The following is a 57,671-nucleotide window of genomic DNA, read 5'->3' as shown; positions in this document are numbered from 1 at the left end:
TTACTCGCATAATTGATATCCTTTCGCTCGAATCGTTTTAAGCAATTCTTTTCCAGATGCTTGAGCAAGTTGTTTTTTTAACCTAGCAAGATGAACACGCAAAACAGACGAAAATGGATCAAAATTTTCATCATAAACATGTTCAGCGATTACTTCTGTGGAAACAACCGCCGGATGCTGTTGGGCAATACATAATAAAATATCAAACTCTTTTGGCTTTAAAGTGATTTCCGTTCCCCCATAAGAAACAAAACGTTTTACAGGATCGATCATCAGTTGATTGATTTGGATATGAGGTGATGTTCGACCGTGAAAACGTCTGATGACTGCACGAATACGGGCAACTAATTCTAATAATTCAAATGGTTTTACTAAATAATCATCTGCTCCAAAATCGAGACCCTTTGCTCTTTCTTCAATTTCATCTCTCGCAGTAATAATAATGATTGGACTGTCTATATTGGATTCTCTTAAAAAATGTAAAATCGATAATCCATCTTTATCAGGTAAATTCAAATCTAATAAAATAGCATCATAGTTATTTACATAGGCTTTCTCTTCTCCTTCTAACCCAGAAAAAGCCAGATCGACTAAGAATTTTTCCCGTTCTAATCCTTTTTGAACTGATGTCGCCAGTTCACGATTGTCCTCAATAATTAAAATTCTCATCTAATCCATTCCTCTCTAAGATCACTGATGCCCTCGTCAATAGTTATCTCATAAGATACTACACCTAAGAATAGTTTGTCTATATTTCCTGTTTTTGCACTAGAATAACATAACAAAAAAACAACGACTCTATTTGATAAATTCAAATAAAAACCATTGTTTTTTAGTGATTCTCTATTTATACTTCATTTAAAATACTTGCTACTTTTGTCGTGATCAAATCAATCGCTACGTGATTTTCTCCGCCTTCTGGAACAATCACATCTGCATATCGTTTTGTGGGTTCGATGAACTGATGATACATTGGTTTTACTACTGATAAATATTGTTCAATAACAGAGTCTAAAGTTCTTCCGCGTTCTTCCATATCACGTTTGATTCTGCGAATGATGCGCATATCATCATCTGTGTCGACATAGAGTTTAATGTCCATTAGCTCTCTTAACCGAACATCTTCCAAGATCAGTATCCCTTCTAAAATAATGACCTCTTTCGGTTCTTGAACAAGAATATCTGAACTTCGAGTGTGTGCAACGTAATCATACACTGGTTTTTCGATTGTTTGATAGTTAATCAACTGTTGTATGTGCTCGATCAGCAAATCCGTATCGAAAGCAAACGGGTGATCATAATTCGTTGTTAGTCTTTCTTCAAAACTCAGATGGCTTTGATCTTTATAATAAGAATCTTGTTCCAGCATCATGATAGAATGATTGGGAAAATGATTAAAAATCGCTCGACTGACACTGGTTTTCCCACTGCCGGAACCGCCAGTAACACCAATCACGATTGGTTGAGTATTTTTCATTCAACGAAACCTCTCTCTTATATGTAATAGTCATAATAACCTTTTTCTATTATAATAGAAACGAGCATAAATGCCACAATTTTATTCACTTATTGACTATTTTATTAGAAAGGAAAAAACAGTATGACGATCAAGAAAATCGAAACTCTTCAAACAGTCCACTATGACCTACTATTATTAGCTGATCCAGCTAAACATTTAGTCGCTAACTATACTAAACGTGGTTTATGTTTTGAACTACTTCACGATGAAATACCGATTGGTGTTCTAGTCTTACTTCCTACAAGACCCGAAACATTAGAAATTGTGAATATTGCCGTTTCAAAAAGCTATCAGGGGCAAGGTTTTGGTAAAAAATTGATCCAGTTTGCTTTCGTTTATGCTAAAAATAATCAATACAAAACCGTTGAAATCGGTACGGGCAGTACTAGCTTGGGTCAATTATATCTTTATCAAAAATGCGGCTTTCGCATGACAAGTATTGATCGTGATTTTTTTCTTCGTCACTATGAGGAAGAAATAATCGAGAATAAGCTTATTTTAAAAGATATGGTTCGCTTATGTATAGATCTATAAAAAATAGCCGTCGCAAGTCTTATGAACTCCTGCGACTGCCAATTTTTATTGTTCCAACACGTTAAAAATCTCATCTAAATAACTGATTTCATACGTTGGTTTAACCTCAGCTATTGGGTGTTGTTTCCCTGGATTTAACCAAACTGTTTTGATATTTGCCGAATTCCCTCCTTGAATATCTGAAGCCAATGAATCTCCAATAATCAATGTTTTTTCTCGCTCAAAATTAGGAATTCGTTCAAAAACATAGTCGAAATATTCTTTCATCGGTTTTTGAAAACCTACTTCTTCTGAAACAAAGATATAATTAAAAAAGGGTGTCATATTTGAATCGTTCAGTCGTTGATATTGCGTTTTTGCGACACCATTTGTCACAATATACAGATCGTAATCAGGTTTGAGTCGCTCAATGATTTCTTTACTATTTCCCAATAAATCGTGCCCCTGACCTAGATAATGGCGATATTGTTCCCCCATCTTTTTCCCATCTACTTTTTTATCTAATTGCTCAAATAGTAAACTAAAGCGCATATCCGTCACCGTTGTTTTATCTATTTTTCCTTGCTCAAATTCACGCCACAATTGACTGTTGATTTTTTTGTATGTTGCTTCTATTTCATCTGTTAGCGTGACGTTTTCTTCTTGAAAAAGAGCTTGTAGTGCTTTTTTTTCTGTTAATTGAAAATCTAGTAATGTATCATCTACATCAAATAATAATGTTTTAAATTTCATCTTCCACTCTCTTTTCTTTTTTATGAGTCGTAAAATAAGGCAACAACATCTTTAATTCTGCTTGGTTTAAGGGACGATATTCCCCTAAATCAAGGTTTGTATCTAATTGGATTGGTCCCATTGATAATCGTTTCAAATAAACCACTTTTTTTCCAACAGATAAAAACATTTTTTTGACTTGATGAAATTTTCCCTCCGTTATATCTAAATAGGCATGGCTCTCATTTTTTTCTGATGTTAAAATTTCCAGCTTGGCCGGCTTACACCTATTTCCGTCAGAAAAAACGATTCCATGCGCAAATGCTATACTATCCTGAGCTGTTAAAGGTTCATTCACTCTAACTTCATACCTCTTTGTAACCTTTTTATGTGGCAACAATAATTGATACCCTAACTGACCATTATCCGTCATTAGCAATAATCCTTCTGTATCACGATCTAAACGACCTATAGGATATAATCCTGCTCGTTGATCACTAGGATGAATTAACTCAATAACGGTTTGATGTTGAGCATCTTTGACTGCCGTCACAACACCTTTAGGCTTATTCAGCATATAATACACATGGGATTCGTGTTGGATTTTTTGATCCCCAACGTAAATTTCTTGTAACGTTGCATCTACATTCAAATTTTCATTCAAGATGATCTGACCGTCAACCGTAACTTGTTTACTGCGAATCAGTGTTTTTACTTTTCTTTTAGAACCGATTTTTTTTTCTTCTAATAATTTATCTAACCGCATTTATTTTCCTCATTTCATTTAATATTTTAGTATAAACTTTAAAAAATGAAAAGAAATCACCCTGAACGACGTACAATTTTTCCGAATCGATACTTTTTAAGACTCTTTAAAGGTCATCCGTTCTTTCTTCACTTCCCTTGACTTACCATTGAATTCGCGTTAAGGTTGATATAGAAAGTGAATAAGGTTTCTCAAAAACAGCGTAATGACCTGGGAGAGAATAAGATATCATATGGAATTCCCTCTGGATAATTGTGCACAATTATTCGGGATTTTTTGTTTTTGTTGTTCGTTTGTAGAAGCTGCTTGTTCGTTTCAAATTTGAACAGGAAAACCTTAGCTAAGTTTATGCTTTTACATGTTTATACTCTACGTCAACAAAACTCCTTTTTTCCATCATGTTGCGTTTTGCAGATAACCAAATATAAATTCATTTTGATTTATCTAGCTTTATAAGCAAGTCTCATAATACAGGGAGGCTATAAAAGCTTGTTCAGCTTTTAAATTTAAGGGAGGAATTTAGGTTATGTCAGTATCATTAGAAGTCAAAGAAAGAGCTGTCCGTCCGCGTTCACTAAGAAATCAACTACGTCACTCTGGTCAAGTTCCCGCCGTCGTTTATGGGTATGAAATTGAAAGTACACCTATTTCAGTTGATCAAAAAGAAATAACAAAAATTTTACGAGACAATGGTGCCAATGCCGTAATCACAATGACTATTGGTGGTAAAAAAATCAATACATTGATGTTTAAAGCTCAATTGGACACCTTTACAAATCAAATGAAACATATCGAATTTCTAGCTGTAAATATGAAAGAAACAACGGAAGTAGAAGCTGAAATCGTGCTTATCGGTGAATCCGAAGGGGTGAAAGCTGGTGGTGAACTTGCTCAAAACTTATATAATGTTTTAGTTTCAGCAACACCAGATAAGTTACCGGAACGTGTAGAAGTCGATATTACAAAACTTGCAATTGGCGATGCTATTACCGTGGCTGATTTACCAGAAAGTAAAGATTATGAGATCATTACTGACAGTGAAGAACAAATTGCAGCCGTAGTAGAAGCGAAAACGGAATCAGAAGAAGAAAGTTCTGGAGAAGCTGCTGAACCTACAGTGATCGGTGAAAAACCAGAATAATCCATCTATTAAAATAGATTTTAGAAGGTTGAGATGTCACTCTTAGAGTGATGTCTCAATTTCTTTTTTCTATTTTTACATTCAACAGATTGTGCAAGCTTTTTAGTTGCTTTTTTTTTGAAACATGACAGAAGCGACTTTTTCCTAAATAAGGTATACTGTTGATATTAGATAGCTAAAGGAGGTCATATAAATGGTTGAAAGTTTTGATAGTGAACGTAGTCGTTATGCATCTTTAGGTGTGGTTGAAAGCCTACCTGGCGCTTTGATCGACAGTATCTGGCTGATTATCGATTTGGATTTAAAAGGGGTCATCCCACTTACGAATGTGCTGTATTTTGATTTAATAGACAATGGTGGGACAGTAACTGTTCATTTTTCACAAGAAATCAGCGATGTTCAAATGGCCGTTGACTTACCTTTTCCTTACTCTGAAAACTATCCGTCTCAAGTATTTGCTTTTGATGATGGTCATAAAGAAACGATTTTATTGCCGGCAGAAATGCTGGAATAATAAAAAAACCAGTTCTACATAGCTTGTAAAAGTCATGTAGAACTGGTTTTTATTTCTTTATATCTATGCCATTCGTTTCGCAATAAATGAATAAATTGCGATACAAATCACTGCACCAATCAATGCGGAAATAATTGGAAACCCACCGATAATTGGGCCAAAGTTTCCTAAAAGCATTGTGCCTACCCAGCTACCAATAAATCCAACGATAATATTGCCAATTACACCACCTGGTACATCTCTACCTAAAATTGCTCCAGCAATGGCTCCTAGTACACCGCCGACAATCAATGACCAAATAAAACTCAACATAATAAACATCCTCCTCTAATTCAACTACAGCGAAACATTATTGTAATGTACGTGTATTGTTTTCTTGTTTTTTATCATTTTCATTATCATCTTTTTTCTTGTTTTCAAATTTTTCTTCGTACTGTTCCTTTGACATCACATCATCTACGTTCATGTTAAATTCAATAACATCTAGCCCCGTCATGTTTTTTACTTCTTCTGCAACTTTTTTTGTTGCTGTATCAAATACTTGAGCAATATTCTTACCATATTCCCCAATGACATCTAAATCAATTGCAACTTGTTTCGTTCCAACTTCTGCACTAATGCCTTTCGTTGGATTGTTTCCATTCGTAAATTTATCGGTCAAGTTTGTAATCGCATTTCCGCTTAATCCTAAAATACCAGGGATTTCTGATACGGCGATACCAGCAATTTTTTTCACGACTTGATCGTCAAATGTTAATTTTGTTTTGATTCCATTTGCGTTTGTTCCTTCAGTTGTGTTTCCAGTTGCTTTGTTATCCATATTTTTCTCAACCTTTCTGATTTTGATTCGATTTATTTTTATCTTTCAAAAAAAGCCTGTATTGTAGCTAAAATTGAAGAGATAGAGCGGTTTTCATCTTGCGTTTTGCCAATAAAATAGCCGATTCCTGTTAAAGCGACAAGCAAAACTGTTTTCCAAAATCCAATTGTCATAAACAGTATGGCAATTAGAACAGCTAATCCGGTACATATAATTTGATTGCGGTAAGGAGCTATTGTCATTCTTTTTTTCATTATCCTTCCTCCTTTAAACCACACGTGACTCTTTTTTACTGCTTGGCAATAAAGACGATTCTGCTTTTTTCTTTTTGAAAATAACCTTGATTTTATTCGTCTCGATCATTGCCATGTTTTGCAAGGCTTGTGGGATTGATTCTTGAATTTGTTTCCCTCTACTTAAGAACTGCTGTTGTTGTTCGTCTGCTATCGTGACTTCTACATCTGCCGTTTGTTTTTTTGTTAATCTAACTTTTACCTGTGTATTATCACCATTTACAATGCCATGTAATGAAGCTCTAGCAATCGATTCCAGTGTGTTCAGTGGTAAGTTGACCTGACCGGTATCTTTTTTTATGTGGATTTGTTTTGATGTGATCGGTTTGAATATAATCATCAAGAAAGCCAGCAACAAGATTGCTAATAAAGCAAAAAGAACAACTTGGTAAAAATAAAATAGCCAATCATATTGAAACAGTAAATTATCAAAAAATGTGGTCACAACACCTAAATCTACCATTTGAGAATATAAACCAGCAATCCCAAAAATACCAGCTAATAGTATAATAGAAATAAGTACTTTGATTACTCGCATAGATTTTCTCCCTCCAACGTTGATTGTACTTTTTCAAGATTTTTCTCTCATCTATACTTTTATGTTAAACGCATTATCAAACAATTACAAAAGATATGCATGCTCTTTGTTGGATCCTCGTTTACGCCTTTCTCTTTTTCACTGTAAACACTGCGATGAAGATACTAATGACTTCATAATAAAAAAAGGGAACATAAAGATGTTGATCTTTATGCTCCCTTTTTTATCTATTATTCAACATACGCTAAACGATAAGATACTGTTCTACCAAACGGAAAAACTTGTAATTCTTTTAATTGATCCGCTTTTAAATACCCAATTGCTCCTTGATAAAGCGGCAGAACAGCGGCATCTTTTTCAATCAAGGTTTCTTCTAATTCTTTTAATTTATCCCAACGTTTTTCTGGTTCGTTAGCTAAAGTGATTCTAGCATCATTCAATCCTTTGTCATAGTCAGAATTATTATAGCCTGAAGTATTCAACCCACTTTTAGAGTCATAAAATTCTAAAAAGTTGATTGGATCAGCATAATCTGGTGTCCATGTACCAAAAACTAAGTCAAAATTGCTTGCTGTTTGCAAGTCCAATCGATTTTGCAGTGGAATAGATTTCAACGTAATTTTTAACCCAGGTAGATTTTGTTGTAATTGCCCTTGGACATACTCGATTGTCTTTTTCGCAAGTGCGGAATCGGCTGATAATAATTCTAATTCAATTTCATCTTTGCCTAATTCTTTCTTAGCTATTTCCCAACTTTTTTGTGCTTCTTTTAAATCATATGGAAGGAAATCTCCATTTTCTTTTCGGAAATCTTCGCCTGTTTCAGGATCTTTCGCAAAATCTTTTGGCACAAAACCGTTGATAGCTGTAGAACCATCCCCTAAAATATCTTTAGCAAATGTTTCTTTATCGATTGCTTGTAAAATAGCTTTACGCGCATTTACATTGCCGGTTACTTCTCGCTTATGATTAGGACTCAAATAGCCAACCATTGCCTTGGGAATAAAATGTGCTTGCGGTGAGTCTTTGTATTGCAATGCATACGTATCTGCTAGAACAGTGTAATCTAGATCACCTGCATCAAAAAGGTTTGTTCCAGTACCGATTTCTTTCACTACTTGAACATCAATCGTATCTAGCTTAACATTTTCCTGATCCCAGTAGTCTTTGTTTTTTGTTAGTTTCCAATTTTCTGTATTACCGTCCCAACCAGAAATTACAAATGGGCCATTTCCAACAAAATTATCTGTTGATGTACCGTAAGCATCGCCTTTTTCTTTGACGAACTTTTCATTTTTGGGCATAAAGGGCGTTCCAACCAATACTTGAGATAGATAAGGAATTGGGTATTCTAAGGTCATTTCTAATGTTTGATCATCAATTGCTTTGACCCCAAGCTCATCCACTTTTGCTTCCCCTTCTCGGATTTTTCGACCATTTTTGAAAATATCCATTTGGTTACTGCTACTTGAACCAAAACTTGGATCTACAACATTTTTAAATGCTGAGACAAAATCACCTGCTATAACAGGATCACCATTGCTCCATTTTGTCTCTTTTAATTTAAATGTGTACACTAATCCATCATCACTAACGGTAGGCTCACTTGCTGCAACAGCTAATTCTGGATCATGATTTTTATCCATTCGATAAAGTCCTTCTACAACTTGACCAATCATATCCGAACTGTATACATCCGTATAATGTGCGCTATCTAGTGTTGATAACTCTCCTCCAGAAGCAACTTTGATTACTTGTGTCTGATCTGTTTTACCGCCATCCGTTTTTTCACCAGATGTGCTGGTCCCTTGTCCCCCATTGCAAGCCGTCAATAATAAACCCGCTGCTAATACAAAAACACCAAACTTTTTCTTCATTGTCTAATTCCTCCTCTTTCTTAAAACTGATCATAACGCTTGTTTTCTGTTCAATCTACATTACCTATAATTCTTCAACAACATAACGAAAAACAGCCATTTCTTGTTCTAAATGATCAAAAGCAAAATCAGGGTGCCACTGCACGCCTAAAAATGCGAGATTCGAATCGTTACTTTCCACTCCTTCAATAATGCCGTCTTCACTAAGTGCTGTAACTTTTAGTTTCTTTGCTAATTTTTTGACAGCTTGAAAATGAAACGAGTTAACAGTTGTTTTTTTACCGTAAATGTCACGTAAAATACTCGTGTCTTCTGTTTGGATCTGATGTGTAGGAATTTCACGTGATACCGGTACTTGCATATGGGCAATTTTCCCATCGCTAAAATGACTGATGTCCTGATACAAACTGCCACCAAGTGCTACGTTAACTAATTGGAGACCACGACAAACCGCAAAAATCGGTTTATTTTGTGCAATAGCTTCTTCAATCAACGCTAACTCAAATTGATCTCTTTTTTCTGATAATGACGCTTCTTCAAGTTGAACTGATTCACCATATAATGCTGGTGAAACATTCTGTCCGCCAGCCAAAATCAACTTATCGATTTGTTTGATATACTCCTTAGCCAAATCAGGAGAGCCCACTGGCAAAACCAACGGTAAACCACCAGCGTTTTGAACGGCTTTAACATATCCAAAAGGAGTATAACTGATCGGTAAATGATACAATTTCGCCCCTGCGTCTTCAATTTCATTCGCTGCAATTCCAATAATCGGCCGCCTCAATCGATATCACTCCTTTTTTACTTTCCGACAATAATTGTACATAGTTTATCAGATATATTTATAGAAGGATAGTACAAATAGAAACAGTGCGATAGTTTTTCACTATCACCGTTTACTTACTTTTTAATAGGAAGTAACTATTTCTATTTTACCTCAACTTTGTTCAATCAGTTACTTTTATGCTTAAAACAAGCTATTTTCTGAATTTTCTAAACAAACAGTTGTTGACAAACAGAAAAACTGGTGGTAAAGTTATAAAAAAACAAAGAACAGAAGAGTACCTTTATTTTATTCTCAAAGAGAGTCTTTGGTTGGTGTAAAAAGACAGAAGGATAAAGCGAACCACATCTGGGAGTTAACTTTTTGAATGTAGCAGTAGGGAAGTTCGGGTATGCCCGTTACAGCATTGGAAGTCTATGACTTCATGAGGTTATCGTTGTGAAGCGATAATAAAAAAAGGTGGAACCACGATTTTTACGTCCTTTGGCTTAATTGCCAAAGGATTTTTTGTTTTTTATCCCTAAACATCGTATATTGTTACAATAAATAGAAATAACTTATTAGAACAATTCATATTAGCTATTCTAATAAAATTAAAACGCACAAACAGAACAAGTAATCAAAGATACTTTCTTGACAGAGACTTTTTTATTCGCTGAGAAAAAAAGCTGGAAACCTTCGATGAACACACCTGTTTTAGTCACCTTCTGAATCAAGTAAGAAGATGCGGCATTCTCCGTTATCAGAAAAGAATCTTTTCTTTTACAAAAGATTCTACGAGGTTAATATTGTGAGGTATTAACGAATTGAGGTGGAACCACGATTATTTCGTCCTCTTGGCAAACCAGTCAAGGGGACTTTTTTGTTTACTCTTATAAAAAAATAAAAAACTGGAGGAAAAATGATGAACTATATTTTAGAAATTATGCCGGCTTTAGTTGACGGCGCACTCATGACATTGAAAGTATTTATTTTTACACTATTAGGCTCGATTCCACTTGGGATTTTAGTTGCATTTGCCTTACAGACAAATTTTAAACCTTTGAATTTTCTGATTACTATTTATATCTGGCTAATGCGTGGGACACCGTTGTTACTACAACTTATTTTTGTTTTTTACGGCCTACCATTGATTGGCATTGTCTTTGAACGATATGATGCAGCTTTATTCGCGTTTATTTTAAATTATGCAGCTTATTTTGCAGAAATTTTTCGTGGCGGCATTCAATCGATTCCAGAAGGGCAATATGAAGCGGCGAAAGTTTTACGTTTAACACGATTTCAAACCGTCACAAGAATTATTTTACCCCAAGTGATCAAAATCGTTTTACCTTCTATCGGTAATGAAGTGATCAATTTGGTTAAAGATACTTCTTTGATCTATGTACTTGGTTTAGGGGACCTATTACGTGCTGGTAAAATTGCGATGAGTCGCGATGTCAGTTTATTGCCTTTAGTTTTAGTTGGTATTATTTACCTTTTGTTGACGGCCGTCCTAACGTTAGCCTCGAAAAAATTGGAAAAACACTATCAGTATTACAAATAAACGGAAGACTGTTGCTATATGTCATCTAGCTTTACGGGCTAACTCTTCGGGTAAAAGATAAATTTCGATTGAGGCAAAAAGCGCCTCATTCTTAATTTCCTATTTTCCTGTCAGAGTAGAACGAGCCCGCTACGCTTTTAACACTATCTAGCTTTACGGGCTAACTCTTCGGGTAAAAGATAAATTTCGATTGAGGCAAAAAGCGCCTCATTCTTAATTTCCTATTTTCCTGTCAGAGTAGAACGAGCCCGCTACGCTTTTAACACTATCTAGCTTTACGGGCTAACTCTTCGGGTAAAAGATAAATTTCGATTGAGGCAAAAAGCGCCTCATTCTTAATTTCCTATTTTCCTGTCAGAGTAGAACGAGCCCGCTACGCTTTTAAAATTAGGAGGAAAATCATGTTACGAATAAAAAATTTAACTAAAAGTTTTGATAGTCGTCGCATCATCGATCAATTGAATTTAGAGATCAAAGATGGAGAGATTTTAACGATTGTAGGGCCTTCTGGTGGTGGTAAAACAACGTTGTTGCGTTGCTTAGCTGGTCTAGAAACCATAGATTCAGGAGAATTAACGATGGATGGTGTCCCCTTTAATCCTGTAGAAATGAATAATGCAGATCAAGTCGTGGGGATTGTTTTTCAAGATTTCCAATTATTTCCTCACCTTTCAGTTTTAGATAATATCACGTTAGCACCTATCCTTTCCTTAAAACAATCGAAAGAAGCAAGTGAAATGGAAGCAATGGACTTATTGATGAAATTCGATCTCCATGGAAAAGAGAACTTGTATCCTTATCAATTATCCGGCGGTCAAAAACAACGTGTCGCTCTCGCTCGGGCTCTTGCAATGAAACCTAAAGTATTAGGCTATGACGAACCTACTAGTGCACTTGATCCTGAACTTCGCCAACAAGTCGAAGAAGTGATTTTAACGTTAAAAGCACAAGGCATGACTCAAATCGTCGTCACCCACGATATGAATTTTGCTGAAAATATTGCTGACAACTTATTAACAGTAAAACCGGTTCAGTAGAAAGGAAAGATTATATGAAGAAAAAAAATTATCTAATCCTTGCCATAACAGCTATTTTTGCAATAGTATCCATAGCCGGTTGTGGTAGAAAAAAAACAGATGCTGATCAATGGATACGAATCAATGATGAAAAAAGAGTTATCGTTGGCTTAGATGATTCCTTTGTCCCCATGGGCTTTCAAAATAAATCCGGTGAAATCATTGGATTTGACGTTGATTTAGCTCGGGCAGTATTTGAGTTATATGGGATCACTGTGGACTTTCAACCAATCGACTGGTCCATGAAAGAAAATGAATTACAAAATCAAACAATTGACTTGATTTGGAATGGTTATTCTAAAAGTGCTGAACGAGAAGAAAAAGTACTTTTTAGTGATGAGTACATGAAAAATGAACAAGTCGTCGTTTCTCTGAAAGAGAATGCTATCCATTCATTCTCAGATATGAAAGGCAAAATTCTAGGTGCCCAAAATGGTTCTTCTGGCTACAACAGCTTTGAAACACAACCTGACATTTTGAAAAATTTGGTTAAAGATCAAACAGCTATTTTGTATGATGGTTTTAATGAAGCATTTATGGATTTAAAGTCCGGACGAATTGATGGCTTATTGATTGATCGTGTTTATGCCAACTATTATCTTTCTCACGAGGATAATCTAGCAAATTATTCGATTGTTAGTGGTGAATTTGAAAGTGAAGCTTTCGCTGTTGGTCTGAGAAAATCCGATAAAGAACTAGCCGAAAAAATCAACAACGGTTTTGAAGAGCTTAGAAAAACCGGAAAACTAGCTGATATTTCAAAAAAGTGGTTTGGAGAAGATGTAACAAAATAAGAACTATTTTTTAGATAACCCAATACTTATCTTGCCTACTTTTGAGCGTTATCTAATCACCGCATTTAAGAAGTAACAATCTATTAGGCTGTCTATCCAATAAAAACCCCCAAGAGAAGTGATCTCGTTTGGGAGGTAATGATTTCTAAACTATTTATGATACCACTATCGCATTCTTTAATAAAAAGAACGCAATAGTGGTATCGTTCTACTTTTTTTAACCTAAATAATTACTTGTTACATCAACCAAACGTTTGGTTTGATCTTGAACTGCTGCTTTCACTTCGTCCGCTTTTAACATATTCCCTTCACCGTCGATTGAAGCACTTGTTCCATAAGGGTTACCGCCAGCAGCAAAAGTAGATGGATTTACGTAACCTGCTGGTACGATGATTGCACCCCAATGTTGCATTACTGTGTATATCCCTTGGATTACTTGCTCTTGTCCACCGTTTGGATTTTGTGCAGAAGAGAATGCTGTGACAAATTTATTCGCTAATTTTCCTTGTGCCCAAAGCCCTCCTTGTAAATCAAAAAATTGTTTTAACTGACTGGCCATTACACCAAAGCGTGAAGGTGAAGAGAAAATGTAGGCATCTGCCCATAATAAATCGTCACTTGTCACTTCTGGAATTTCTTTACTTGCTTCGACATTTTTGCGCCAAGCTGGATTTGAATCAATTGCCACATCTGGCGCTAACTCATGAACTTTTCTTAAACGAACTTCTGCTCCATTCGCTTCTGCTGCTTCTTTGGCCCATTTTACCATTTGTGTACCTGTTCCTGTTGAACTATAATAGGCAATTAATAATTTTGTTGTCATGACTTTTTCCTCCAATAACTGTTGTTTTCTTATTTACATTTATATACTAACAAAAAGTAAGTATACTTGCAAAGGATTTTGCTTACTAAAAATAAGTTTTCTCTTTAATTCTGTTCATCAAAAAAATCGCAACAAGCATCAGGCTCATTGCGATTTTTTTTATTGATAACTATTTTCTTTTCCATCCCAAACAGACATACCTTCTGAAACAGAAACAACATTGTAGCCATAATTTTCAAGAAACGAGCACGCATGCTCTGAACGCACGCCATGCTGACAAATCACATAATGGGGTTGTTCACGATTTATCTCTGTCATTGCCTCTGGTAAAGTGGACAAAGGATAATTTTTAGCGTTGACGATATGACCTGCAGCAAATTCTTCCACTTCCCGGACATCAATGATTGAAACGGGCTCACTCACTGTTAGTTCGATTAATTCTTTTAATTCTTTGATTGATACTCTTTTCATCTGGTTATGATTCCTCCTGCGGCTTTTTCAAACATCTGACTACACTTATTAAACAATTTTGTAACCAGAAAATTCGCCTCATTAGCAGTATACCATGGTTGATTTTTACTACAACATTTTACGCCCAATTTATGAACATTTATTTTAAGAAAAGAGAATGAGCCTGGGACATAACTAAAAAAGTTATGTTTCAGGCTCTTAGTAACCGAATAAACGGTGGGCGCAGAAGTAACTCCGAGAAATAAGCCGAAATTCACAAAAATTTGAAGAGCAATTTTCGTAAATTCCTTCTTATTTCTCGGAGTTAAACACTTCTGTCCCAACCTCCTACCCCGCCTCTTTATTCTTGTAGACCATTTGCGGCAATCAATTTTTTGTACCAATAAAATGATTGTTTTCTAGAACGATCCAATGTTCCATTCCCTTCATCATCCATATCAACATAGATAAAACCATATCTTTTTTTCATTTCACCTGTTCCAGATGAAACGACATCAATACATCCCCATGGCGTATAGCCTATCAAATCAACACCATCTAATTCAATGGCATCTTTCATCGCAGCGATATGTTTGCTGAAATAATCGATACGATAATCATCTTGGATCGTACCGTCTGTTTCTAGTTTATCCACTGCACCAAAGCCATTTTCTACAACAAATAATGGTATATTATATCGATCATACAATTTACACAACGAAATACGCAATCCTAGAGGATCAACAGCCCAACCCCACTCTGATTCTTGCAAGTATGGGTTCTTGACTGCTGGCATTTGATTTCCCCCCACATATTTCACTTCATCTGGATTAGCTGCAGAAACGGTCGACATATAATAACTAAAGCCAATGTAATCAACGGTTCCTTCTTTAATAAGCTCATCATCCCCCGCCTCTTTTTGAATGACGACATTTTTTCGTTCGAATTCTTTTACTTTGTGAGCTGGATAATAGCCTTTGACTTGCACATCAATATAAAATTCTTGTTCCCGATTAAACTTGATTGCTTCCATCACATCATTTGGATTACAACTCATTGGGTAACTCGGAATATAAGCCACCATCATTCCTATATTAAAATCAGGATTGATTTGATGTCCTAATTTAACCGCTTTAGCACTAGCAACGAATAAGTGATGTGCTGCTTGATACTTTGCTTGTTGATCATTTTGGTGAATCCCAATTTGAGTCCAGCTGCGCAAAAAATTAATTTCATTGAAGGTCATCCAGTATTTGACTTTGTCTTTGTAGCGTTTAAACAACGTTTCACAGAAAAACACGAAATAGTCAATTACTTTTCTATTTGACCACCCATCTAATTCATCTGCTAAATACATTGGAATATCGAAGTGATTGATTGTTACGATTGGCTCAATTCCGTAACGTAACAACTCATCAAAGACTTTATCATAAAAAGCCAAACCTTCTTCATTGATTTCCTTTGTTCCTTTTGGACATATTCTAGCCCAAGCGATTGAAAGTCTAAAGCATTTAAAGCCCATTTCTGCAAATAATGCAATATCTTCCTTATAATGATTATAAAAATCTGTGGCTACATGACTAGGATAATACTTATCTGGATCAACATAGCCAACTGCCCCTTCTGGCAAAGCTTCTCCTCTACTACATGTTTCAACTTTACCCTCTTTCGTTTTATAGGTAATCATTCTAGGTGTTGTGTGACTGCCTCCTGTAATTGCATCAAGCGTACTAAGCCCTTTGCCTCCTGATAGATAGCCGCCTTCATATTGGTTAGCTGCTGTTGCGCCACCCCATAAAAAATTTTCTGGAAATACTGATTTGCTCATTGGTCATTTCTCCTCACTATACATTTTTAAGAAATACAGTCCAGTCATCTCAAAACATCGATTACCAGAACCTTCCTTCTCAATCTTTTATCCAAAAATATAAAAACCATAATAGAATAAACACAACAAAACCCTTGTCGTCTTTACGCTATTATGGTTATGCCTGAAAATTCAGTTACATTCCGTTACTTATCATTATAGCACAAAGGAAAGCGCTGTCAAATCTGTTTTTGCGTAACGGTTCGAATAAAAATAGAGGATGGAAAAAACGAACTATCCGTTTCCTCCACCCTCTACATTTGAATAACCAGTTAGATTACAATAGTGCTATCCAAACTATTTATTTCTATGTGCTTTCCACCTACTGAGCAATAAAAAAATCAACAGGAGCAATAAGCCAATCGACGTTAGCTGTTCGACAATACTACCAGCGGTTGGAAAATTTTTTACTCTTATGTGCGTTTGCTTTGGTTGTGCTAATTTCGTATCTGACCCTGGTTCTGGTTTGATTGATGGCTGTATAGTTGTCTCATTTCTACCGATTTGTCCATGGATCTCTATATCAGTCGTAGCATCCGAAATCGTTTGAAAAGAAGTAATACAACTCACCAAAAGAATGATCGTAATGATGTAACATTTGAATTGTTTCATCTTATATCACGGCCTTTATTTAATTATGGTGTTACACCAATCGTTGTTCCATCTTTTTGGATCGATGTGAATTTCAATGTTAGTTTATAGTCTTCTTTTGCTGCAGTTTCATTGACATTTGTTGGTAAACTAGCCGTTGTTGTACCAGTATAAAAGAATTTAGCAGAATTCGCATAGGCTGAAGCTGCATCATCTTCGATATTCAAACGTCCATCTTTATTGGCCAATCGCATCCAAACTGCTGAACTTGTTAGGTCAACTAACGCATTGTTTGCAACCAAATTAGTCTTTTTTGGAGCCTCAACTAAATCGTTCCCTTTAGCTTCGATTGCTAAGGTGTCCACGTACTTAGGAGTTCCTTCCATTTTATTCAATGTCACTGCAACACCGCGACCTGAATTATTTACGATGTTATAATCAGCAGACTCAATGTTTTTATGTGCACTAGCAGTCGTAGTATGGAAGGCCGTCACTGTATCAACAGTAACATTAATCCACTCATCAGAGCCTTCTGGGATATTCGTATCTGGATTTGTATTATCTAATTTACCGATTGATCCATTAATCGTGATCTCTGCTGAATTATTCCCATTAATATCATCAGCTAAAGCTATTTGTGTTAGTCCTGATACGCTTAGACCTAGCATCATTGTAGTAAGTAAAAAGTTTGTTTTCTTCATTCTGTTTCTCCTTCTGTGTGTGAAATGATTTATTTTTAACAGAAAATCTGCTAAATAACGATATTAGTTGTTGATGCGAATTGTAATGCCAGCTTGAACTTGCCCACGTTTCTTGTTTGTCTTTGAATCATAAATATCAAACGTAGCTGTTGCTGGATAATCTCCCTGAGCAAGTTTTTTCTCTAGTTTTGCTCCATTTATTTCATACCCTGGCTGAATTGCACCAGAGGAATAAACTTGTTCATTATTGCTATCTAAATGAATTACCACATTGATGGGATACCCGTTTTCGATAGGATTTTGAATGTATAGACTACCTTCACTGTCGCCGTTCTCAAATACAGCCTCTGATTTAATGACCATATTGAATTTACTTGCATCCACAGCTTTTTGTTCAGCTGCTTTGAGATCTTTATCACTCATTTTTTTAGCGCCTTTTGCATCTGGTAAGTAGTCTCCTGAAACAACTTGTACAGGTTCCGTTTTAGTTGAAAAATAATAATATAAGCCTGCCGCTGAAGCTGCTAATAAGAATAGCAATAGTAAAATCAGCAATCGTTTCTTTTTCTTCTTCTCTTCGTTTGTGTTATCCATAAAATCCCTCTCACTCTTCATCTTTTTCTACTTTGAATGTCACTTTGTACGTTGGAAATATTGCTTGTCTTGTGGCGTTAAAGTACTTACCTTTAAGACGCAAGTTTTTTTCTTCATTCACGTTTAAAACACCGACCGATAAAGGATTTTGTGATAATTCGTTCGTTAAGAAAAGTGGCTCTGCCTGATTGTTATCAACAAGCAATTGCAACGCTAGTTCATCCTGACCTAAATTTCCTGATAAACTATCTAACAGTTGCAACTGATTGGCCGCTGCATTTTCCTTCGTTAGATTGGTTATCGATACTTTTGTTGGGGTGTTTCCTTTGTTTACGACTGGATACTCACTTGAAGACACTTGCCCTTCTTGCAAAGTTCCAATGTCTTTATTTTGGGTTTGAAAGGCCATTTCGATTGGCACTTCTACTTTGATAATATCTGTTATCGTTTGGAATTCTGTTAACGGTGTCATCGCTAAAACAACTTCTTCTCCATAAACACCTGCAACACTCACACGAACATAATAGGTTACGTCTCCTTCAAGTCCTTTTAATTTCGCACTGAAATTTTGGTTTTTATTACCAGAAAGTACCGCCACTTGAGACATTGTTTCAGCTTTTGGAAAGTCTTTGTTTTTACTGTACTCTACTGTAACTTGTCGGTACTTACTGCCAAAATCTGCCTGTTGGTCAGGTATTGCAGCAGCTTCTCCATTTGAATAGTCTGTCCATTTTCCTGTATCACTTGCCAATACCCCGTTGATGATTGCAGTAGTGGTTGTGACATTAGCTGTAAGGTTGCTCAACTGTGGTTGGGTAGCAAATATTTCTGCATCAGAAAATTCACTCTCACCAGCTTGATTGATCACAACCATTTGAGCCCAATAAAGTGTGTTTGGGTTCAAACCGTCTATAGTGATTTCGTACTGAGATTTAAGTACTGTATTTTTCTGATTTTCAAATGAATTTAATGTAACAATTTGCCTTGCTTTCCTTAAATCATTTGCATCTTCTTCAGAAGAGAAAATGAAGAATTTCACTTCGGTTGCTTGACTCCCATTATTTACAGAACTTCCAATTAGTGAAACGGATGTATCCAATGACTTAAGGGCATATAGTTCTAATTGATCTGGAACATCCACGAATTCACTAAATACCAATTTTTGTGCGTTTTTTAAAGCAAGTAATTCTCCATCACTAAATGGGCTACTCGAACCTGGTATATTCGTAAAATTCGTTCCTTGAACACTTAAATCTGAAGCTTGCTTAAATAGTTCTTGTGTCGGCGCGCTGTCCGTTTTACTTGAAAAAGTTTCTATTTTTTGTAAATAGTTACTTGTAAAAGATAGATTATTTACGCCATTGGCACCATTTAACCCCAAAGTTCCTATACTCGTTCCCGCAAATGAAACCTGTTTTGCTTTATTCATATTGAGTGCAAAATTACTGGATGACGAAGTTGTAAAGATGGTTCCACTTGCAACATCTAGGGAAACATCAGCATTTTCTCCAATATTCATCCCACCTTTAGCAGTATAAAGGTTGATTGGCAAAGGCAACTTAAAATCGACTTGAGACTGCTCTTGAAAATCAAATGTTACAGGTTGTGTTTGATTAGATGCAAAGAATTGATTCCTTGCACTATCTGTAGCAAGTGTTACTTTATCCAAATTAAAAACAGCATTCTTTTCAACAACATAGCTCGGAGCTAACGTTCCATATGTCATGTTACTATTCGTCTGTATATCAAGCTGTGCATTTTCTCTTACCACTATTTGAGATTGGTTTGCGTGAGGATTTGCTAAATACGTACTTGTTGACCAGATAAATGCTCTTGTTTGATTGGAGGAATGTGTGATAGATGTATGTCCATTCTGGATTTCTACGTAGTTGATTTCTGCCCATTCTTGGGAATATGTACTCGTACCTCTTTGATCGATCGTATTTTGTCCTCGCATAAGGACCGATCCATTAGTGTTGTAAATCATTTGACCATTTGTTGAATAGTAATCAACACTATCAAAAATAAAGGTCATATTAATGGCTGAACCTCCAGATAAAAAGCCATAATACCCAACAGCACCAGAACCATCGCTGTTTCCAAACTGTGTATTACGAATTTCAATTACTGCGTTCTCCTGATTTGCATAAAAACCACGAGTAGCCGAAGCGCCTTTGTTGTATGTAATAATGTGATTAGCACCATCGATGATCATGCCATCTTTCAACTGATAGCCATTAGATCCCAAATCAATATTATCCGTTAGTCGAAATTTCAGTTTTTGACTATCTTTTAAATACTCAGTCAAAGTAGCTGCTGTGTCGACCAACCAGAAGCCATCTGTATCTTGTGGATCATCTGCTCTTAACATATTTTTGCTATTTATTTCAGAATTATTTTCATCTACTAAGTTATTCGTATCATTTGTATTAGTTATTTTTCCATTTTCTATTGATTCTTCTTCAGTCGTTGATTCTTGGCTAAACGAAGAATCATCAACAGGGATCTCTGACGACTCAGATGGCATACTTTCTTCCGTTGACTCACTTGTTACCGACTCTTCTGCAACAGGTTGCTGAATTTCTATAGCATAGGACCAGTCACTTGGAAAAATAATTAAAATGATAAAACTGATAAATATCAATCGAATATTTTTTTTCACGACAGTCCTCCCTTAATATTTTGCATATAAATCAACAAAAAATAAATCTTTCTTTTATTATTGTATTGTAATTCGTAGTGAATATCAATTCAATGGCGTTAATTTTTTAAAAAAATATACTTATTTCATTAATTAAAGTAAGTTATTCTTTACTTTTTATTTCTTTTTGATTATTCAAGCTTGATTATTCAGCTTTTCGCAATTGTTAAGTTTTTTATAAACTATTCCATTTTTCTTTTACTCTACACTATTTTATGACTCAATTTCGAGATTTTTCTTTATGAAGACCAGTTGAAAAAGAAAAACGGGTGTGGGACAAAAGTAAAAATCACTTTTGTTTCACACCCTAAATGCGAATAAACGGTGGGATCAGGAACACTCCTTCCAGAAATAAGCTTCTATCCCAGCCTCACCTTTTATTTTTGATTTGTTTTTATCTATTTAAGAGTAAGTAAATCTGAGTAATATCCAATTTCTTTTGTGATTTTCTGTTTTTCAACAATTAAAAATGTATCAACCATTTTTTGTAGAAAGAAACGATCATGCGAAACGACTAGCATCGTTCCTTTAAAAGCTTCTAGTATTTCTTCTATTTCTTCTCTCGTTTCGATATCTAAATGATTTGTTGGCTCATCTAATACTAAAAAATTAACCTCGTTATACATCAGTTTTGCTAATTCCAAACGCACTTTTTCTCCTCCACTTAAAAATCGAACCTGTTTCATTACATCATCATTGTAAAAGTCGTAGTTAGCTAATGCACGACGACTTTCTTGTTCATCTAAGACGCAAGCTTCCCTGAACGAGTGTAATAGAGTTTGTTTAGGCGTATCGTAATGTATTACTTGAGGCAAATAGCCAATGCGAAGATTCGTTCCCTGCTTGATTTCCCCACTATCAAGCTCCTCCATTGCAAGTGCCAACTTTAGTAGCGTGCTTTTTCCTACGCCATTTTCTCCTACAATCGCTGCACGCTCTTTCCAAAATAGTGAAAATTCGACTTTATCGAACAGTTTTTGGTCAGCATAACTTTTGCTGACTTCTTTAAATTGAAGAACTTCTTTCCCAGATCGATATGTTTCCTTGAATTTTTTTCTTGTTTTCGCGGTTTCGTCTTTAGGTTTTGGGATTTTCTGAATTTTTTCTAACCGTTTTTCAAGTTGTTTGGCTTTTTTGAAGAATTTTTCATTATCTCCTTCGTGTCCCCACTGTCGAAAGCGACGAATTGCCAATTTCAATTTTTTCATTTCTTTTTTCTGTTCTACAAAATCTTTTCTAATTTTTTCAAGCTGTTCTTCCTTTTGTCGCTTATATGCAGAATAATTGCCTTTGAATTCTTGTAATTTACCATCTTCTAACTCTACGATTTTTTCAACTGTATGATCTAAAAACAATCGATCATGGGAAACAATCAAATAAGCCGTTTTTTCGTGAGTCAAATAGCCTTCCAGCCAGGTAATTCTTTTGGCATCGAGGTGATTAGTTGGTTCATCTAACAGTATAAGATCATTTTCCTGTAACAGAATTCTTGCCAATGCAACAATTGTTTGCTCACCGCCGCTTAATTCCGACATTCTTTTTGGTAACAAGTAATTGATTGTTAGTCCATTGGCGATCATCTCTAGTTTGTTTTCCATCTCGTAACCGCCAGCTCGTTGAAATTCTTCTTGTTTTTGACCGTAGCGAGTTACTATTTTGTCTATGTCACATTCTGGACTCATCATTTGCTCTTCCAATTGTATTAATTGATTTTGAATCGTATTCAGTAATGTGAACGTTTCTAATAAATAGTCTTTGACCTTCTGTTCGCAAATGTCCGGTATTTGAGCTAAATAGCCAATTCGTGTATTTTTCTTGCAACTGATTGTTCCTGAATCTATGCTTTCCATTCTAGTAATAATTTTTAAAATGGTCGATTTACCAGAGCCGTTTGTTCCGATCATTCCTATTTTTTCACCTTCATTTATTTGTAAATTTAACTCTTCAAAAAGTGGTTCTGTTCCATAATTTTTAGTTATTTTTTGTAATTGGAGTAACATCTTTGCCTCTTTCTGCCATTCAGACAGATCAACATTAATAAATTTTAGCGTACACAAAAAAGCTGAACAATTATCTTCGTTCAACCTTCATTATTTACTATAAAGCTAAAGAAGCTACACTTTTTTGATTAAGACAAGTGAACCCCTCATTGCTACTTCTTCGTTATTTTATGATTCATTCGTTTCAAGTAAATAAGTCTGAATGGTCTGTTTTATTTAATTTTTTATCCCTTTTTGGACACACTTGTCCCTTGAGATAAAAAATTGAAAATAATAACATGACAAAAAGCTAGGTAGCCTATTACATAAGAAAAACCCGTTGTTATTTTTGGCATGTTGACCATTGTACTTATTCACCACCTTCGTCATTTATTAGGATTATTGTAGCATGATAGTTTGATTTGTGCAAAATGTGTTTATTTACTTTTTTGTTTATACTATTTCAATTGTTCCACTAGTTCCCCTATTTGTAGGTCAAATAAACGTGATATAACTGATCAGTTTTCTCTCCTATTCCTATTTATAGCGAAACAGAGACACCGATTTTATGCAGCACCTCTGTTTCAACTATATTTAATTCGCTACAATATTTACCAATTTATCTGGAACAACAATGACTTTGCGTACTGTTTTCCCATCAATAAAGGCTTGAATCTCTTCTGCTGCTAAAGCTTTTTCTTCTAATTTTTCTTTGCTCAATCCTCTAGTAATATTCAGTTTCGCACGAACTTTTCCATTAACTTGGAAAACAACTTCGACTTCGTCTTCAATCAATGCAGCTTCATCAAATGTTGGCCAAGGCGCATTTGTTAAACTTTCTTCGTTTCCAAGGATTGCCCACAGCTCTTCACCGACGTGTGGTGCGATTGGTGCTAGTAATTGAACGAATCCTCCAATATAGTCATATGGTAAAACATCGACTTTATTTGCTTCGTTCACAAAGACCATCAATTGCGAAATTGCCGTATTAAAGTGTAGATTTTCCATATCTTCTGTCACTTTTTTCACTGTCTGATTATACACTTTAGTCAAACGTCCATCATTCATTGTCGTGATACGATCACGCATCTTATCATTTTCATCTACGATCAAGCGCCACACGCGATCTAAAAATTTGCGGCTACCTTCAAGTCCATTTTCGCTCCATGCAATCGATGCATCTAGCGGTCCCATGAACATTTCATACATTCTTAGTGTATCCGCACCGTATTTTTCGACAACATCGTCAGGATTTACAACGTTTTTCAAGGATTTACTCATTTTGGCTGGTGCTTCTTCAAGCTCTTCCCTTGTTTCAATATTTACCCAAACGCCGTCTTTTTTTTCAACCATGTTAGTAGGTACTAATACACCACGACTGTCACGGAAACTTTGACCTAAAATCATTCCTTGATTGTACAATTTTTGATAGGGCTCTTTTGTTGGTACAACACCGATATCATACAAGAATTTATGCCAGAAACGCGCATATAATAAGTGAAGAACGGCATGTTCCGCTCCGCCAATATAAATATCAACAGGTAACCAACGCTCTAATTTTTCATAATTCGCTAGTTCATTTTTATTGTGTGGATCGATATAACGTAAATGATACCAAGAGCTACCTGCCCATTGTGGCATTGTATTCGTTTCACGTTTGCCTTTTTTACCCGTTTCAGGATCAATGACATTGATCCACTCAGTAATGTTTGCAAGTGGTGATTCGCCAGTTCCACTAGGTTTGATATCATCTGTTTTCGGTAATGTCAAAGGTAATTCAGATTCTGGAACTGTCGTTGTTGTCCCATCTTCCCAATGAATCACTGGAATTGGTTCGCCCCAATAGCGTTGACGAGAAAATAACCAATCACGTAAACGATAAGTAACTTCTTTTTTACCACAGCCGTTTTCTTCTAGCCATTGGTACATTTTTTCATTCGCTTCATCTTTTGTTAGGCCATCTAAGAAGCCAGAATTGATATGAAGACCGTCACCAGTGTACGCTTCTTCCTTGATATTTCCGCCTTCAATCACTTGAATCATTTCGATGCCAAACTTATCAGCAAACGCGTAATCTCTTTCATCATGAGCCGGTACCGCCATAACAGCACCCGTTCCGTAACTACCTAATACGTAATCGGCGATCCAAATCGGTATTTCTTTGCCATTCACGGGATTGATTGCATAAGCTCCTGTAAAAGCGCCTGTTTTTGTTTTAGATAAATCGGTACGATCTAAATCAGATTTTTTGCTAACTTCTTCTTGATAAGCTATCACTGCTGCTTTTTGCTCCGGAGTTGTGATTGCATCAACTAGTTTTAATTCAGGTGCAACAACTAAGTAACTAGCACCAAATAAAGTATCTGCTCGTGTCGTGAAGACGGTGATGCTGTCGTCACTTCCTTTGATTTTGAAATCCACGTTTGCACCTTCAGAACGACCAATCCAATTACGTTGCATATCTTTAATGCTTTCAGGCCAATCAACTAAGTCTAGATCATCCAATAATCGGTCAGCGTATGCTGTGATTTTTAGCATCCATTGACGCATCGGTTTTCTAACAACATCGTACCCACCACGCTCGCTTTTTCCATCGATAACTTCTTCATTAGAAATCACAGTTCCAAGTTCTGGTACCCAGTTAACGGCAACTTCTGCTTCATAAGCCAAACCGTGTTCATATAGTTTAGTAAAAATCCATTGTGTCCATTTATAATAATCTGGATCTGTCGTATTGATTTCACGATTCCAATCATAACTAAATCCTAGTGAATTGATTTGACGTTTAAAGGTTTCAATATTTTTTTTCGTAAATTCTGCTGGATCATTTCCAGTATCTAATGCATATTGTTCTGCTGGCAAGCCAAATGCATCCCAGCCCATTGGATGTAACACACTGTATCCTTGACTTCTTTTCATACGTGACAAAATATCTGTCGCTGTATATCCTTCTGGGTGACCAACATGGAGCCCTTGTCCTGACGGATATGGAAACATATCCAAAGCATAAAATTTTTCTTTGGTTGGGTCGTCATGAGTAGTAAAGCTGTTATGTTTAGCCCAATATTTTTGCCATTTTTTCTCGATTTTCTTGTGATCGTAACTCACGTTTTTTTCCTCCTATTTAAGTAGCTTTTTATTACTTTTTCCGTTTTCTTAAATTAATTCTCTGCCATTTTTAAGTCATTGCTTGGCAGTCATTCAATGATATGTTGATGGCTGTTTCTTTACGCGTCCGGTATTGTTCATCAGCTACTCTGGCGAAGCCAATCGTAGTGATTCACAACAAAAACGTCCTACAGGAAAATATTCCTATAGGACGTGTGATTGACAACGTGGTACCACCTAAATTCGCTTGTATAAATACAAACCTCAGCGCTGTAACGGCCGCCGCCGATTATACTTAATAAAGTTAACTACATCTAACTACATCTAACTCATTCAGTAAAATAACTCAAAGGCGAGTTCGAAAGCTTCTGTACGTATTTTCACCAGCCATACGCTCTCTAAAACATGGTTCTTTCTACTATTCCTCTTCACTGTTTACATATCTATCATGTGCTACCATACTACCAAATATTTCAAACAATTTCAATTGTTTTATTTTACTTTCAATTTTTGACCAATATAGATTATATCGTTAGATACCCCGTTCAATTGTTTGATTTTTTGGACGCTTACTCCATATTGTTGAGAAAGTCCCCATAAAGTATCTCCACTTTTTACAGTGTGTGATCCTGCTGTTTGGTTACTACCTTGATTACTAGGTGAACTAGCAGATCCTCCTTGGCCTTTTCTCACAACTAAACGTTGACCTGGGTAAATCACATCTCCGCTTAGATTGTTCAATTGACGCAAGTTTGCAATACTTATGCCATTTTTATTAGCAATCGCCCATAGTGAGTCACCTGATTTTACCGTGTAGTGACTAGTAGCTGTTCCAGCATTATTTGAGCTACCAGTATTACCAGTTGAGCCACTATTACTACCACTTGTATTCTCTGCACCCTTTTTCACGATCAATTTTTGACCGGGGTAAATAATATCGCCATTTAACTTGTTCCATTGACGTAGATTAGTAATACTTATACCATTTTTATTGGCAATTGCCCATAGTGAATCTCCTGATTTTACTGTGTATGAGGCGTTTGAAGTTCCTGTATTGCCGGAGCTTCCCGTATTACCAGTTGAGCCACCTGCATTACCGCCTGTGTTACCTCCACCAGTATTTCCTGACCCTTTTTTCACGATCAGTTTTTGGCCTGGATAAATGATATCGCCACTTAAATTATTCCATTGACGCAAGCTTGCAATACTTATACCATTTGAATTAGCAATTGCCCATAACGAGTCACCTGATTTTACTGTATAGTAAGAATTCGAGGTTCCAGTGTTGCCAGAACCACCTGTATTCCCGTTTGAACCTCCAGTATTTCCACCAGTGCTACCACCTGCATTACCAGAGCCTTTTTTTACGGTCAATTTTTGACCTACGAAAATGACATCGCTAGAAAGTTTGTTCCAATTCTTGATGCTCGCTATTGACGTGCCATATTTAGCTGACAATCCCCATAAACTATCACCAGCTTTTACAGTATGTGTCACATCTTGATTGCTTGTTCCACCACCTGTATTGCCACTGCTATTGCCACCTCCGGCATTTCCACCTGTATTGCCGCCTGCGTTACCAGAACTTTTTTTCACGATTAGTTTTTGACCTACATAAATGACATCGCCAGAAAGTTTATTCCAGCTTTTAATATTAGCAATTGACGTGCCATATTTAGCTGACAATCCCCATAAACTATCGCCAGCTTTTACAGTATGCGTCACATCTTGACTGCTTGTTCCGCCGCCTGTATTGCCGCTATTATTGCCACTTCCGGTATTTCCACCTGTGTTGCCCCCGGTATTGCCGCTGTTATTGTCGCTACCTGTATTTCCGCCGCCTGATGAAGGCGTATCATATTGAGTTAAATTGTACGTTGTTATGATATTATTAAGTTTGGTATTATAGGTAGGATCAGTTGCATAACGTCCTGTCAGCCAAGCTGTTGCATCTTTGTAAGAATTCGTGTTGCTTTTCCATGCACCTGAATAATAATAAATTCCTGATTGAAAAGATGTATTTCTTAAGACATACGCATTATCACTAAATGATTCTGAATAAGAAGGATATTTTCTAAAAGTAGCATTTACTTGAACCCACTGTCCATTATAGACTTCCCATGTCAACATGGTAACCGATTGTCCTTGATAACTACCTTTGATTCCGAATAAGTTGTGATTCGGTGCTGCCGATAATGTACTTCTGCCCCAATCACTTTCAAGAATTGCTTGCGCCATCATTACAGAAGCATACAAATCATTTGCTGCTGCAACTGAGCGTGCGTGACCAGAGATGTCAGCAATGAAGGTACTCGGGCTAATACTTCTAGATTGAGGGATTGCTGCTGAACGCATCATAATTTCTGGCATTTTTGATTCTTCCTTTTCAGGAGTTGAAGAATCTGTCGTTACAGTTGATTCAGTTGTCTCAGTACTTTCGATTGTTTCTGATGTATTTAATTCTGATGATTCTTGTGTTTCAGACGTTTCTTCACTGGAAGAGGTCTCAGGTGCTGTCGTCTGAGTTTCTTGCGTCATCGAATCGTTAGAGTCAGTTGTCGTTGGTTGAACGCCTTCTGTATGTGTATTTGTGTCTGAGTAACTTACTTGAGCACTTGAATGTTGATCTTCTGCCGCTTCAGCTATTTTCGGAGCGGCAATCGGGGCAGCAATTGAGGAAACTACAATCGCAGAGCTAAGCACAGTGGTTCCTTTTTTTAGCTGATCATAAGCAAGCTTGTTCTGCTCCGCTTTTCTTCGCTCTTTTCTTGATGTGTTGTACTTCTCCATGATAAGTCCTCCAAATTTTCTAAAAAAACTATTCCTTAATTTTTATTATACCCTTTTTTTAAAGAAAATAGAAATATTTTTTTAGTTTTTCTTTCCAAAATCACACAAAATATTGTTTAACATTTCTTTCTAATTGAATATTTTTATCGATTAGATAATTGATTTTTTCTTTTTCGGCTAGACTAGGTCTCAAGTCTGATGTCGCTCTTTACCTTAGGCTGATTTTTTGACGAAAGACTTGTTATTACGTCTAAAAAAAATTATAGTGGAAAAGGAGAAGCTGACGAATAAAATGAGATGGGGGAAAAAAATGAATAAAGAGCACTTTTTAATCGAACTGAAAATCTACTTAAAGCCTTTAACAAATCAACAGCAAGGGTTTATCTTGAATAAATATGAAACAATCTTTAAAGAGCGCTTAGCTGATGGTGAAACGGAAGAACAGATTGCAAAAAGCTTAGGAAAACCAAGAGGGATCGCTGAAGAAATTTTACAGGAATTCGATATCACTGTTCCTGAAAAAAAACTTGAACGAGATGGTTGGCAAGAAATACAACCTATCACAAATAATGATGATCATTATGAAGATACACCTGAACATCCTTATGATGATGCTTTTCGTTCTTATGAACGCCCTCAACGTAACGGCTTTACACGGTTCTGCCAGGTTGTAGGAGTTCTTGCCTTTAATTTTCTCTTTATGTTTTGGATGATTTTTGCTTTTATTATGGTTTTATTTTCTTGTTGGTTAGTCGCTATCGTTCTCTTATTTTCGCCAATCCTTGGAGGTATTTCAATCTTTTCTGGATTTAATGATGGAGCGATGTTCCAATTGTTTGTTAGTATTTTTCTTTCTGGTGCTGGTATCATCGGCTTATTGATCCTGACACCTCTAACAAAATTCTTTGGAAAAATATTAAAACGTTATCTGCAATGGAATATTCACGTCTTAAGAGGAGAGATTTAATATGAAAAAGACTACTGCTTTTTTTCTAACTATCGGAGTTTTAGCTATGATCATAGGTGGAATAGGGAGTGCTGTTTACTTTAGACGCGCTGAAAATTATATGACAGATGTAAAAAGACAAACCTATGAGATAAAAAATAAACAAAGTACAAAAGAAGTCCATCTTGATCTTTCAGGTAATGCTGAGTTTCACATTATCACTGAAAACTCGAACAAAATTGTATTAAATACTCGGAGTTCTATGCCAATTTCAATTAAAAGCTCTTTAGATGTTCAGGAAAAAGAGGATCATTTAAGTGTTTCAGCCAGTAGTACTAAGAAAAAACAACAACTAGACGGAATAGCGTTAGGGATGTTCGACCGTGGCTCAGCTGTAACGTTGACAATTCCTGATGATACCGAACGCCTGATCATCGATGGTAAAGCTGATGGGACTATCAATCTTTCGAGCATTACAACAAAAGATTTATCTATTACATTAGCTAACGCTGATCTTAACATTAATAATACTAATACAGAAAAATTGGCGCTTAAAACATCTAATGGTGATCTTAACATTCAAGGTGATGTTCGAGCGGATAAAGCAACATTCAACACCAACAGTGGTGATATTCAAGTAAATGATTTTACTGCAGCTAATTGGTCTATTACTAGCGCATCTGGTGATGTTTACCTGAATGCAGTAAAAGGAATCACTAAAATAGAGACTACCAATGGTGAAATCCAAGCAACTGATCTTAAAGGCGAAGCGGACATCAAGAGTGTCAATGGTGATTTTTCATTATACGGAGCTGTAATTCCTAAAAAATTAGCAGTTGATACTAAAAGAGGAAGTATTGACCTGCATACCGAAGAAATTTTATATGATGTAACAATCGAAACAAAAACAAAATTAGGTGATAGTACGATTTTCGGTAAAGAACGAACGTCTTACAAAAAAGGAAAAGGAACAAAATCACTCACTTTACAAACAAATTCTGGGGATATTTCAGTTGAAGGTCCTTCGGATTATGAAGATGGCGAAGAAAGCTAGTTTTTTTTTGAACTTAGAGAAGTTGGTATAAATATCTTGCGAGAGATAGCTCTCGTGGTATTTATACCAACCTCTTCTTTTTGATGATTCTCAGCTGTGTTCTTGATTATTTGATGTTATAATAAACGTTATCTACTTTGGAAAGGATTTTTCATGAAAAATAAACTATACTATCAATTTGCGGGCAGCTGTTTTTTAGTTGTCTTTATGTTTTTAGGTTATGTCGTGCGTTTTTATTCTAGTTGGTTAAACGGTTTTGATCAGACAATCACGACAATCGTACGAACCCCTTATCCTTCTGCAAATCAGTTTTTCATCTGGTATACAAAATTTGCAGATCCGTTGACAGTCGGAATTCTCACCTTAGCCATCACATTTATTCTCTACAGAGGAAAATTTTATGCGGAGATGTTTTGGCTATTGATAAATGTAGGGTTGATTGCCGGTATAGCCAATCCATTGATTAAGTTATTATTTATGCGCCCCCGCCCAACATTGAATCATTTAGTAACAGAACACAGTTACAGTTTCCCAAGTGGCCATTCTACTGGAAGTGTCTTACTGTATGGCACGATTATTTTATTACTGCCACAATTTATTAAACAAAAAAATCTTTGTTTATTTTTGCAAATTCTCTTGGGATTAGGAATTTTTCTAATCGGCATTAGCCGAATTTATGTGGGCGTTCATTTTCCTAGCGATGTCATAGGTGGGTTCTGTTTTGGTTTAGCTTGGCTCTTAATGACGTATCCAATTTATTTAGAAAAACGTTTTGTCTGGCGCTTTAAAAGTAAACAACATTAGAAGGAAGAAGAAAGATGGCTGAATTTATCTATACAGAAGATCCACACAAACGCTACCATACATGGAATTATGCTTTACGTCAGCAATTTGGTGGGAAAATTTTCAAGGTTCCTTTAGACGGTGGGTTTGATTGTCCGAATCGAGATGGGACTGTTGCTAAAGGTGGTTGTACTTTTTGTAGCGTATCAGGCTCGGGTGATATGATCGTTGCACCACAGGACCCTTTACCGATCCAATTTCAAAAGGAAGTTCACATGATGCATAAAAAGTGGCCAAATGTCGCTCAATACATCGTCTATTTTCAAAACTTCACAAATACTCATGCGCCTATTGAAGTCATTCGGCATCGTTTTGAACAAGTCGTTAATGAAAAAGGAGTTGTCGGCATTTCGATTGGAACTCGTCCAGATTGTCTGCCTGATGAGGTCGTCGAGTATTTAGCTGAACTGAATCAGCGGTATTATTTGTGGGTGGAATTGGGGTTACAGACGACCTATGAAAACACAAGTAGTATAATCAATCGAGCCCATGATTATCAAACGTATTTAGAAGGTGTAGCAAAATTACGGAAACATGATATTCGAGTTTGTACTCATTTAATCAACGGTTTGCCTGGAGAAAGTCTAGACATGATGAGAGAAAATGTTCGTCGCACGATTCTTGATTCAGATATTCAAGGCATCAAATTGCACCTATTGCATCTTATGACTAATACTCGTATGTTAAGAGATTATCACGAGGGACGTTTGCAGTTAATGACCCGAACTGATTATGTAAATGTTATCTGTGATCAGTTAGAAATGATTCCACCAGAAATCGTGATCCATCGTTTAACGGGGGACGCACCTACTGATTCTTTAGTTGGTCCGATGTGGAGTTTGAAGAAATGGGAAGTCCTGAATGCCATTGATGATGAGATGAAACGTCGAAACAGCGTTCAAGGTTTTTATAATGTGCGTAACGCTAAGGAGGTTTTTAGTTGATGTTGCAAACAGCGCTTCATTTTAGTCATACGCTTTTAAAAGAGATCGTTCAAGTTGGAGATGTCGTCGTAGATGCTACGATGGGTAATGGGAACGACACCGCTTTTCTAGCAGAACTCGTTGGTTCAACTGGTTTAGTCTATGCATTTGACATCCAAGAGCAAGCACTGATAAACACTGAAAAAAAAATTACTGAATTAGGTTTAAACAACCAGACTATTCTATTACAACAAGGTCATGAAACCATTGGAAAAACAATTCCAGAAGAAACAGAACTAACAGCAGCTATTTTTAATTTAGGATACCTTCCTAAAAGTGATAAACAAATCATTACAAAACCAGATACTACTAAAAAAGCTCTAGATGCACTAGTTGCTCGCTTAAAGCGGAAGGGACGAATTATTTTAGTCGTTTATTATGGACACGCTGGAGGAGAAGCTGAATTAGCATTAGTTCAAAAGTATTCTCAACAATTAGCTCAAGAAGAATATAGTGTACTAACCTACCAATTTATCAATCAAAAGAATAATCCACCAATTTTATTTTGTATTGAGAAAAAATAGAACCCACACAACCAATTGAATATATAACAAAAAACGAACTTGAGTCTCGCATTAGGCAAGAATCAAGTTCGTTTTTACATGTTGATTTTCTTATATTATTTTAGACTATTTACTCAAATACAAACTGATTGTAATAAAGTTCTGAATAAAAACCTTCTTGTTTCAACAATTCATGATGACTTCCTTCTTCAATCACTTCACCATTTCTTAAAACGACAATACGATCTGCATTCAAAATTGTTTTCAAACGGTGAGCAATTACGAAGCTGGTTCTGCCTTTGATTGCTTCATCCATAGCTTTTTGGATCTTAGCTTCTGTTACAGTATCTACGTTACTAGTCGCTTCATCTAAAATCAATAATGATGGATTTGTGATGATGGTTCTCGCAATACTGATCAGTTGCTTTTGTCCCGTACTGAAAATATTATTTTCCTCAGTGATTTCAGTATCATAGCCTTTTTCTTGCTCCATAATGAACTCGTGAATATTCGCTTGTTTAGCCGCCGCTATAATGTCTTCCTCAGCGGCTTCTGGTTTACCGAATGCAATATTTGCTCGAATTGTACCAGAGAATAAAACGGAATCTTGTAAGACAATTCCTACGTGACTTCTCAAGCTACTTAATTCAATTTCACGAATGTCCGTTCCGTCAAATGTAACCGAACCACTATTTACGTCATAAAAACGATTCAATAAATTCATGATTGTCGTTTTTCCTGAACCTGTCGGACCAACTAAAGCGACCATTTCACCCTTACTTACATTAATTGAAACGTCTTTTAAAATTGGCACTTCTGGATCATAGCCGAACTCAACATGATTCAACGAAACGGATTCATTGATTCCATCGATTTCTTTTCCATCTTTTGGATTAATTTCATCTGGCTCATCAAACATTTCATTCAAACGACGAGCGCCAGTAATCGCTAACTGGATCATACTGTAACCAGAAGAAATCTGCATCAACGGTTGGTAATATTGTTGTGAATATTGAACAAATGTTACTACTAATCCTAACGCAACAGTTTTTTCCAAATCACCGTTCAAGGCTAACCAACCACCAAAGAAAATAACAATAGCGGTATTTACAAGAGACATTCCCTGCATCATTGGAAACAATAGACCAGAGTAAACTTGTCCTTTAAATGTTGCTTTACGCACTGTTTCATTATGTTCTAAGAAACTATCGATTGTTTCTTCTTGTAAACCATTTGTAATGATCACGCGTTGTCCGCTGATTTTTTCATCCATATAACCATTTAATTTACCAACTTCATCTTGTTGGATATCAACATATTTTCTTGCCTTGCTGATAACAACGACAGCAATCAGTATTGCTACAGGTGTAGAAGCAATCGTTGCCCATGCCAACTGAACATTTTGACGAAACATCATAATCAACACTCCGATGAATAATGCAAGATTGGTCAACACTTGAAGCAATGCTTGATTCAAACTATTTTGGATGTTATCCAAATCACTGGTAAAACGACTTAAAATTTCACCATCTTGATGAGAGTCAAAGAAACGAATCGTTAACTTTTCTAATTTATTGAATAACCCTATACGCATACGATTTGTTGATTTTCCAACAACTTGCGTGAATAAAATGCTGTAAATAAAATTTGCTGCACTAGTCAGTACATAAAAAATCAATAACTTCCAGGTAATATCGATAAACTTGCTCTTATCATCTGTTCCTTGCCCTAAAGCTCTCACGTAATTTGCCAATTCTTGAATCGCTTCCCCAATGAATTGAGGCGCTTTTACTTGTAAATAAGTTGCAATAACAATCGTTACAAAGATAAACAAGAAGGAAAGTTTATACCGTTTTAAATAATGAAAAAAGAATTTACTTGCTCTTATTAAATCAGTCATTATTTTCATCCTTTCCTTTTTGTGTTTCGTAGATTTCTTGATAGATTGAATTTGTTTTAGCTAACTCTTCATGGGTACCTTCACCCACTAAATGACCTTTGTCCAAAACTAAAATACGATCTGCATGAACAACTGAAGATATTTTTTGTGCAATCACGATCGTAGTTGTATCTTTTAGATCTCTATCCAAAGCTTCTCTAACTAAACGTTCTGAGCGAGCATCTAAGGCACTTGTGCTGTCGTCTAAGATTAAGATCTTAGGATCTCCGATTACGCCTCGTGAAATAGATAAACGTTGTTTTTGGCCCCCGGAAAAATTATTGCTTCGTTCAGCAACTGGCGCTTCGTATTGTAGCGCTAATTTCTCGATGAATTCTTTTGCTTGTGCAATTTCAGTTGCCCGAGACATATCCGCTTCACTCGCATCCCGTTTTCCCTGACGTAAATTCTGCGAGATGGTACCAGAGAAAAGAATTGATTTTTGTAATACGAAAGAGACCGCTTTACGCAAACTATGCTCATTAACCTCTTTCAAGTCGATACCACCAACTTCTACCGTCCCTTCAGAAGGATCGAATAAACGTGGAATCAATTGTGCTAAAGTGGATTTACCAGCACCAGTTGCACCTACGATCCCAATCATTTCACCAGGTTTAATAGAAAATGAAACATCCTTCAAAGTATCTGTCTCATCACCTGGATAACGGAAACTAACATGATCAAACACCACGCTTCCGTCTAAATTTTGTTCTGGTACATCTTTATACGTAAGCGCTGGAACTGTCTCTATAACTTCTTTGATCCGTTTGATTGAGACCGCCGCACGAGAGGTCATCATCATCATCATTCCACCAATAATAATCGCCATCATAATTTGCATCAAATAGCTCATAAACGAAGCAATTCCGCCAATTACACTTGGGTCATCTTTGACTAGGTTACTAACTAGAAAAATCGATCCTACAACCGCGAGATTAGCTGCTAACATAAATGAGGGAATCATGACAGAAAATAGTGTTCCAACAATCAAATTATGTTTCGTCAATTCTTCACTGACTTTGGTGAAGCGATTTAACTCATTCTTCTCTTGAACAAAAGATTTCACCACGCGAATTCCTAAAAGATTTTCTTTTGCTAATCCATTTACTTTATCGATCAATGTTTGGATAATCATAAAATGTTTGCCCATTTGTGAAAATGATAATGCTGTGATAATGAATACAGCGATAACTAATAACACGATGACCCACCATAATTGTGGTAATGTCATCATCGCTAGAATAAAACTACCGATAAATAAAATCGGGATTCTAAATAAGGACTGTAATGCAATCATGATCACATTTTGAATTTGTGTCACATCATTGGTTAAACGAACAACTAAATTTCCTGCTGAAAATTCTTCGATATTTCCAAATGAAAAAGTTTGAATCTTACGAAACGTTGCTTCACGAATATCTGCACTCACACCTTGTGCGACTTTTGCAGAATAAATCGTGTTGAAAACACCAGCAATCAACCCTAAACCTGCGATTCCAATCAAATACAACCCCAGTTCTTTCATTTGGCTCTTATCCTCTTTAATAATTGCTTCTAACACTTTTTGTAATAGTTTAGGTTGCCATAATGCCGACATGACCATAATAACGACAGTAAACAACGCTATGGTAACTTCCAACTTGTACTTTTTAACATGTTCCATAATAATACTCATTTATATCCCAACTTTCTTTGTAAAACTAGCCTAACTTGATTCTTTGTACAACTTTCAACGATTATTTAGTGTTATAATTCGTTCATGAGCATACAAGATGAGACATTAATCCTTTGTTTGACTCCCTTAATTTAACACTGTAAAATTAAGCCGCACACCAATGTACCATTTCTGAGAAAAAATTTCAAGAAATTAATCTATAGTTGTTATATAAAAGGATGAGAAAATTTGGAATCAAAATTATCAAAAGAAAGAATCGTTCAAGCTGCATTTCAGTTATTAACAGAAAATCCTGAATTAGAAAAATTATCCATGCGGAAAGTCGCTCAAAAGCTTGATATAAAAGCCCCCGCTATTTATTGGCATGTAGAAAATAAACAAGCGTTGCTGCAAAGTATGGCGGAAGAGATTGAAAATCAATTTATCCCACCAAAACCGCAAGAAAATTGGAAAGAAACAATTTATGCTTATATGGAAAACTATTATGAACTGTATCAACAATATCCTTGTGCTATGGAGATCGAAATTCATACAATTCCTTCTTATCCATCGCGTTTAAGAAATCTAGACGCCATTCTCGGGATTCTAAATCAAGCTGGTTTCTCCATCGAATTAAGTTATATGACAGTTACCTCTTTACAGCATTTACTATTTGGCATGCTGATGGATTCTGCCGAAGAGAAGAAACTTTATAATAAAGTCATGGCCGGTGACGATTATTTGAAAACGCAAATTATCTTGATGAAACAATACGTTCAAGAGCATGAGTTACACAATATCAGCGAAAGTATTCATTATCGCCAGAAGGAAAAACAAAAAGATTTCTTTATGAAAACATTGCGGGTATTTTTGAATGGGTTAGATACGTTCGTCTAGTATTAAATACGCAAAAAAGCTCAGACATTTTTATTTGTCCAAGCTTTTTTTTATTTTTCTAATGGTAGCCAATCTAATACTCGTTGAATCCACTCATCCCAAAAGACCCAATCATGGTTACCTGGCCCCGTTTTAAATGTATGATCAATATTGCGAGCTTTTAGTGCATTTGCCATTGTTTTATTTCCATAAAGAAGTAAATCTTCTTCACCACAACAAAGAAAAATATCTGGTACTTTCTCCCCGCTAGCGACTAGTTGGTCTAGTAAATACATAGGGTCATTGATCGATCCTTGAACATTTTCTAATGGACCGAAAATTCCTTCCCAAAACGTTCTCCCTTTGATTGCTAGCAAATCTTCTATTCTATCAGCAAGATTCACAGCACCTGATAAGGAAGCCACAGCACCGAATTTTTCAGGTTTGGCAAGCCCAAGTTTTAAAGCACCGTATCCCCCCATCGATAATCCAACCGCAAACGTCTTTTCTCTTTTCGTTGATAGTTGAGGAAATAATTCATGACAGATGGTTGGTAGTTCCTCAGAAATGAACGTCCAGTAATTCATATCATAGGTTGTATCCGTGTACCAACCCAGGTCTGTAGATGGCATAATCACAGCCAGTCCTAAATCCGAAACATAACGTTCTATCGAAGTCCGACGTTCCCATACGCTATGATTTCCCCCCATCCCATGAAGTAGATACAAGACAGGGACATCTGTAAAATTTCCTTTTGTAGCAGTACCAATTTTTTTCTCTGTTTTTTGTGGCAAAACTACATTTACTGATACTTCCATTTCTAACACGTTAGAATAAATATTTGCTTGCAAAAAAGCCATCCAATCTCCCTCATTTTCTGTTTTCTATTATTGTAGCATTAAATCGCTCTTTTTTTGCACTGTATAGATCAAAAAAACTCGTTCTTCAATGAAGAACGAGCGGGAGGAGGAGTTAAAATGAAACGAACTTTATTTTGTTTAGTTGCCTTTGGTATGTCTTTATCTTACAAAGTAATTATGAACTTTGTATGTCAAATTTTCGTCTATCATGGTTCTTTTTTATAAAGAAATAATGATCCATCTACTTTGCTATTTTCTTTTTAACACTCACATTTAAAATAATCGCAACAATAATCAAGCCAATCCCAACGACATATACATTATGAAGACCTGCATAAAGCATACCTCGTAAAGGTCTCAGTAAATCTGCTGGTATTGTATTTGCTGTATGTGGATTAACAAGTTGATTCATCACATCCGGATCGACCTGTAATGTACTTTTCGCTAATTCTGAGGTTGTGACTGCATTGATGATTACCCCGAAAATTGATACCATCAATGTTTGTCCAATGGTTCTCGCTAATGTATTAAATGACGTTGCAACACCCATTTCAGATGGATCCACGCTGCTTTGAGCCGTCACTGTAGTGGTTGTGATCGTAATCCCAAAACCAACACCCAAAACAGAAGAAATCGCAAAGAACCAGACAAATGAAATGGACGCTGGTACTAATACTAAGAAAATACCGCCTAACAATGTAATACTTAAGCCAATCGTCAGTACTCGTTTTGTTGTATGTTTCTCCATTAAATTACTCGCAATGAACGAACCGACCATCCATAAAATGGACATAGGCGCTAATACTAAGCCACCAATCCCTGCGCTTTTCCCTAAAACGCCTTGCATCCACATTGGAATATAAACTTCTACGCCCATCAAAAAGCCACTGATCAAAGCCGCTACGATATTAACAATCACAAACGTAGAATTTTTAAACAGCATTAAATCAATAACAGGATCTTTGGCTCTTTTTTCCACAAAAATAAAGCCAATAAAGAATAAAACTGATGCGCCCAAACAAAGAAATACTTTTAAGCTAAAACCACCATCACCAATTAATTGGAATCCTAATAACAGTGTTAATAAAACGAACATCAGTTGAACACTACCTAAGATATCCATTGGTACTTTAGATTTTTCTCTTTTTGGTTCCACTAAAAAGTAAGCAATCAAGCCCATTAAAACAAGTCCGATCGGTACATTGATGAAGAAAATCCAGTGCCAACCAACTGTGTCCACAATAAATCCACCTGCAAGTGGACCAAATATACTAGCAATTCCCCACGCAGCACTATTTAATCCAAGCATTTTTGCACGTTTATCAATTGAATAAATATCAGCTAAAATCGTTAAAGCAACAGGCATGATTGCTCCTGCTCCAATTCCTTGAATTGCCCGAGCAATGATCAATGTCATCATATTTTGTGCTAAACCACAAAGTGACGAACCAATGATAAAAATAATAATTCCAACCATGAATATCGGTTTACGCCCAATTTTATCTGCTAGCTTTCCGTAAATCGGTGTTAGCATCGCATTTGTTAATAAATAAATAGAAAAGACCCAGTTCATAATTTCCATGCCATGTAATGATCCTACGATTGTTGGCATTGCTGTTGAAACAATTGTTCCTTCGATTGCTGTCATAAATGTTGCAACAAAAACACTGATTGTTACAAGTTTGACGTTTGTTTTTCTTTCCATGTATCTCCATCCTTTTGATATTTTTTAGTTTAATAAAGTTACTTATGAATTCATTTACAACATTTTATTGGTACAGTGTTGAGACTTTACTAAGTAAGGTAGCGACACTCTCTTTGGTTCCTAGTACTGTTGATTAGATGGAACTTTGTAGTATACTTGATGTTTCTTTTAATAGGTAACTTCTCTCCCTTTGGTCGCCAAGTACTGTTCATCATCCACTCTGGCGGAGCCAGTCGTGGTGGTTCACAGCAAAACGGCGCCACTAATTTTCATTAGTAGCGCCGCCTCGTTTACTCCATCAAGCTTTTCTTGATTGCATCGACTTTATCTGTCTGCTCCCAAGGTAGTTCAATGTCTGTACGACCAAAATGACCATATGCTGCCGTTTGTTTGTAGATTGGACGGCGTAAGTCAAGCATTTCTATAATTCCCGCTGGACGCAGGTCAAAATTTTCTCTAACGGCTTCGATCAATTTGCTTTCAGGTACTTCGCTTGTACCAAAAGTGTTGATTGAAATCGATACAGGTTGTGCTACACCAATGGCATACGCTAACTGAACTTCAACTTTTTCAGCTAATCCTGCTGCAACGATGTTTTTTGCAATGTATCGCGCTGCATAGCTTGCAGAACGATCAACTTTAGTCGCGTCTTTTCCAGAAAAGGCGCCGCCACCATGACGAGCATATCCGCCATATGTATCGACGATGATCTTACGTCCAGTTAAGCCGGCATCTCCTTGAGGTCCACCAATAACAAAGCGACCTGTAGGATTAATAAAGTATTTTGTTTCTTCATCTAGTAATTCTGCTGGAATCACTTCTTCAATGACGAGAGATTTCACGTCTTTTTGAATCTGCTCCAGCGTAGCTTCTTCATCATGTTGTGTACTGATCACAACTGTGTCTAAACGTTGCGGTTTGCCGTTTTCATCATATTCTACTGTCACTTGTGATTTTGCATCAGGACGTAGATAAGGCAATTTTTCCTCTTTACGTAATTGTGCTAAACGATTTACAAGTTTATGACTTAAAGAGATTGGTAACGGCATTAATTCTGGCGTTTCATCTACTGCAAAACCAAACATCAATCCTTGGTCTCCAGCTCCAATATCATCTTTGGTATCTTTCTCACCACGTGTTTCTAGTGCATCATCCACCCCTTGTGCAATATCGGGTGATTGCTCGTCTATTGCAACAAGAACTGCAACGGTATCGCCATCGAATCCATATTTAGCTCGTGTATAGCCAATATCTTTCAATGTTTGCCGAACAACTTTTTGGATATCTACGTATGCAGTAGTAGATATTTCTCCAAAAACTAAAACCAAACCTGTTGTTACACTTGTTTCGCATGCCACACGGGCTAACGGATCTTGTTCTAAAATCGCATCTAGTATTGCGTCACTTACTTGATCGGCAACTTTGTCCGGATGTCCTTCTGAAACTGATTCTGATGTAAATAAATGTCTCTCTGTCATAATGTATTCCCCCTAAATTTAGTCGGTTACAAGGCATCTTTGTACAAAATGTAGTACCACTCGCTTCATATCCAACAAGAATATTTCATCGAAAAGTCTACTATTTTACAACAAATCCTTTCGGGAACTTGTAACGCTTACTAGTATAACAGATTATCTAGCAAAAGACTTGCTATTTGCAAAAAAATACAGTTTACCATTAAAAAATAAGACAAAGCTGTTGGGCCTGTCTTATCACTTCTATAAATAAACCATCTTTCAGATATGAAGAAAACTAGAATCTTTGTAACAGATGCAACGGTAAGATTCTCATTTCCACCACACCAATAATATCTTTTCGATCTACTAATCCATACTGACGACTGTCAACTGAATACGGTCGATTATCCCCTAACAGTAAGTATTTTCCTTCTGGAATTTTTGATGTTCCAGTTAAAGTAAAAATCGAAAAATCATCCGTATAAAGTCGACCGTTTTCTTGTGAAGTTTGCTTTTCATCGAAGATAAATTTTTCTTCTCTATCTTGTCCATCTATTTGCAGCTGATCATTTTTATAGGTTACCCTTTGTCCTGGCATCCCGATGATTCGTCGAACTTCTTTTTCCTTGGTTCCTGGTATTTGAACGTATACTAATTCAAACGTTTTGAGTTTCCCAATCTTATTTACGTAAACCCGATCTCCATCTCTCAATGTGGAAACCATAGAATATCCTTCAACTTTAGGAAGAGAAAATAAAAACAAAGACATGAAGAAAACGAGAATACTAGTAATAGCTATTGCACCTAAAAATTCCAATAAAAAAATTTTTCGTTTGCGATTCTTCCTTCTCTTTTTGGCTTCCATGAGCGCTTTTTTTGATTTTCCTGTACGCCGTTTTTTGATTTTTGATGAACTATTTTTTTGTTGTTTTACATTTTTCGGCTTCCGTTTTTGATTTTGATTAGCGCGGTATTTTTTCTTTTTGGCTGTACGTTTTTGTGATTCCATGATAAATCACCTCAATTGTTTACTTTTTTTGATTCAAAGCAGCTTCATTGATATTGTACAGTTTGAATACTTTTTGTTCGTATTCCTTTACTTTCTTGACATCTTCTTGATAGTCTTTTGCCAAATCAGGATTGTTATAAATTTGAGTGTAATTTCTCATTACGTTTGTACCGAGTTCTTTCATTGCATTATAATAACGGTTTAAGGTTAATTGGCCTTCTTGGGTATTTACAGTACTGGCTTTTTTCGTTCCATAACTTGCGATGCTATTTGCAAGATAACGCAAATTTGTTTCCATTTTATCTTGAGATTCTGATCCACTGCCTGCTTTGGACAATTCACCATTAAAATCACTTAAAAGATAATACCCTTTAGAAATTGAGTCAGAGTCATCTGTGGTTAAATTCATTGCTTGATAATAAGCCGAATAAAAAGCGCCAGCTCCTAGCAATAGACTTGCCACTAACGAAATAATCGCAGCTGTACGCTGATTCTTCTTTTGTCGAATCAATTTCTTTTTTGCAATGCGAAGTCGTTTCTTCTTTTTCTTTGTTTTGGCTCTTTTTCTACTTATAGTTTTTAATTTAGTTCCAGTTCTGATTGTTAAAACCAGAAAAAGGATAAAAAATAGGATGGCAAGGACTGCCAACACTAACCCTATGCTAAAAAACCAATCTAATGTTGTCATGATCCTTCCCTCCAGCTAGTATGTTCCTTACTTTAGCTTGTTCTTTTTATGACGTTCTGCTTTTTTAGCCGCTTCTCTTCTTTTACGAATCATACGAATAATAAAGAAAATAACTAAAATAACAACGAACAATCCTACTGCTGCACCGATGATCAGTGGCCAGTTAATTCCTTTTTCTTGGACTAATCCAACATCTTCTCGGTTAAATTTATCAGCTTCTTCTGCAGTAATTTCAAATGATTCTGTCCATTCCCATTTTTTACTTCCAGAAGTTGCCAAAATGTGCGCGCGGTATTTCCCTGGAACCATTTCCTCTCCTTGCATACTTACAGGAAAAGTCATATTAGAGTTTGGGGCCATCCGCATGGAAGATTTCTTTGTTTCGTACAATACTTCATCGCTTTTGTCCGACATGATTTGAGCTTCCATTGATAAATTGTCTAAGAAGTTTGCTTTCGTGTTGGAAACATCCACATAGACAACATTTCGCGCATTTGATTGTCCTGCATTGACTTTATTCAAGTTCAATTCTGGTTCTACTTTAGTATCTGTTTCTTGTAAAACCATCGCAATAACATAGGCGTACTTATTGATTACGTTTGCGCCGTTTTGCGTTTTTTGATCCTCATCATCTGCTTTTTTCAACTGAATTCCGCCGACAATCACACCATCATAAGAGGCTTTGGGCATGGTAATTTCTATGTCTAATGTTTTTTCAGAGTTTGGTGGTAATACCACTTTTTCTGGCGCTTTAACAAGATCAACAAAATCATATTTTAGCGATGCGTCTTTTTTTAGATTGATTGGACCATATTCTAAAACACCATTCATGTTCGTTTTGGCACCATTTAGGCTTGTTTCAACGGTTATTTCTTTGTCTCGTGGATTTTTTAGTAACACTTGTACTTTTTGGGTTTGACCGGGTGTCATTTTTAAATCAAAATAGCCAGCCTCTTTTTGTTGATTTTCAGGAAATTTAATTTCATAAACAAATCCTGTTGCACCACCTGCTTCTTGAGCGAGACTATTGGTTGGCCTTGCGATAAATGTAATAAGTGAAATAAGAACTGCTGTTACTATGTATGTTAGTTTATTTTTCATAATTTTTCCTTCTTCCATTCAAAACTATAAACAAGATCACTGATTCCAATAAAGGAATCAGCATCTTGAGTATTGACTATTTTGTTATGTTTTATTTTTAATTATTCTGCTGGGGTTTCTGGTGTTTCTGGAGCTGCTGGAGCTGGAGTATACTCGATTGACCAAGTAATATCCGCAACATATTTACCTTTAACAATGTTTTGACCAGCTGGAACTGATAATTCAACAGATTTGCCTGCTAAACCAGTAGATTTTTCTTCAAGAGTATTTTTAGCATCTGCAGTTGATGTCCCAAATTCAGCGTAGAATGTACCTAAACCACGGGCACCTGTTGATTCAGCTGTATTGTTGTCAAGAACAACTTGACTCACTCCATCCTGAGATAAAACAAAGTCTGCTGGACGAGTTTTTGGCCAGTTCGCTTCTCCCATTTCTGAGTTTAGGAAGCCATTAGCATAAGAAATTGTTGCATTGTTCAACGTATTTGAACCGTTAGTAAATTGTTTAGTCATCGCTGCTTTGATTTGGTATTTGTGGTCATTCCCTGCACGTTTATCTGTCCATTGTACGTAGTTACCACGTGTTACAGTTGTTCCATCTGTTAACGTTAATGAAACAGGATTTGCTGTTGCTGTTGTTGGTTTTGGTGATACACCAATTTTTTGGTTAGGGAAAATCAAGTTAGACACAACGTCTATTGTGATTGGTCCGCCATCAGGGTTAATTGTGATGTCCGGATTTTTTCCTGGATCAACGTCTGTTCCATCAGGAATTTCAGGGTCACCAGGGTTGTTTGTTCCGTTATCTTCTTCGTACGTTACTTCACCTTTACCTGTTAATGATTTTGCCTCTGTTTCAGCATTCGCTGCCATCGGTGCTAAAGCTCCTGTTGTGATTGCTGCTACTACTGCTACTGAACATAATGTTTTGAATTTCATTTGTGTTTCCTCCTAGTTTATATGTGTGTGTTTTATGGTAACTCGGCTAATATCCAAGTTAACTCGGTTTGATATTGTACAGGATGGATTTTAACTGCATCCGGTACGGATAAAAAGATTGCTTTGTTTCCCTGAACTTGCTGATTTTCGAAGTTCTCATCTAAGACCGGCTGATTTTTTTCATCAACTTTAGGGAACATGGTGTTTGCTTGGTCACCATTATTTTCAGCGGATGCCCCAAATGAGATAATCCATGTGCCTTTTCCCTGTCCTTGATCAGCTGAAGCTACTGGAAATGTTGTGCCAGGTGCATTCAATTGAATGATATCTTTACTGAGTTGGGGCGATTTTTCTTGAGTATACGCAGAATTTGCCCACGCTTTATCAAAGGATAGAACTGCCCCTTTCAATTCTTTTTCAGCGTCATCTTGAATAACATCATTTTTAAATTGGTACTCTTGACGAACTTGAAGCGTCCATCCTGAAGCTTCTGCTCTGGAATCCGTTATTTGCAAATAGTTGCCTCTGGCAGGCGTGCCATCATGAAACAATTGCGCATTCACGTAAAAGTTGCGGTCTGTTTCAGTGATTTTACTTCTACCAAAATTCAACGTCGGCGCAAAATCAAATCTAAGATCCCCATCCGTTGAGGGTCCTGGACCTGGATCAACTGGCTTGACTGGTTTTTCAGGATCAACTGGCTCTTTTGGATGTTCGCCAGTGTATTCGACGGTTCCATGACCTGTCACCGTTTTTTCTTCCGCAGATGCAAAATCCATTACTCCTACTGTTGCTAAAAACAACATGAAGGCAGCTAAAATCAATCTTTTCTTTTTCATTCATCTGCCTCCTGTTCTTTTTTACGCTTCTTGAAGAAAATAAAAAGTGCAACAGCAACTAGAACAATTCCGCTAATCCCAATTGAGCCTTTGATAATTTCACCCGTGGAAGGATATCTTCCAACAGGTTTGGTGACCTTAGGTTCAGACGAGTTAGGCGGGGTTGGTTTTGAAGGTTCTCTTGTTGGTTCGGTTGAGTCTTCATAAAACGTAATGATTCCCTCAGTCGCAACTTGTCCACCATTTTGGTTGTCAGCTGCACTCACATTTGATGAAAATGATGCGAGTGCCACCATACACATGATAGAAGCCAGCATAATAATTATTCTTTTTTTATTCATACTTTTCTCTCCTATTTTATGGATTTTCTGATGGTGGTCCTGCAACTAATTCCCAAACGATTGTGGCTTCATATTTACCTGAAGCTATTGATTGACCAGAATCAACATTTAATTTGAATCCATCGCCATCTGGTGACCAAGTACTACTGATATTATATGGATCATTATTATCATTTTTACGTGATATGATTGGTTGTGATGCACCCATTAACGTGATTTCATCATTTTTGTGTACATAACGAATCGCTCTTGGAATAAAGACATCTGGTTCATCGACTTTGGCTAATTCTTTTTCTAGACGTACATTCAATGTCCATGTTTCTTGAACAGCACGGCCATCTTTCACGACTAGATCTTCTCCTTCATAAGAAGGATTATTGATTTTTGTTCCTTTAGGACTGAACGTAGTTGCTCCAAAGTTGATATTTTTAGGCGCTGAAACAAGCTCCAGAATACCAAAAATACTTCCTCCTGGATTATCAACGTTTGCCTCTTTAGAGAACACATCATGCGCTCGGCTAGGATCATCAGGTCCCTCTATAAATTCCCCAGATTCTCTTGGTGAAAAACCAGTTGCTATCCCAACGTTATTGATCACTTTACCAACTGCAGATTGTTGAACTTCTGTTTTAAAGGTTACAACTGCAGAAGCTCCCGCTTTCAAGTTTCCGACGTTAACCGTCAACAAGTGAGAATCGACGTCATAGGTAAAGTCAGTTTCTGCTGCCACTTTGCCATTAATCGTAACGTCTGCTGTTTCTGGATCAAATTTTAATCCATCTGGAATCGTATCTTTTACCGTTACTTTATTCCAAACAGCATCTAGACTAGCATTTTTTCCATTTGTGGCTGTTAATGTATACGTTAGAATGTCACCAACTTGGGTTGTTTTATCGCCAGAAGAAACAACAGTTTTTTCCATTAATGGATTGTCTGGAAGTCCGTCTTCTACACTATATTTCGTTGCAGGCTTGAAGGTTGCATCACGATAATTCATTTCGGTTGCCGGATTGATATTTCCATTAGCACTATTAGTTGAAGGTGCTGCTGGATCTAGAGTCTCAGTAATTTTGCCAGCATTATCTTCTAAGAAAATTTGGACGGTTTCGCCTGTGTTTAAATATCTAGGTAAATTATATGCCCATGTACCATCATCATTGACTGACCCTACATTTGTTTGACGTGTACCATTGATATCAACATAGATTTTCGCTTTTGGTTCAGCATTTTTCCCAATCAATTGCTTCATTCCATTAGTTACTTTATCGCCAGTCACAATAGCTGGTTCTGGTGGCGTAACATCAATTACAGTTGTGGGGGTCTTTTCCCCCATTCTATATGGAGTCAAAACATTATTGACGTACGATGCACGATAAGGCGTTCCAAACATGTCTTTTTGAGCAAGTTGAAAGCCTGGTATCTCATGATCTGCTTTTTTCCAATGGACATAGTTATCATCGGTACTTGTTCCTGTATAAGTATTTCCCAAAGTATCAGTGAAATCGACATAAGCCTTACGAATGCTATCTGCATAAACGGGTTTTGTTTTTGCATTACCATCTTCGTCAAACGGATCACTACCACCAACTGCTGTATATCCTATTAAAATACGTGATTGTTGGTCGAAATCCGCATCAGTTACGGGCGTCCAAGTGAGTTCAGGTATACTATTCATTCCTGAGATACGTTTATAATTTGGACGAAGATATTGACTTTGAAGAGCCGGATCGGAGCTTGTCACTCCTCCATTTGCAGATGCATTTGTTACAGTGAAGTCTGTTACATTCGAATAATCATAGGTTGGCGCACCATCAATGTCTGCTTGATTATTCCAAATAGATATATCAGAATTTTTTATAGTGAAACTGTTGGTTCCTCTATTCGACGTTGTATCTCCCAAAAAGGCATTGGTTGTCGTTGTACTATTGAACGAATTACGAATGTCAAATGACTCTGGACTATCAAATATGAACTGATTGCCTCCATTTGTTGAGTTATACGCAAGAACTCCACCATTATTATTCCCAACAATGAACACATTTGATTTAGGCTTAAATTCATATTTAGTGTTTTTAGGGTTTGCTTGTGAACCAGCATTCGTAGCATTTACTGCACCAGATTGAACAGTAGCTCGACTGCCTGCACGAGAAAGTAAATTGACTGTTGAACCTTCTTCCGCTATAAAGCTTGCACCGTCCACATTAAAATAGGCAGCTGATCCAGGCATGTTCGCATTATAAGTTGCATTTTTCCCGACTCTTAGCTCATCGAAAAAGTTATACACTGCAGGATAATTGGTGCCATTAGCTGTATAATTTAAATACACAAAACTGCCTTCTCCAATATCAAATTTCCTGGTCCCTGTTGAATCAGTGTCCCCATTTTTACCAGTATTATCCATGAACCAAACAACTGAATAATCATACTCAGCGTTTGTGCCTTTATAAAAGGTACTAGGCTCAAATGTCATTCCACCGGTATAGAAATTTTCAGCACCTGTTACGATGACATTGTATCCATACATGCTAATCTCAGCACGAGGAGCACTGATTAAGCGGCCACCCACACGTTGGTTATCACTTTTTTTACTAGTGTCATACGGAGTGTAAACATTCCCAATTCTGTAACGCCATAATCTTCTATTTGAGCCGGTTGAACCGCCAGTGCCCCATTGTCCTTTACCATTAACAAATGACCACGCAGTTCCAAGATTCCCCTCTAGCGCTCCATACCCAGTATTATTCGCAATTTGAATATCATGCATGTGGAATACTGGTACGTCAGAAAACGCTTTGCCAAAACTTGCCAAAGAATTTAGATCATCAACATTGATTGAACCATTTCGCATCTCAAGGAGATGCCCTTGACCATCTATTTCAATTGATTCTGCTCTAGAGATAGCAATCGCAGTGCCATAATAAATATCTGCATCAAGGATGATCTTTGAGACTTGATTATTCTCAAAAGCTGCTCTAAACTCAGCCCAAGTTCCTACATGAACCGCATTGGTATCAGGTCGGAAATTATATTGAGTATTCCATGCTTGATTTTGCTGAGCATTCAAATCAGCATATTGTGTTTGATACTGCTCATTTGTCATGCTTCCAGTGATTTTATTCTCAATTTTGGTCTGAGCTGGTTGATAATTAGTTCCATCCATGTAAGCTTCCATTTGAGGAACAGTGATCGTTTCTTGATTATGCAAATCCTCTTCGGTTTTTAATAGAGTGGAAGAATCCACGTTTCCTATCAAAGGTTCCTCAGCTGCTTCAATTTTATTAGAGTTATTAAATAAAATAACCGCTAAAATACTGAACAGAAAAATAACTAGTCCAATAAAATAAGACTTTTTTCCGATTTTCATATCTTCTCAACTCCTCCCTTAACAATTTTTTTGTACGTCTGTCTTAGAAGAACGCACAATCTATTTCTATTTTTCTTGCCAATTGTTCCATTTTTTGATACATTCACAATGCAGGGGAAAATTAGTGTTACGCTTTTGTTCAACGCTCCATAGAGAATGGCTGTTCTCTACCTGGATGTCGACAAAAAGCACACTGATTTTCTCTATTTTTGTTTATGTTTTCAACAGTTGGCTTGAAAAAGAGAAAACATATTTCACTTGATTCTTTTGTCACCGTCATTGTCGTAATACATATCCGATCAACCGCCATGACAGATTCAATTCATTCAGTAAATAGCACTACATCGATAGCTTATATCCTTTTGAACGAACAGTTTTAATGTATTCAGGATGTGCCGCATCTTTTTCAATTTTTTGTCTTAAATGAAAAATTAAATTCGATACACGGTATTGTTTATCATTTCCATCGTTTTCCCAAACATTTTTGTAAATTTCCTCATAAGAGACAGCTACGCCTTGCTGTGTTTGTAAAAATTCAATTGTTTTGAATTCAAGTTTGGTCAAATTGATTTCAATTCCATTTAATATAACGCTAAAATTACATGGTCGTAGTTGGAACTGACAGTCGTTACTCACTTTTTCCGTGCGTTTTACATTAACTTGATGCACATTTTTGTATCTATTAAGAGCATTTGTTATCATAAGTTGACACTCTTCTGGAGCACATTCATTGTCTATTATTCCATCTGCACCAAGCTGTAAATAAACAATGTGATTCATTTTATTTTCTCTCTCTGAAATCACCCATATAAAAGTATCCTGTTTTTTCTTCAATAGAATAATCAATTCACAGATCATACCAATATTTTGTGCTTGTTGTTCATTGATGATGATTCCATCATAATTCCCTATAGTTTCAGCAGCTTCATCTTTGTTAACTGGATGCACGTCCAATTGAATACTTTTTAATGAATCTATGTATTTTTGTTCATCTGTATTACCAGCCAAAACGAATCCTATGTTGTACATTCGGAATTCTCCTTTACGATTTTGTTATTAAATGAATTGCTCTGATCGTTATAATTTATTACATACTTTTCTATATCCGAAAAGTTATAAATAAGATATATTAAAGATATACTTACAAAACTAAAATAAGTTTAATCTATTTTATTTATCAAGTCTACATAATTTAGTTCTTTTATTTATCATATTTTTGATAAATAACACAAATTTTTGAGAATTATGTGAATAACCTATTGATTCTTATTAATTTTTCTACTTTTTTTTGGAAAGTTATTGATAAAAGTATTGATGTAGAAACACTTTCTAAAAGACAACTCATCTCCTCTAGCATTATGTTGTAAACATTAGGACGGTAAAAAAAAGGAATAGAAACAAACCGATTGAACGATTACTAACTCATTTTAGTGAAAAAAAGGAAATTTATTAGCGATGGATTTTATGGAATTTGAACACTTGATGAGTATACAACAAAGTGAACTTATCTTGTTTTAGGGCCTTATGGCGAAAACCTTGTTCCTCCCTCAAATGACCATTTCTTTAATTGGATTACACGCAACCGGAACAACCTTAATTGCAAGAACTCTTTTCAACCGGTATTTTTACATATAGATTTTGAGAATGCTCGTAGAATTGAGACTGCATTAGATCCCTTAATCGATAAAGTTCTTAAAGATAATATAGAAATAAAAAAATCCCAAGACTAGATGTATACTAGTTTTGGGATTTTCCAAATAAATAATCAAAAAAATTTCAAACGCTAAACAATTAAAGCTCTATAGTTTATTTTAATCCTTATAATTTTTGATAGTTCACAAAATAATTTTACAAAATATTTATTATCTGCTTATATTCGGTTATTTTTTTCTCTTTGACTAAACATCACTACATTTTATGAACACTATGCGCACTTTGGATACCACCGCATGCTTCCTTACAAGCCTGATTGATCAATCTAAACGAACTTTTAGTACTGTTTAATCCACGTGTGTACTTGATTTCATCAACTACTTCACATTTGTCATTCAATGCTTCTAGCCAAAAGTAGATTCCTTCTTTATAAGTATCTAAGCCCTCCAACAGGATTTTGGTTGCTTCTTTTTCGCCATAAATTACTAATTCTTTTCTAAAACTTGCTTCTTCTACAAAGAACCGGTTAACATTGCTGCGGCAAAATAAATAAGTATCTTTACCCCTTCTGTTAATGGCTTGGCTACAGCTGTTCTCTTGTACTTCCTTAGAAATGGCATTAAAAATCTCATTGTAGACTTCAACTCGTTGCATTACTGACAAAATCATATCCGTATAACTATACATAATGCTCTCTCCTCCCATAACTAAGCAGCTAAAAACGCTGACTTATCTCCATTATAGTATCTCTCGAGCTCTTATATCAAGTAATATGCTATTAAAATGAAATTTTTTTGTCATTTTTTTCATTCCTTTGTCTATTTTTTTTCTACTTTAAAATAAAAAAAAAGCCCATCACCCAGTGTTTACAAGGGAAATCGAGTCATTTTAATTTAGTTCAACATCAATTGAACATTATTATTTTTTGATTTTATTATTAATAAAGTTTTAATCGTTTCTTCTAAAAGAATACTTTTAGTTACTTTAATCTATTATAAATTAGATAAAAAAGCCGTTACATTAGATTATACACATTAGTCTGTAGAGGTTAAACTATATTGCTCAAAAGGAAGAGATTTTATCTAACCATTAAATGAACAGTTTCTCTCTTCTTTAGACTTTCATTCGTGAAATAGAAAGAAGTAATAAGGAAAATGTCACTTTTCCTTATTACTTCTTTGTAAATGTAAAATTGGATATGGTCTGCCTGCATCATCCACTTCACTTCGTGCATATTCCTCAAATCCCATTACGTGATAAAATGCTTTTGCAGACTGATTCTGTTCGTTAACATCAATCAATTGAATGTCCTTCATCTTAAGTAAATTCGTCATTACTTGCTTGCCATATCCTTTTCCAATATGAAGTGGATCTAAAAAAAGCATTTCTAATTTATTACCATCCACACCAGAAAAGCCGATGATCTTGTCTCCCTCTGTCCAAACACATACATCTAGATGAGGAAAATAGGTCGGTAGTTCTTTCCTTATTGTTTTAAAATCTTCAATGTCTAGAAAATCATGGGTTTGTTTAACCGACCTTTCCCATATTTCAACGAGCTGATTGTACTCATTCTCAGTTGCTTGGTGTTGTTCCATGTTATACTCCTAAACTATTTTGTCTTTCTACTTGATTTTATGATAGCATTTCTTCAATTATCGTACAATGAACCAAATTTTTAGACTAAAAGTGGCTAGGACAGAAGTATTTATTCGCATTTAGTGTATGATGCAAAAGTGATTTTTTTGTTCCATACCTTTTTTTGGACTGTTATTTCGATTCTTTATAGATATTTTTTAATGTTAATGGTGCAGCAAAAGTGTGATAGTTTACCCCTTCAATCTGTTCATTTTGTAAAACTGATTGCTGATTTTGGCTGATAATAATCATTCCTGCCGTCTCTTCAATTCCTTCTTTTTCAGCGGCAATCAAAGTCTTCCAGCGTTTTTCTATATCGGTCGCGTATTTTTGTGATGCATCATTTAACAAAGCATCATATTTAGCATTTGAGTAATTACGATCATTTCCAGTCCGTAACATGTTTAGTGTCGAAATCGGGTCTTGATAATCTGGTGTCCAGTAAATCAAGAACATATCATAGTCACTTTCACGACTAAGATTCAATGCTGTTTCAGTTGGTAATGCGGTTAAGTTGATAGTTAAACCAGGTAGTAGTTTTTCTAAGCTACCTTGAAGACTTTCGCCCATTTTTTTATAAAAACCATCATCTGTTACCATTAAATCTAAAGTAATGTTATCACCTAATTCTTTCTTAGCTAGTTCCCAATAGGTCAAAGCTTCTTCTTTATTGTAGGTCATTAAATCACCAGCTTCTTCTCGGAAATCTACGCCTGTTTTCGGGTTACTTACGAACCCTTCTGTTACGGCGCCGTACAATGGTTTTGATCCGTCGGCAATAATATTATTCACTAGATTTTCTTTATCGATTCCTAGTGCTAACGCTTTTCTTAAGTTTTCATTTTTTAACGGTGTCTCTTTGTTTTTACGCTTTTGGTTTAAGCGGATATAGTTCATAGTTGCTGTTGGATAAGAGTGATAGTTTGGATTACTTTGGTTTTGTTTTGCTAATTCTCCAGTTACTGTTGCTACATCCAGCTGTCCATCTTCAAAAAGATTTAATGCTGTTGAAGCTTCTTTGACTACCTCATAATGGATCTTATCTGATTTCACATTTGCTTGATCCCAATAGTTCTCATTTTTCTTGAGATCCCAGCTTAAATCGGTTTGTTTCCAGTTTTCTATAGTAAATGGACCATTGTACACAACATTTTCACTCGTTGTTCCGTAATCCGTTCCCATTTTTTCAACGAATTTTTGATTTTGAGGGAAAAATGTTGGAAAAGCAAGAACTGATGTAAAGTAAGGTTTTGCTTCTTTTAGTTTCACTTCTAGCGTTTGATCATCAATTGCTTTTACACCAAGTTCATCCACTGACTTTTTGCCAGCTGAAATTTCTTCAGCATCTAAAATAGTATCTGCAACTAAGAAGCTGTATACGAAACCATTTTTAGGATCGATCATTTTTTTCCAAGCATATTCAAAATCTGCTGCGGTCACGGGATCGTCATTACTCCACTTAGCATTTTCTCTAAGTTTAATCGTATACGTCTTACCGTCTTGAGAAATTTCAGGCATTTCTTTTGCTGCTGCCGGAATTAATTGATCTTTGTCATCTAGTGCATATAGCCCTTCAAATGCTGCGGTTTGAACAATTGCATCTGGAAAATCCAACATAACGGATGTATCCAAGGTCGTTAATTCTGAAGGTGACATTAAGTTTAACGGTGCTGTTTCCTTTGCTTGTTTTGCTTCTTTACCACTAGAACATCCCGAAATAATGGTCAGTATTAACGTTAGACCAATAATTGATTTGACTACTTTTTTCATATCGTTCTCCCTTATATTTGTTTTATGCGCGTTCTACTAACATCCAAACAACCACTGCTGCTTGGTCCCCGTCGTTATAATTGATATGCCCTTCTCCTGCCTCGATCAACTGAGCATCGCCAGGTTTTCCTACCAAGTCTTGGCCGTCTTCTAAAATAGTATGCGCTTCACCCGAAACAACATAAGAATATTCATCTTGGTCATGTCTAGCAAATCCTTCTAATGGTCTTTTTTCTCCTGGTTGTAGGATAACTACACCCATTTGAACCTTTTCATTTGGTTGATTTTCTGCATCGAAAAAAATTGTCATTTCTTGAGGTAGTGATGGTTTAATGATCATATTTTACAGCAACTCCCTATACTTTTGTATGTAATTTTATTCATTATTACCTTTACTTTTCAATAAGTCAATAACATTTTTGAAAATTCTGACAGTTTATCTAACAAGTTAGGTAAACTGTCTAACGTTAGAATGTGGAGCAACACTAAAACCAAGTTTTGCCCCACATTTCTATAAATGATTTCTATTTTTAATTCCAGTATCCTTGATGAACAGCAGCTGCTGCTTGTTCAACTTCTGGAAAAGGGCCAATGACTTGGATGTTTTTTTGGCCATGATTCACTATTTCTTGCGAAGGTAAGTCAAACGTTGGGTTTTGCTCATTGTCACCCGTTAGTTCTAACAAACGTTTTTCAGTCATTGCATAAACAATTGTACCAATATTTCCCCAATAAATTGTGCCAGTGCACATCGCACATGGTTCAGCAGTAGTGTACAATGTACACTCCCATAAAAATTCTTTGCTATATTTTTGTGATGCTTTTGCTGCCAATGTAGTCTCTGCATGCCCCGTACAGATATTTTCAGTGATTTCGATATTTTCCTGTTCTAAAAGAATCATTCCATCTTTGTCCGCAAGCAATGCCCCAAATGGTGTATTACCATGTTCGCGAGCATTACGGGAAATTTCAATACATCGATTCAATAGGTCAATATGCTGACTTTTCATCATAACTAGTCCCTCTTCTTTCAATAATCTTTAATCAACAAAACGGTTATTGAATGCTTCTCTCGTCACTTTATCAATTCCAATTGCTTGTTTTAAATAAGTCGAAACATCCCCGTATTGCTTTTCAACGGTCTGATAAAAATTATCTAAATAACTGCTATCTACATTTAAAGCAACATGTAAAGCTTCTAAATTCGCTCCTTCTAAATCGGCTTCTTTCGCTTGTTCTAAAATCATTGCATTTTCTTTTTTTCTTAAATTATTAGTTAATAAATAATCAGTGTAAATAGCCTCTCTTGGTACGTCAAGCGTTTCTAATACCAGCAGTGCAGCAATCCCAGTACGATCTTTCCCCGCAAAACAATGGAATAGAATACTTTCTTCTTTTGGTAACGTTAAGATTTGTTCAAAAAATTTATTGTAGCCCTTTTGTGATGTCTGATTCAGAGCAATATCAGCATAAAGTTTTTCCATGTAAGCAGCTGATTTCTCAGGGGAGCCGATTTTAACAAAATCTTCAATTGATGCTCCTTCATCTTGAATATCTTCCAAAATATCAATATGGATATATTCTGCTTTTGGAATAGACATATCCGGACGCTCTTCGACTTCAGCTTCACTTCTTAAATCAATGATCTTACCTACACGGTATTTTGTTTCCAAACGTTGCTCATCATCTTTCGATAATGTAGACAACTCACCTGACCTTAAAAATACGTTCTTCTTAATTTGTTTCCCTTCTTTATTTTGGATACCACCGATATCACGAAAATTTGTAATAGTCACCATAATTTTTATCCCTTTTCTTTCTTTTTGTTCTTATTATACACAAAATTCGATCAAAATGGTTTCTTTGATCGAATTTTGTCTGAATAAGATTGAACTAAACAAGCTAGTTATTGTTCAACTGTTCTTCTATTTTTTTTGACCTGCTTCAACATAACTTAAGTCATTGATTTTTTCTAAAGTATAGTTTCCATCTTTGTATTTCACAGTACAGACACTTGCATTTTTTAAACCACCTTCGGGTATTTTATAGTCATCGAATAAGGTAGCAAGTAATGCAGAAATACTTAAACCATGCGAAGCAATCAAAATATTTCCTGAGCCTTCATTCTTCATTTCTTTTTCAACGATATCCTCTATCCCCGCTTTAAGTCTAGTAGTGATCGTCTTATAGTCCTCCGCTGGCCAATTGACTTTAGCTTCTTCTACATTTTTAGCATCTAATTTAGCTACGCTATTGGCAAACGATTCTGGCGTCATATTTTTCAAAAATTCTTCTAACGTTACTCCTTGATCGTCCGCTATATCTTGCCACATAGTGTGATTCAAATCACCTTCATATGTGCCAAAGTTGAATTCTCTTAAACGTTCATCTGTCATAACTTTTAAGTCGGATGATTTTTCATTTTCTTTTATGATTAGATTTGCCGTTTGAATCGCACGACCACTGTCACTACTATAGGCATTTTGGAAATCGACTGCTTTCAATCCAACACCTGCTGCTGTTACAACTTCTTCACCGGCTTTCGTTAAAACTGCATCTGACCAGCCCTGAACTCGATCGGTTGTATTTAGCATTGTTTTACCATGACGAACAATATACAAAGTCAACTCTTCTGGTGTCTTTTTAGCAACTGAGGTATCCTCTTTTTTAGTATTAACATTACCACATCCTGCCACTACTAACATACTTACTATGAAAACCCCCAATAGTTTTCCTATCTTTTTCATTTGATTGTCTCCTTTTTTATTCGTTGTTCAGATCTTCTCCATTCGTCGCAATCACTTTTTTGTACCAATCAAATGATTTTTTCTTCGAACGGTTCAAGGTGCCATTTCCCTCATTATCGCGGTCGACATAAATAAAACCATAGCGTTTTTTCATTTCGCCTGTTCCGGCAGAGACAAGATCGATACAGCCCCATGTTGTGTACCCTAATAAGTCGACGCCATCTAGCTCTACCGCATCTTTCA

The 57,671-nt window shown here is 36.1% G+C and carries 54 protein-coding genes, 1 riboswitch and 3 other annotated features (1 of these 58 running past the window's edge); of the genes, 12 read left to right on the top strand and 42 right to left on the bottom strand.

What is annotated here, in order from left to right:
• Positions 1 to 10, bottom strand: partial view of a sensor histidine kinase gene (locus BCR22_RS03595; protein WP_069653617.1) — the 5' end (the start) only. It extends 1,088 nt beyond the left edge of the window; the window shows 10 of its 1,098 coding nt (coding positions 1–10); it begins with the start codon at positions 8 to 10; its stop codon lies beyond the left edge, outside the window.
• Positions 1 to 669, bottom strand: a complete 669-nt coding sequence (locus BCR22_RS03590; protein WP_069653616.1) for a response regulator transcription factor — start codon at positions 667 to 669, stop codon at positions 1 to 3. The genes BCR22_RS03595 and BCR22_RS03590 overlap by 10 nt, the downstream gene beginning before the upstream one ends.
• Positions 670 to 847: 178 nt before the next feature.
• On the bottom strand, positions 848 to 1,477 hold the full coding sequence (gene udk / locus BCR22_RS03585; protein ID WP_069653615.1) for a uridine kinase: 630 nt from the start codon (positions 1,475 to 1,477) through the stop codon (positions 848 to 850).
• Between the two features lie 123 nt (positions 1,478 to 1,600).
• Between udk and BCR22_RS03580 the strand changes: the two genes are divergently transcribed.
• Positions 1,601 to 2,053 carry a GNAT family N-acetyltransferase gene (locus BCR22_RS03580; RefSeq protein WP_069653614.1) on the top strand — a complete coding sequence of 151 codons (453 nt, stop codon included), beginning with the start codon at positions 1,601 to 1,603 and terminating at the stop codon, positions 2,051 to 2,053.
• 45 nt (positions 2,054 to 2,098) lie between these two features.
• Here the strand turns inward: BCR22_RS03580 and BCR22_RS03575 are convergent, their stop codons facing one another.
• Complete coding sequence (locus BCR22_RS03575) at positions 2,099 to 2,785, bottom strand: YjjG family noncanonical pyrimidine nucleotidase (RefSeq protein ID WP_069653613.1); 687 nt, start codon at positions 2,783 to 2,785, stop codon at positions 2,099 to 2,101.
• On the bottom strand, positions 2,775 to 3,530 hold the full coding sequence (locus BCR22_RS03570; RefSeq protein WP_069653612.1) for a 16S rRNA pseudouridine(516) synthase: 756 nt from the start codon (positions 3,528 to 3,530) through the stop codon (positions 2,775 to 2,777). The genes BCR22_RS03575 and BCR22_RS03570 overlap by 11 nt, the downstream gene beginning before the upstream one ends.
• A gap of 526 nt (positions 3,531 to 4,056) precedes the next feature.
• On the opposite strand from BCR22_RS03570, the gene BCR22_RS03565 reads away from it, so the two are divergent.
• Together BCR22_RS03565 and BCR22_RS03560 are read left to right on the top strand one after the other, a co-directional pair.
• Entirely contained in the window at positions 4,057 to 4,671 is a 615-nt protein-coding gene (locus tag BCR22_RS03565) for a 50S ribosomal protein L25/general stress protein Ctc (RefSeq protein WP_069653611.1), read from the top strand.
• Between the two features lie 193 nt (positions 4,672 to 4,864).
• Entirely contained in the window at positions 4,865 to 5,185 is a 321-nt protein-coding gene (locus BCR22_RS03560) for a DUF960 domain-containing protein (protein WP_069653610.1), read from the top strand.
• A gap of 63 nt (positions 5,186 to 5,248) precedes the next feature.
• On the opposite strand, the gene BCR22_RS03555 is transcribed toward BCR22_RS03560, so the two are convergent.
• The 6 genes from BCR22_RS03555 to BCR22_RS03530 form a co-directional block, all read right to left on the bottom strand.
• The gene (locus tag BCR22_RS03555) at positions 5,249 to 5,497 is read right to left on the bottom strand and encodes a GlsB/YeaQ/YmgE family stress response membrane protein (RefSeq protein ID WP_069638886.1); all 249 of its coding nucleotides are present in this window, start codon (positions 5,495 to 5,497) and stop codon (positions 5,249 to 5,251) included.
• Positions 5,498 to 5,534: 37 nt separating this feature from the next.
• The gene (locus tag BCR22_RS03550; protein WP_069653609.1) at positions 5,535 to 6,005 is read right to left on the bottom strand and encodes an Asp23/Gls24 family envelope stress response protein; all 471 of its coding nucleotides are present in this window, start codon (positions 6,003 to 6,005) and stop codon (positions 5,535 to 5,537) included.
• Between the two features lie 38 nt (positions 6,006 to 6,043).
• Positions 6,044 to 6,259, bottom strand: a complete 216-nt coding sequence (locus tag BCR22_RS03545) for a DUF2273 domain-containing protein (RefSeq protein ID WP_069653608.1) — start codon at positions 6,257 to 6,259, stop codon at positions 6,044 to 6,046.
• Positions 6,260 to 6,272: 13 nt separating this feature from the next.
• Positions 6,273 to 6,836: an alkaline shock response membrane anchor protein AmaP gene (gene amaP, locus BCR22_RS03540; protein ID WP_069653607.1), complete on the bottom strand. Its 564-nt coding sequence runs from the start codon at positions 6,834 to 6,836 to the stop codon at positions 6,273 to 6,275.
• A 230-nt stretch (positions 6,837 to 7,066) separates the two neighbouring features.
• Positions 7,067 to 8,713, bottom strand: coding sequence for a peptide ABC transporter substrate-binding protein (locus BCR22_RS03535; RefSeq protein WP_069653606.1), 1,647 nt, complete (start codon positions 8,711 to 8,713; stop codon positions 7,067 to 7,069).
• Between the two features lie 64 nt (positions 8,714 to 8,777).
• Positions 8,778 to 9,500 carry a gamma-glutamyl-gamma-aminobutyrate hydrolase family protein gene (locus tag BCR22_RS03530; protein WP_069653605.1) on the bottom strand — a complete coding sequence of 241 codons (723 nt, stop codon included), beginning with the start codon at positions 9,498 to 9,500 and terminating at the stop codon, positions 8,778 to 8,780.
• A 256-nt stretch (positions 9,501 to 9,756) separates the two neighbouring features.
• Positions 9,757 to 9,987: a binding site (T-box leader), on the top strand.
• 105 nt (positions 9,988 to 10,092) lie between these two features.
• Positions 10,093 to 10,339: a binding site (T-box leader), on the top strand.
• A 62-nt stretch (positions 10,340 to 10,401) separates the two neighbouring features.
• Here BCR22_RS03530 and BCR22_RS03525 point away from each other — a divergent pair.
• The 3 genes from BCR22_RS03525 (at position 10,402) to BCR22_RS03515 (ending at position 12,916) form a co-directional block, all read left to right on the top strand.
• Entirely contained in the window at positions 10,402 to 11,046 is a 645-nt protein-coding gene (locus tag BCR22_RS03525) for an amino acid ABC transporter permease (RefSeq protein WP_181429461.1), read from the top strand.
• A 401-nt stretch (positions 11,047 to 11,447) separates the two neighbouring features.
• Positions 11,448 to 12,083: an amino acid ABC transporter ATP-binding protein gene (locus BCR22_RS03520; RefSeq protein WP_069653603.1), complete on the top strand. Its 636-nt coding sequence runs from the start codon at positions 11,448 to 11,450 to the stop codon at positions 12,081 to 12,083.
• Between the two features lie 14 nt (positions 12,084 to 12,097).
• The gene (locus BCR22_RS03515) at positions 12,098 to 12,916 is read left to right on the top strand and encodes an amino acid ABC transporter substrate-binding protein (RefSeq protein ID WP_069653602.1); all 819 of its coding nucleotides are present in this window, start codon (positions 12,098 to 12,100) and stop codon (positions 12,914 to 12,916) included.
• A 217-nt stretch (positions 12,917 to 13,133) separates the two neighbouring features.
• Here the strand turns inward: BCR22_RS03515 and wrbA are convergent, their stop codons facing one another.
• From wrbA to BCR22_RS03465, 10 genes are all read right to left on the bottom strand, one after another.
• Complete coding sequence (gene wrbA, locus BCR22_RS03510; protein WP_069653601.1) at positions 13,134 to 13,739, bottom strand: NAD(P)H:quinone oxidoreductase type IV; 606 nt, start codon at positions 13,737 to 13,739, stop codon at positions 13,134 to 13,136.
• A gap of 159 nt (positions 13,740 to 13,898) precedes the next feature.
• On the bottom strand, positions 13,899 to 14,210 hold the full coding sequence (locus BCR22_RS03505; RefSeq protein ID WP_069653600.1) for a rhodanese-like domain-containing protein: 312 nt from the start codon (positions 14,208 to 14,210) through the stop codon (positions 13,899 to 13,901).
• Between the two features lie 340 nt (positions 14,211 to 14,550).
• Positions 14,551 to 16,017, bottom strand: a complete 1,467-nt coding sequence (locus tag BCR22_RS03500) for a glycoside hydrolase family 1 protein (RefSeq protein ID WP_069653599.1) — start codon at positions 16,015 to 16,017, stop codon at positions 14,551 to 14,553.
• A 336-nt stretch (positions 16,018 to 16,353) separates the two neighbouring features.
• Positions 16,354 to 16,668: a hypothetical protein gene (locus BCR22_RS03495; RefSeq protein WP_069653598.1), complete on the bottom strand. Its 315-nt coding sequence runs from the start codon at positions 16,666 to 16,668 to the stop codon at positions 16,354 to 16,356.
• A 23-nt stretch (positions 16,669 to 16,691) separates the two neighbouring features.
• Positions 16,692 to 17,348 carry a hypothetical protein gene (locus BCR22_RS03490; RefSeq protein ID WP_069653597.1) on the bottom strand — a complete coding sequence of 219 codons (657 nt, stop codon included), beginning with the start codon at positions 17,346 to 17,348 and terminating at the stop codon, positions 16,692 to 16,694.
• Between the two features lie 63 nt (positions 17,349 to 17,411).
• Positions 17,412 to 17,942, bottom strand: coding sequence for a hypothetical protein (locus tag BCR22_RS03485; RefSeq protein WP_083241732.1), 531 nt, complete (start codon positions 17,940 to 17,942; stop codon positions 17,412 to 17,414).
• 10 nt (positions 17,943 to 17,952) lie between these two features.
• A complete protein-coding gene (locus tag BCR22_RS03480) occupies positions 17,953 to 20,604 on the bottom strand; it encodes a fibronectin type III domain-containing protein (protein WP_069653595.1) in 2,652 nt (883 codons plus the stop codon).
• A 437-nt stretch (positions 20,605 to 21,041) separates the two neighbouring features.
• A complete protein-coding gene (gene abc-f, locus BCR22_RS03475; RefSeq protein ID WP_069653594.1) occupies positions 21,042 to 22,643 on the bottom strand; it encodes a ribosomal protection-like ABC-F family protein in 1,602 nt (533 codons plus the stop codon).
• 573 nt (positions 22,644 to 23,216) lie between these two features.
• The gene (gene leuS, locus BCR22_RS03470) at positions 23,217 to 25,730 is read right to left on the bottom strand and encodes a leucine--tRNA ligase (protein WP_069653593.1); all 2,514 of its coding nucleotides are present in this window, start codon (positions 25,728 to 25,730) and stop codon (positions 23,217 to 23,219) included.
• 204 nt (positions 25,731 to 25,934) lie between these two features.
• Positions 25,935 to 26,171 (bottom strand) — a binding site (T-box leader).
• 51 nt (positions 26,172 to 26,222) lie between these two features.
• Positions 26,223 to 28,520 carry a LysM peptidoglycan-binding domain-containing protein gene (locus BCR22_RS03465; protein ID WP_069653592.1) on the bottom strand — a complete coding sequence of 766 codons (2,298 nt, stop codon included), beginning with the start codon at positions 28,518 to 28,520 and terminating at the stop codon, positions 26,223 to 26,225.
• 310 nt (positions 28,521 to 28,830) lie between these two features.
• On the opposite strand from BCR22_RS03465, the gene BCR22_RS03460 reads away from it, so the two are divergent.
• The 5 genes from BCR22_RS03460 to mnmM all read left to right on the top strand — a co-directional run bounded on the left by BCR22_RS03460 (position 28,831) and on the right by mnmM (position 32,870).
• On the top strand, positions 28,831 to 29,487 hold the full coding sequence (locus BCR22_RS03460; protein ID WP_069653591.1) for a DUF1700 domain-containing protein: 657 nt from the start codon (positions 28,831 to 28,833) through the stop codon (positions 29,485 to 29,487).
• Between the two features lies 1 nt (position 29,488).
• Positions 29,489 to 30,520 (top strand): DUF4097 family beta strand repeat-containing protein, encoded by a 1,032-nt coding sequence (locus BCR22_RS03455; RefSeq protein ID WP_069653590.1) that lies wholly within the window; start codon positions 29,489 to 29,491, stop codon positions 30,518 to 30,520.
• A gap of 153 nt (positions 30,521 to 30,673) precedes the next feature.
• Complete coding sequence (locus BCR22_RS03450) at positions 30,674 to 31,324, top strand: phosphatase PAP2 family protein (protein ID WP_069653589.1); 651 nt, start codon at positions 30,674 to 30,676, stop codon at positions 31,322 to 31,324.
• Between the two features lie 14 nt (positions 31,325 to 31,338).
• Entirely contained in the window at positions 31,339 to 32,307 is a 969-nt protein-coding gene (gene mnmL / locus BCR22_RS03445; protein ID WP_069653588.1) for a tRNA modification radical SAM protein MnmL/YtqA, read from the top strand.
• On the top strand, positions 32,307 to 32,870 hold the full coding sequence (gene mnmM / locus BCR22_RS03440; protein ID WP_069653587.1) for a tRNA 5-(aminomethyl)-2-thiouridylate-methyltransferase MnmM: 564 nt from the start codon (positions 32,307 to 32,309) through the stop codon (positions 32,868 to 32,870). The genes mnmL and mnmM overlap by 1 nt, the downstream gene beginning before the upstream one ends.
• A 109-nt stretch (positions 32,871 to 32,979) precedes the next feature.
• On the opposite strand, the gene BCR22_RS03435 is transcribed toward mnmM, so the two are convergent.
• Both BCR22_RS03435 and BCR22_RS03430 read right to left on the bottom strand, forming a co-directional pair.
• On the bottom strand, positions 32,980 to 34,749 hold the full coding sequence (locus BCR22_RS03435; RefSeq protein ID WP_069653586.1) for an ABC transporter ATP-binding protein: 1,770 nt from the start codon (positions 34,747 to 34,749) through the stop codon (positions 32,980 to 32,982).
• Positions 34,742 to 36,463, bottom strand: a complete 1,722-nt coding sequence (locus BCR22_RS03430; protein WP_069653585.1) for an ABC transporter ATP-binding protein — start codon at positions 36,461 to 36,463, stop codon at positions 34,742 to 34,744. Before BCR22_RS03430 ends, BCR22_RS03435 begins: the two co-directional genes overlap by 8 nt.
• A 228-nt stretch (positions 36,464 to 36,691) precedes the next feature.
• Between BCR22_RS03430 and BCR22_RS03425 the strand changes: the two genes are divergently transcribed.
• Complete coding sequence (locus tag BCR22_RS03425; protein WP_069653584.1) at positions 36,692 to 37,339, top strand: TetR/AcrR family transcriptional regulator C-terminal domain-containing protein; 648 nt, start codon at positions 36,692 to 36,694, stop codon at positions 37,337 to 37,339.
• A gap of 50 nt (positions 37,340 to 37,389) precedes the next feature.
• Here the strand turns inward: BCR22_RS03425 and BCR22_RS03420 are convergent, their stop codons facing one another.
• From BCR22_RS03420 to BCR22_RS03330, 19 genes are all read right to left on the bottom strand, one after another.
• Positions 37,390 to 38,178, bottom strand: coding sequence for an alpha/beta hydrolase (locus tag BCR22_RS03420; protein ID WP_069653583.1), 789 nt, complete (start codon positions 38,176 to 38,178; stop codon positions 37,390 to 37,392).
• A 241-nt stretch (positions 38,179 to 38,419) separates the two neighbouring features.
• The gene (locus BCR22_RS03415) at positions 38,420 to 39,883 is read right to left on the bottom strand and encodes an MDR family MFS transporter (protein ID WP_069653582.1); all 1,464 of its coding nucleotides are present in this window, start codon (positions 39,881 to 39,883) and stop codon (positions 38,420 to 38,422) included.
• A 290-nt stretch (positions 39,884 to 40,173) separates the two neighbouring features.
• Positions 40,174 to 41,361, bottom strand: a complete 1,188-nt coding sequence (metK, locus tag BCR22_RS03410) for a methionine adenosyltransferase (RefSeq protein ID WP_069653581.1) — start codon at positions 41,359 to 41,361, stop codon at positions 40,174 to 40,176.
• Positions 41,359 to 41,500, bottom strand: a riboswitch (SMK box riboswitch). (Overlaps the previous gene by 3 nt.)
• A gap of 135 nt (positions 41,501 to 41,635) precedes the next feature.
• Positions 41,636 to 42,349: a signal peptidase I gene (gene lepB / locus BCR22_RS03405; protein ID WP_240485846.1), complete on the bottom strand. Its 714-nt coding sequence runs from the start codon at positions 42,347 to 42,349 to the stop codon at positions 41,636 to 41,638.
• Positions 42,350 to 42,368: 19 nt separating this feature from the next.
• On the bottom strand, positions 42,369 to 43,037 hold the full coding sequence (locus BCR22_RS03400; protein WP_069653580.1) for a hypothetical protein: 669 nt from the start codon (positions 43,035 to 43,037) through the stop codon (positions 42,369 to 42,371).
• A 27-nt stretch (positions 43,038 to 43,064) separates the two neighbouring features.
• Positions 43,065 to 44,138: a WxLIP family cell surface protein gene (locus BCR22_RS03395; protein WP_069653579.1), complete on the bottom strand. Its 1,074-nt coding sequence runs from the start codon at positions 44,136 to 44,138 to the stop codon at positions 43,065 to 43,067.
• 101 nt (positions 44,139 to 44,239) lie between these two features.
• Positions 44,240 to 45,076 (bottom strand): WxL domain-containing protein, encoded by an 837-nt coding sequence (locus tag BCR22_RS03390; protein WP_069653578.1) that lies wholly within the window; start codon positions 45,074 to 45,076, stop codon positions 44,240 to 44,242.
• 32 nt (positions 45,077 to 45,108) lie between these two features.
• A complete protein-coding gene (locus BCR22_RS03385; RefSeq protein WP_069653577.1) occupies positions 45,109 to 45,915 on the bottom strand; it encodes a WxL domain-containing protein in 807 nt (268 codons plus the stop codon).
• Positions 45,912 to 46,256: an LPXTG cell wall anchor domain-containing protein gene (locus tag BCR22_RS03380; RefSeq protein WP_069653576.1), complete on the bottom strand. Its 345-nt coding sequence runs from the start codon at positions 46,254 to 46,256 to the stop codon at positions 45,912 to 45,914. The genes BCR22_RS03385 and BCR22_RS03380 overlap by 4 nt, the downstream gene beginning before the upstream one ends.
• Before the next feature lie 16 nt (positions 46,257 to 46,272).
• Entirely contained in the window at positions 46,273 to 49,620 is a 3,348-nt protein-coding gene (locus BCR22_RS03375) for an isopeptide-forming domain-containing fimbrial protein (RefSeq protein ID WP_069653575.1), read from the bottom strand.
• A 339-nt stretch (positions 49,621 to 49,959) separates the two neighbouring features.
• Positions 49,960 to 50,649 carry a winged helix family transcriptional regulator gene (locus BCR22_RS03370; protein ID WP_069653574.1) on the bottom strand — a complete coding sequence of 230 codons (690 nt, stop codon included), beginning with the start codon at positions 50,647 to 50,649 and terminating at the stop codon, positions 49,960 to 49,962.
• Positions 50,650 to 51,528: 879 nt separating this feature from the next.
• Positions 51,529 to 51,960, bottom strand: coding sequence for a hypothetical protein (locus BCR22_RS03365; RefSeq protein ID WP_069653573.1), 432 nt, complete (start codon positions 51,958 to 51,960; stop codon positions 51,529 to 51,531).
• 470 nt (positions 51,961 to 52,430) lie between these two features.
• On the bottom strand, positions 52,431 to 52,871 hold the full coding sequence (locus BCR22_RS03360; RefSeq protein WP_069653572.1) for a GNAT family N-acetyltransferase: 441 nt from the start codon (positions 52,869 to 52,871) through the stop codon (positions 52,431 to 52,433).
• Between the two features lie 172 nt (positions 52,872 to 53,043).
• On the bottom strand, positions 53,044 to 54,681 hold the full coding sequence (locus BCR22_RS03355) for a peptide ABC transporter substrate-binding protein (protein ID WP_069653571.1): 1,638 nt from the start codon (positions 54,679 to 54,681) through the stop codon (positions 53,044 to 53,046).
• Positions 54,682 to 54,703: 22 nt separating this feature from the next.
• On the bottom strand, positions 54,704 to 55,021 hold the full coding sequence (locus BCR22_RS03350; RefSeq protein ID WP_069653570.1) for a cupin domain-containing protein: 318 nt from the start codon (positions 55,019 to 55,021) through the stop codon (positions 54,704 to 54,706).
• A gap of 190 nt (positions 55,022 to 55,211) precedes the next feature.
• Positions 55,212 to 55,694, bottom strand: a complete 483-nt coding sequence (locus BCR22_RS03345) for a nucleoside deaminase (protein WP_069653569.1) — start codon at positions 55,692 to 55,694, stop codon at positions 55,212 to 55,214.
• 27 nt (positions 55,695 to 55,721) lie between these two features.
• The gene (locus BCR22_RS03340; protein ID WP_069653568.1) at positions 55,722 to 56,480 is read right to left on the bottom strand and encodes a tyrosine-protein phosphatase; all 759 of its coding nucleotides are present in this window, start codon (positions 56,478 to 56,480) and stop codon (positions 55,722 to 55,724) included.
• 126 nt (positions 56,481 to 56,606) lie between these two features.
• The gene (locus tag BCR22_RS03335; RefSeq protein ID WP_069653567.1) at positions 56,607 to 57,428 is read right to left on the bottom strand and encodes a histidine phosphatase family protein; all 822 of its coding nucleotides are present in this window, start codon (positions 57,426 to 57,428) and stop codon (positions 56,607 to 56,609) included.
• A 16-nt stretch (positions 57,429 to 57,444) separates the two neighbouring features.
• On the bottom strand, positions 57,445 to 57,671 hold a 227-nt coding region (locus BCR22_RS03330), incomplete at its 5' end, for a family 1 glycosylhydrolase (protein ID WP_141706527.1).

It is taken from the genome of Enterococcus plantarum, from assembly GCF_001730295.1.
GTDB lineage: Bacteria > Bacillota > Bacilli > Lactobacillales > Enterococcaceae > Enterococcus_L > Enterococcus_L plantarum.
The sequence above is the reverse complement of the archived record's forward strand: the minus strand, read 5'-3'. Positions and strand labels throughout refer to the sequence as shown.

What these genes read in the sequence shown, in the direction of transcription:
- BCR22_RS03590 (WP_069653616.1), bottom strand. Translation starts at nt 669, where the DNA reads ATGAGAATTTTAATTATTGAGGACAATCGTGAACTGGCGACATCAGTT.
- udk (WP_069653615.1), bottom strand. Translation starts at nt 1,477, where the DNA reads ATGAAAAATACTCAACCAATCGTGATTGGTGTTACTGGCGGTTCCGGC.
- BCR22_RS03580 (WP_069653614.1), top strand. Translation starts at nt 1,601, where the DNA reads ATGACGATCAAGAAAATCGAAACTCTTCAAACAGTCCACTATGACCTA.
- BCR22_RS03575 (WP_069653613.1), bottom strand. Translation starts at nt 2,785, where the DNA reads ATGAAATTTAAAACATTATTATTTGATGTAGATGATACATTACTAGAT.
- BCR22_RS03570 (WP_069653612.1), bottom strand. Translation starts at nt 3,530, where the DNA reads ATGCGGTTAGATAAATTATTAGAAGAAAAAAAAATCGGTTCTAAAAGA.
- BCR22_RS03565 (WP_069653611.1), top strand. Translation starts at nt 4,057, where the DNA reads ATGTCAGTATCATTAGAAGTCAAAGAAAGAGCTGTCCGTCCGCGTTCA.
- BCR22_RS03560 (WP_069653610.1), top strand. Translation starts at nt 4,865, where the DNA reads ATGGTTGAAAGTTTTGATAGTGAACGTAGTCGTTATGCATCTTTAGGT.
- BCR22_RS03555 (WP_069638886.1), bottom strand. Translation starts at nt 5,497, where the DNA reads ATGTTGAGTTTTATTTGGTCATTGATTGTCGGCGGTGTACTAGGAGCC.
- BCR22_RS03550 (WP_069653609.1), bottom strand. Translation starts at nt 6,005, where the DNA reads ATGGATAACAAAGCAACTGGAAACACAACTGAAGGAACAAACGCAAAT.
- BCR22_RS03545 (WP_069653608.1), bottom strand. Translation starts at nt 6,259, where the DNA reads ATGAAAAAAAGAATGACAATAGCTCCTTACCGCAATCAAATTATATGT.
- amaP (WP_069653607.1), bottom strand. Translation starts at nt 6,836, where the DNA reads ATGCGAGTAATCAAAGTACTTATTTCTATTATACTATTAGCTGGTATT.
- BCR22_RS03535 (WP_069653606.1), bottom strand. Translation starts at nt 8,713, where the DNA reads ATGAAGAAAAAGTTTGGTGTTTTTGTATTAGCAGCGGGTTTATTATTG.
- BCR22_RS03525 (WP_181429461.1), top strand. Translation starts at nt 10,402, where the DNA reads ATGATGAACTATATTTTAGAAATTATGCCGGCTTTAGTTGACGGCGCA.
- BCR22_RS03520 (WP_069653603.1), top strand. Translation starts at nt 11,448, where the DNA reads ATGTTACGAATAAAAAATTTAACTAAAAGTTTTGATAGTCGTCGCATC.
- BCR22_RS03515 (WP_069653602.1), top strand. Translation starts at nt 12,098, where the DNA reads ATGAAGAAAAAAAATTATCTAATCCTTGCCATAACAGCTATTTTTGCA.
- wrbA (WP_069653601.1), bottom strand. Translation starts at nt 13,739, where the DNA reads ATGACAACAAAATTATTAATTGCCTATTATAGTTCAACAGGAACAGGT.
- BCR22_RS03505 (WP_069653600.1), bottom strand. Translation starts at nt 14,210, where the DNA reads ATGAAAAGAGTATCAATCAAAGAATTAAAAGAATTAATCGAACTAACA.
- BCR22_RS03500 (WP_069653599.1), bottom strand. Translation starts at nt 16,017, where the DNA reads ATGAGCAAATCAGTATTTCCAGAAAATTTTTTATGGGGTGGCGCAACA.
- BCR22_RS03495 (WP_069653598.1), bottom strand. Translation starts at nt 16,668, where the DNA reads ATGAAACAATTCAAATGTTACATCATTACGATCATTCTTTTGGTGAGT.
- BCR22_RS03490 (WP_069653597.1), bottom strand. Translation starts at nt 17,348, where the DNA reads ATGAAGAAAACAAACTTTTTACTTACTACAATGATGCTAGGTCTAAGC.
- BCR22_RS03485 (WP_083241732.1), bottom strand. Translation starts at nt 17,942, where the DNA reads ATGGATAACACAAACGAAGAGAAGAAGAAAAAGAAACGATTGCTGATT.
- abc-f (WP_069653594.1), bottom strand. Translation starts at nt 22,643, where the DNA reads ATGTTACTCCAATTACAAAAAATAACTAAAAATTATGGAACAGAACCA.
- BCR22_RS03465 (WP_069653592.1), bottom strand. Translation starts at nt 28,520, where the DNA reads ATGGAGAAGTACAACACATCAAGAAAAGAGCGAAGAAAAGCGGAGCAG.
- BCR22_RS03460 (WP_069653591.1), top strand. Translation starts at nt 28,831, where the DNA reads ATGAATAAAGAGCACTTTTTAATCGAACTGAAAATCTACTTAAAGCCT.
- BCR22_RS03455 (WP_069653590.1), top strand. Translation starts at nt 29,489, where the DNA reads ATGAAAAAGACTACTGCTTTTTTTCTAACTATCGGAGTTTTAGCTATG.
- BCR22_RS03450 (WP_069653589.1), top strand. Translation starts at nt 30,674, where the DNA reads ATGAAAAATAAACTATACTATCAATTTGCGGGCAGCTGTTTTTTAGTT.
- mnmL (WP_069653588.1), top strand. Translation starts at nt 31,339, where the DNA reads ATGGCTGAATTTATCTATACAGAAGATCCACACAAACGCTACCATACA.
- mnmM (WP_069653587.1), top strand. Translation starts at nt 32,307, where the DNA reads ATGTTGCAAACAGCGCTTCATTTTAGTCATACGCTTTTAAAAGAGATC.
- BCR22_RS03435 (WP_069653586.1), bottom strand. Translation starts at nt 34,749, where the DNA reads ATGACTGATTTAATAAGAGCAAGTAAATTCTTTTTTCATTATTTAAAA.
- BCR22_RS03430 (WP_069653585.1), bottom strand. Translation starts at nt 36,463, where the DNA reads ATGAGTATTATTATGGAACATGTTAAAAAGTACAAGTTGGAAGTTACC.
- BCR22_RS03420 (WP_069653583.1), bottom strand. Translation starts at nt 38,178, where the DNA reads ATGGCTTTTTTGCAAGCAAATATTTATTCTAACGTGTTAGAAATGGAA.
- BCR22_RS03415 (WP_069653582.1), bottom strand. Translation starts at nt 39,883, where the DNA reads ATGGAAAGAAAAACAAACGTCAAACTTGTAACAATCAGTGTTTTTGTT.
- metK (WP_069653581.1), bottom strand. Translation starts at nt 41,361, where the DNA reads ATGACAGAGAGACATTTATTTACATCAGAATCAGTTTCAGAAGGACAT.
- lepB (WP_240485846.1), bottom strand. Translation starts at nt 42,349, where the DNA reads ATGGAATCACAAAAACGTACAGCCAAAAAGAAAAAATACCGCGCTAAT.
- BCR22_RS03400 (WP_069653580.1), bottom strand. Translation starts at nt 43,037, where the DNA reads ATGACAACATTAGATTGGTTTTTTAGCATAGGGTTAGTGTTGGCAGTC.
- BCR22_RS03395 (WP_069653579.1), bottom strand. Translation starts at nt 44,138, where the DNA reads ATGAAAAATAAACTAACATACATAGTAACAGCAGTTCTTATTTCACTT.
- BCR22_RS03390 (WP_069653578.1), bottom strand. Translation starts at nt 45,076, where the DNA reads ATGAAATTCAAAACATTATGTTCAGTAGCAGTAGTAGCAGCAATCACA.
- BCR22_RS03385 (WP_069653577.1), bottom strand. Translation starts at nt 45,915, where the DNA reads ATGAAAAAGAAAAGATTGATTTTAGCTGCCTTCATGTTGTTTTTAGCA.
- BCR22_RS03380 (WP_069653576.1), bottom strand. Translation starts at nt 46,256, where the DNA reads ATGAATAAAAAAAGAATAATTATTATGCTGGCTTCTATCATGTGTATG.
- BCR22_RS03375 (WP_069653575.1), bottom strand. Translation starts at nt 49,620, where the DNA reads ATGAAAATCGGAAAAAAGTCTTATTTTATTGGACTAGTTATTTTTCTG.
- BCR22_RS03370 (WP_069653574.1), bottom strand. Translation starts at nt 50,649, where the DNA reads ATGTACAACATAGGATTCGTTTTGGCTGGTAATACAGATGAACAAAAA.
- BCR22_RS03365 (WP_069653573.1), bottom strand. Translation starts at nt 51,960, where the DNA reads ATGTATAGTTATACGGATATGATTTTGTCAGTAATGCAACGAGTTGAA.
- BCR22_RS03360 (WP_069653572.1), bottom strand. Translation starts at nt 52,871, where the DNA reads ATGGAACAACACCAAGCAACTGAGAATGAGTACAATCAGCTCGTTGAA.
- BCR22_RS03355 (WP_069653571.1), bottom strand. Translation starts at nt 54,681, where the DNA reads ATGAAAAAAGTAGTCAAATCAATTATTGGTCTAACGTTAATACTGACC.
- BCR22_RS03350 (WP_069653570.1), bottom strand. Translation starts at nt 55,021, where the DNA reads ATGATCATTAAACCATCACTACCTCAAGAAATGACAATTTTTTTCGAT.
- BCR22_RS03345 (WP_069653569.1), bottom strand. Translation starts at nt 55,694, where the DNA reads ATGATGAAAAGTCAGCATATTGACCTATTGAATCGATGTATTGAAATT.
- BCR22_RS03340 (WP_069653568.1), bottom strand. Translation starts at nt 56,480, where the DNA reads ATGGTGACTATTACAAATTTTCGTGATATCGGTGGTATCCAAAATAAA.
- BCR22_RS03335 (WP_069653567.1), bottom strand. Translation starts at nt 57,428, where the DNA reads ATGAAAAAGATAGGAAAACTATTGGGGGTTTTCATAGTAAGTATGTTA.